Source organism: Kitasatospora sp. NPDC094015 (genome assembly GCF_040304075.1).
GTDB lineage: Bacteria > Actinomycetota > Actinomycetes > Streptomycetales > Streptomycetaceae > Kitasatospora.
Genome location: NZ_JBEOUL010000046.1, coordinates 1 through 41,261 on the forward strand (window position 1 = coordinate 1; position 41,261 = coordinate 41,261).

The window sequence follows — 41,261 nt, forward strand, 5'->3', positions numbered from 1 at the left end:
CGGTGGAGCGGATGATGCGGGACGCGAAGATCACCCAGATCTACGAGGGCACCAACCAGGTCCAGCGGATCGTGATGGCCCGCAACCTCCCGTAGCGGGAACGTGCACAGAGGCGGGGGCCCACCGGTCGCACCGGTGGGCCCCCGCCGTCGTACCAGGACCTACTTGACGTCGGGCATCGCGGTGTCGTTCTTCATGGCGTCGAAGACCAGCTTCGACTTGGCCGGGTCCCACTTGACCGCCGATTCGCCGGTCGGGGTGTGGAAGTCCGGGTTGCCGATCGGCACGGTGATGCTCTTGCCGTCGCCGCTGGTGACGCCCTTCATGGCGAGGAACATCGAACCGAGGTCGGTCAGGCCCGCGTCGTCGTCCACGATCAGCGTGCCGAGCCCGGAGCTGACCATCGGGTAGAAGGTGAACGGGTTGAGCAGGGCGGCCGGCGAGGCCGCCTGCTTGGCCAGCGCGCCGAGGAACTTCTGCTGGTTGCGCATCCGCCCGAGGTCCTGGTCGGCCATCTGGTGCCGCTGCCGGACGAAGGCCAGCGACTGCGCGCCGGTCAGGGTCTGGCAGCCGGCCTTCAGGTTCAGCCCGGAGTCCTTGTCGGAGATGTTCTGGTCGATGCACATGTCCACGCCGCCGACCGAGTCCACGATGCCGACGAACCCGGCGAAGCCGATCTCCGCGTAGTGGTCGATGTGGATACCGGTGTTGGTCTCCACGGTCTGCACCAGCAGCCGGCCGCCGCCGCGGGCGAAGGCCGCGTTGATCTTGGACGTGGCCGCCGGGACGGTCTTCCCGCTGCCACTGGTGTCGGCGTGCGCCGGGATCTGCACCCAGGAGTCCCGGGGGATGGACATCAGCGTGTTCCCGTTGTCGCCGATGTGCAGGATCATCATCGAGTCGCTGCGCTTGCCCTCGGCGGAGCCGGTGTGCAGCGAGTCCTCGTCCGCGTCGGAGAGCCCGGCCCGGCTGTCGGAGCCCACGATCAGCCAGTTGGTGCCCTTGCCCTCGGCCGGGCGCCCGGCGTAGCCGGCCAGCACGTTCTCGTGGTTGAGCTGGGAGTCCGCCCAGAAGTACGTGCCGACACCGGTGACCAGCAGCGCACCGACGATCGCCAGCGCGGCCACCTTGATCTTGCGACGGCGGGGCCAGCGCGAGCGGCCGGCGGCCGGCGGAGCCGTCGGCGCCCCCGGGCCACCGGGGCCGGCCGGCCCACCGGGCCCACCCGGGCCGCCGGGACCCCCGGGCGCCGGGCGCACCGGGTGCTGGCGCGGCACGGGTCTGCCGGGCGGCGCCGCCGCGGGGGCGGCGGCCGGCGCCGGGGCGCCCGCACCGCGCGGGTTGAGCTCGGGCGGCAGCGGCGGCTCCGCCCCGGCCCCGCCGTACCCCTGGCCGCCCGGGGCGCCGTACCCCTGGCCGTCGTACCCCTGCTCGCCGTAGCCCTGACCGCCCTGGGCACCCTGGCCGCGCTGGGCACCCTGGCCCCGGCCGTACGCTCCGTACCCGCCGCCGCCCGGGCGGTCCTCCTGCCACGTGTTCATGTGGGGAAGGATGCCCGAAACCGGTGGCGCTCAGTACGGCCGGGTCGCCTTCGGGGCCCCTTGTAGCAGAGCTGATGCAGGGACCGGATCGTTCCGCCGGAATGTTCAGCCCGTGGAACCAACCTTGACCGTCCCGAAACGCCCGTGCTTGCATGACCGGCATGGAACAGCGACGGAACCTCACGCGGCGGCGCCATGTCGACCTGCTGCGCGTGTCCGGTGCGCTCTGTCGTGGCTGAGTCCGCGCCACCCCTCCACTCCCCGTGACCGCCTCCGCCCGAGCGCGCTTCCCCGAGCGCGCCACCGGCCGAGCCCGGCGCCGCCGGCCGTCCCGCACCGCCGCCACCGGCGGGCGCCCGCACCGGCTCCTCCCGCTTCCCGCCCGGTGCCCGCCGACCCGCGGCACCGTCCGCCCCGAGGTGAACCCATGGCCACCGTCCTGTCCGTCTCCGGCTCCCCCTCCGCCACCTCCCGCACCACCCGGCTGCTGCGCCACGTCGACGCCCGGCTCACCGCGTACGGCCACCGGGTGGTGCCGTTCGAGGTCCGCAGCCTGCCCGCCGATGCGCTGCTGGCCGGCGACGTCTCGCACCCCGAACTGGCCCGCGCGATCGAGCTGTTCGCCGAGGCCGACGGCGTGGTGATCGGCACCCCCGTCTACAAGGCCGCCTACTCCGGCCTGCTGAAGACCCTGCTGGACGTGCTGCCGCAGTACGCGCTGCGCGACCGCACGGTGCTGCCGCTGGCCACCGGCGGCTCCACCGCGCACGTGCTGGCGGTGGACTACGCGCTGCGCCCGGTGCTCAGCGCGATGGGCGCGGGCCACGTCACCCAGGGCTGGTTCGTGCTGGACCGCCACATCGGGGTGCGCGACGACGGCTCCACCGAGCTGGTGCCGGAGACGGAGGCACAGCTCGCACCGGTGGTGGAGGACTTCGCGGCGGCGCTCGCGCGCCGGGCCGTGCCCGCCCTGGCGGCCTGAGCCGGCCGCCGGTCCGCGGTCCGCTCCGCCGGCGTCCGCGGCCCGGGGGGTCGGTCCGGGAGCGCCGCACCCGGACCGACCCTCATCCGGTTGTCCCGGTCCCCTAGGGGGAGAGCCGGGACACCCCGTACATCTCCCGGTCAGCCGGGTTCCTCCCGACGGAGGAGGTCCCGTCCTCCTGGTACTCCTAACGTATTCCTTATCCCCCGCACCACCCGATGGTGGTGCCGGCCACCGGCCGGGGACGGGTGCCAGCCCCATGGTGGTGCACCGGTCACGGCCGCGAGGCTGGGGGGCAACGGGTGGAAAACCAGATCAACGAGGAGAACCCAGTGACGACGGCAGCCAACGCCGTGCACGGCGCACAGCTTTCCGGCGGGCCCGCCGCCACAGCGGCCGGCGCCCGCCAGGTGACCAAGGCGTACGGCGCCGGGGAGACCAGGGTGACCGCGCTCGACGCGGTCGACGTGGACATCGAGCGGGGCCGGTTCACCGCGATCATGGGCCCCTCGGGCTCCGGCAAGTCGACCCTGATGCACTGCCTGGCCGGGCTGGACACGGTCTCCGAGGGCCGGATCTGGATCGGCGAGACGGAGATCACCGGCCTGAAGGACAAGCAGCTCACCAAACTGCGCCGGGACAAGATCGGCTTCATCTTCCAGGCCTTCAACCTGCTCCCCACGCTGAACGCGCTGGAGAACATCACGCTGCCGATGGACATCGCCGGCCGCAAGCCCGACGCCGCCTGGCTGGACCAGGTGATCTCCACGGTCGGCCTGGCCGACCGGCTCAAGCACCGCCCGACCCAGCTCTCCGGCGGCCAGCAGCAGCGCGTCGCGGTGGCCCGGGCGCTGGCCGCCCGGCCGGAGATCATCTTCGGCGACGAGCCCACCGGCAACCTCGACTCCCGTTCCGGTGCCGAGGTGCTCACCTTCCTGCGCCGCTCGGTCGACGAGCTCGGCCAGACGATCGTGATGGTGACCCACGACCCGGTCGCCGCCGGCTACGCGGACCGCGTGCTCTTCCTCGCCGACGGCGCCCTCGTCGACGACATGCACGCCCCGACCGCCGACTCCGTCCTCGAGCGCATGCGCCGTTTCGACGGCAAGCGCACCAGCTGATTCGGAGCCGGTAACCCCATGCTGCTCAAGACCTCGCTCCGGAGCTTCTTCGCCCACAAGGGGCGGATGATCCTCTCGTTGATCGCCGTGGTGCTCTCGGTCGCCTTCGTCTCCGGGACGCTGGTGTTCGCCAACACCGCGACCAGCACCTTCGACAAGCTGTTCGCCTCGACGGCCTCCGACCTCTCGGTCCAGCGGCCGTCCGACGACTCCGCCGACGGCCCGCGCCAGGGCGCCAAGGCCCTCACCGTCCCGCTGGACACCGCCACCGAGCTGGCCGCCCTGCCCGGGGTGAAGAGCGCCGTCGGCCAGGTGTTCACCCAGTCCTCCACCCTGGTCGACCCGGTCTCCAACAAGGCGATCGGCCCGACCCAGGGCGCCCCCACCATCACCGGCAACTGGACCGAGACCCCGCGCCAGTCGGTCGACATCACCGCCGGCCACGCCCCGCAGGGCGCCGCCGACCTGGTGCTGGACGCCGACACCGCCAAGAAGGCCCACCTCGGTCTCGGCAGCGCCGTCCGGATCATCAGCCCCGGTGGCAGCTACGACTTCACCATCTCCGGCATCGCCACCTTCCGGACCACCAACCCCGGTGCGGCGCTGGCCTTCCTGGACACCGCCACCGCCCAGCGCGACCTGATCGGCCAGCAGGCGTACACCTCGGTCGAGCTGTTCGGCGACGGCACCCGCACCGACGAGCAGCTCAAGTCGGACGCGCTGGCCGCGCTCGGCAGCGGCTTCCAGGGCAAGACCGCGGCGGAGCAGAAGGCCGACGGCGCCAAGGGCGTCGGCTCCTTCCTCGACTTCATGAAGTACGTGATGCTCGGCTTCGCCGGGATCTCGCTGCTGGTCGGCGGCTTCCTGATCATCAACACATTCTCCATGCTGGTCGCCCAGCGCACCCGGGAGATCGGCCTGCTGCGCGCCCTCGGCGGCAGCCGCAAGCAGGTCAACCGGTCGGTGCTGGCCGAGGCGCTGATCCTCGGGCTGCTCGGCTCCACCCTGGGCCTGGCCGCCGGCCTCGGCCTCGCGGTCCTGCTGATCCAGCTGATGAAGCTGCTCGGGATGAACCTGGACGCCTCCTCGCTGGAGATCACCTGGACCGTCCCGGTGGCCTCGTACGCGGTCGGCATCCTGATCACCGTGCTGGCGGCCTGGGTTCCGGCCCGCCGGGCCAGCCGGATCTCGCCGATGGCCGCCCTGCGCGACCACGGCACCCCGGCCGAGGCCTCCGCCAACCGGATCCGGACCATCATCGGACTGGTGCTCACCGGTCTCGGCGCCGCCGGCCTGGTGATGGCCGCACTGGCCGGCAAGGCGGCCGAGGGCGGTCTGCCACTGGCCGCCGGGATCTTCCTGAGCCTGGTGGGCTTCGTGGTCCTCGGACCGCTGCTCTCCACCGGTGTGGTCCGGGTGCTCGGCGCCGCGCTGCCGGCCCTGTTCGGCCCGTCCGGCAAGCTGGCCCAGCGCAACGCGATGCGCAACCCGCGCCGGACCGGCGCCACCGCGGCGGCCCTGATGATCGGCCTGGCCGTGGTGACCGGGGCCTCGGTGGTCACCAACTCGATGGTCAGCTCGGTCACCGCCCAGATCGACAAGTCGGTCGGCGCGGACTACATCGTCTCCGCCAACGGCGCCCTCAGCCCGGCGATGGCCGACGCCGCGCGCAACACCCCCGGCCTGAAGGCGCTGATCGAGCAGAAGTCGCTGCCGGTCACCTTCGCCACCCCGGACGGCAAGCGCACCGAGGCGGACCTCTCCGCCGCCACCGCGAACTTCACCGAGGGCTTCCACATGCCGGTCGCCGCAGGCCGGCCGGAGGCCGCCTTCACCGGCGGGATCTCGGTGGACGAGAACTTCGCGAAGGAGCACGGCCTCAAGGTCGGCGACCCGGTCACCGTGGACTACGGGCACGGCCGCACCCAGAGCCTGCCGGTCGGGATCGTCACCCAGCTCGGCAACTCGCTGTTCGACAAGCAGTTCTACACCTCGGTGGACACCGTCGCGAAGGCCCTGCCCGCCGACGAACTCCCGCTGGACGTCGTGATGTTCGCCACCGCGGCCGACGGCGCCGACAAGGCCTCGACGCTGACCGCCCTGCAGAAGTCCCTGGACGCCTACCCGCAGGTCAAGGTGCAGGACCAGGCCGGCCTCAAGGACCTGGTGCAGAGCCAGATCAACCAGCTGCTCTACATGGTCTACGGCCTGCTCGGTCTCGCCATCGCGGTCGCCGTGCTCGGCGTGATCAACACCCTCGCCCTGTCGGTGGTCGAGCGGACCCGCGAGATCGGCCTGCTGCGGGCGATCGGCCTCTCCCGCCGCCAGCTGCGCCGGATGATCCGGCTGGAGTCCGTGGTGATCGCGGTCTTCGGCGCCCTGCTCGGCTGCGGCCTCGGCCTCGCCTGGGGCGTCACCGCCCGCAAGGTGCTGGCCGACCAGGGGCTGGACGTGCTCACCGTCCCGGTCGGCACGATCGTCTTCATCCTGGCCGCCTCGGCCGTGATCGGCCTGCTGGCGGCGCTGGTGCCGGCCTTCCGGGCCGGTCGGATGAACGTCCTGGCGGCCATCGCCACCGACTGACGCACCACCGCGCACGAGCGGGCGGGGGCCGGGCAGCTGCCCGGCCCCCGCTGCGCGTCAGGGGCAGCTGATCTGGGTGCCGGTCTCGGCGCTCGGTTCGGGGGAGGCCGGACCGGCCGGCGCCGGCGCCGGGGCGGCGGTCGGCGCGGCCGAGGGCAGCGGGCTCGCCAGCGGCACCCCGGTCACCCCCCGGTAGTCGGCGCCCGCCACCACCTGCACGGTCGCCCCCAGTCCGGGCACCTTGACCAGCTCGGCGCCCGGCAGTGCGGCCGCCACCGTCCGCGCCGACTCGTCCCAGGTCGGGTCGTAGCGCACCGCCGTCCTGGCCACGGCCGTCCCGCCCGCGTTGGAGGGCGTCCCGGTGGTGGCGAAGCCCGCCGTCCGCAGGTCGGTGTCCACCCGGGCGCCGAGCCCCTGGATCCCGGTGCCGTTCAGCACCTGGATCCGGATCAGGCCGGGCGCCACCGTCCCGGCCGCGACGGGGGAGAGCGCGGCGGCGGACGGCGGCGGGCCCGGCCGGTCGGTCAGCGAGCGCCCCTGCCGCAGGGCGTCGAACAGGGCCTTCGCCCCGGCGGTGTCCCAGAGCACGGTCGAACCCCACCCGGCGACCTGGTGGTCGACCACGGCCAGCGGCACGGTGGTGAAGTCGGCGTCCGCGGCCGACAGTCCCTTCAGGCGGGTGGCCAGCTGGAGCAGGTCGTCGCTGGTCAGCTCCTCGTCGGCGGTGACCGAGCGCAGCACGGTCTCGGTGAGTGCGCCCAGCCGGGCCGGATCGGCCAGGCTCCCGCTCGCGGTGGCCTGCCGCAGCAGCTGGGCGAGGAGCTTCTGCTGGCGGTGCATCCGGCCGAGGTCGGAGCTGCCGTCGACGTGCCGCGCCCGGACGTACTTCAGGGCGCCGGCGCCGTCCAGCCGGCTGGTGCCGGCCGGCAGGTCCAGGCCGGAGTACTCGTCCTTGAGCGGTTTGGCGCTGCACACCTCCACGCCGCCGACCGCGTCCACGGCGGCGACGAAGCCGAGGAAGTCGATCTGGAGGTAGTGGTCGATCCGCAGGCCGGTGGCCTGCTCCACGGTGCGGACGGTGAGCGGCGCGCCCCCCATCCCGTACGCCGCGTTGATCCGGCCCTTGCCGGCGGCCACCTCGCGGCCGGTGGCGCGGTCCCGGTGGGTGGGGATGTCCACGTAGGAGTCGCGCGGGATGCTGACCACGCTGGCCCGGCCGTCGTTCGCGGCGAGCTGGACGATCATCATGGTGTCGGTGCAGTGGCAGGACTCGCCGCCGGCGTGCAGGTCGTCCTTGAGCGTGGACTCCGCGATGCCCGCCCGGTCGTCGGTGCCGACCACCAGGAAGGTGGTCAGGCCGTCATCCGCCGGCCGGTCGTGGTCCCCGCCGAAGGCGTTCACCCGGCCGATCGAGTCGCTGACCCCGTTGAGCATCGCCCACCCCCCGCAGGAGGTGGCGAGCAGGACCACCGCGACCGTGCCCGCCGCCCACTGCCCCCAGCGGCGGCGGGGCGGGTGGGCGGGTCGGCGCGCGGGCGTTGACGGCACCCTGTGGATCGTAGGGGCGGCCCGGAGCGGGCGGCGCACGGCGCGCCGCGCCGTCCGGGCGAAGCCGGAGGCCGCGGCGCACGTCGCCGGGGTCGCGCGGGTCGAAGATCGGGGCCCCCGCATCTGACAAGTGCGGGGCCTCGCCGGTACGGTGGGGCGCGATGAACACCAAGGCTGCTGAGGAGCTGCCGGCGGTCTCCGTGATCATGCCGGTGCTCAACGAGGAACGTCACCTCCGCACCGCCGTGCGGCGGATCCTGGACCAGGACTACGCCGGTGGGATCGAGGTGGTGATCGCTCTCGGCCCGTCCACCGACCGGACCGACGAGATCGCCGCCGAGCTGGTCGCCGGGGATCCGCGGGTGCATACCGTGCCGAACCCCACCGGCCGCACCCCCGCCGCGCTGAACGCGGCGATCCGGGGCTCCCGCCACCCGGTGGTGGTCCGGGTCGACGGCCACGGGCTCCTCACCCCCGGCTACATCGCCACCGCCGTCCGGCTGCTCGGCGACATGGACGCCGCCAACGTCGGCGGGATCATGCACGCCGAGGGCGAGACCGAGTGGGAGAAGGCGGTCGCGGCCGCCATGACCTCCAAGATCGGCGTGGGCAACTCGGCCTTCCACACCGGCGGTCTGGCCGGCCCCGCCGAGACGGTCTACCTGGGCGTCTTCCGCCGCGAGGTGCTGGAGCGGCAGGGCGGCTACAACGAGGAGTTCATCCGCGCCCAGGACTGGGAGCTGAACTACCGCATCCGCCAGGACGGCGGCCTGATCTGGTTCAGCCCGCAGCTGCGGGTCACCTACCGGCCCCGCCCCACCGTGCGCGCGCTCGCCAAGCAGTACCGGGACTACGGCCGCTGGCGCCGGGTGGTCACCCGCTACCACCGCGGCTCGGTCAACCTGCGGTACCTCGCACCGCCCGTGGCGCTGGCCGCGGTGCTCGCCGGGCTGGTGCTCGGCGCGGCCGTGCACCCCGCCTTCCTGGCCGTACCGTTCGGTTACCTGGCCGCCATCCTGGGTGGGTCGGCACTGGAGGGCCGTGGGCTCTCGGGCAAGGCCAGGGCGCTGCTCCCGGTGGCCCTGGTGACCATGCACATGAGCTGGGGCTTCGGCTTCCTCACCTCACCGCGCTCGCTGGCCCGCCGGGTGATCGCCAGCACCGCGCCGGCGCCGATGACCCCGGCCGCGGAGAACGGCTGACGCAGAACGGCCGACGCAGCCCGGCCAGCTGCCGGATTGTGCCCCGGCCGGGGTGCCGCGGGCGCTATCGTCCCGGCCATGGGGATTGCTGAGGGGGCGCACACGGACGTCCGGATCGAGTCCAGCGCCGATGTGGACGAGCGGGCGGCGATCGGCCCGGGGAGCACGGTCTGGCACCTGGCCCAGGTGCGCGAGCACGCCGAGATCGGGTCGGACTGCATCATCGGCCGCGGGGCCTACGTCGGCCCGGGGGTGCGGATCGGCGACCGGGTGAAGCTGCAGAACCACGCGCTGGTGTACGAGCCGGCGGTGGTCGAGGACGGCGTGTTCGTCGGCCCGGCCGCGGTGCTGACCAACGACCTGTACCCGCGCTCGGTCGACGTGGACGGGCGGCTCAAGCGCGGTGACGACTGGCACGCGCGCGGGGTGACCCTCCGCCAGGGCTGCTCGATCGGCGGCCGGGCGGTGCTGGTGGCCGGCGTGACCGTGGGCCGCTGGGCGCTGGTGGCGGCCGGCGCCGTGGTGCACCGGGACGTACCCGACTTCGCGCTGGTCGCCGGGGTCCCGGCCCGCCGGATCAAGTGGGTCGGCCGGGCCGGCGAGCCGCTGGAGGACGCCGGCGGCGGGCGGTGGAGCTGCCCGCGCACCGGCGAGGCGTACGTCGAGACCGACGGGGTGCTGACCGAGGCCGGCTGACGGGCGGTCAGTGCGTGCCGGTCAGTGCGTGCCGGTCCAGCCCTGGACGCACTTGCTCTCGTCGCCCTGGTGGACCGCCACGTCGGAGGGCACCGCGGTCGGCACCGGGGCCGCTGCCGCCGTACCGCCGCCGCCCGGCCGGTAGTCCGCGCCGAGGGTGACCACCACGGTCCGTCCGCTGCCCCCGGGGGCCACCGCCGTCGGGGACAGGCCGAGCGCCGCGGCCACCGCGAGGGCGCCCTCCTTCTGGTCGGCCTGCCCGTAGCGGACGGTGCTGAGCTGGATGCTGCCCGCCCCGCTGCCGGCGGTCGCGTGGTACCCGAGGTCGGTGAGCTTCTTGCTGGTGTCGGAGGCGAGCCTGGGCAGCGTGGTGCCGTTGTGCACCGAGACGGTGACGCCGGACGGGTCCACCGCGGGCGCGGTCGACGGGGTCGACGAGGGGGACGGGGACGGTGAGGCGGTGGCCTGGTCGGCGCCGCCGGTGTGGTCCTCGCTCCCGTTCAGCGTCCGGTCCGCCAGGATCAGCCGGAACAGGTCGTCCGCCCCGGGTTGGACGAACTTGGCCTTCTCCTGGAGCTCCTTCAGCGGCTCGTCGTGGGTGTAGGCCATCGGCGGCTGGACGAAGCTGACCTCGGCGGGCTTGATGTTGCGCAGGCTGTTGGCCAGCCCGGCCAGCTTGGTGGTGCCCGCGATCGGGTCGTCCACGGTGATCGACCGGGTGGCCGCCTCGATCACGCCGAACGCCTTGCCCGGGTCGAGCAGGGTGCCCTGGTCGGTGACCTTCTTCAACAGCGAGGAGAGGAAGGCCCGTTGCATGGCGAACCGGCCGATCGCGGTGCCGTCCTGGACGGAGTGCCGGGTACGGACGAACTGCAGGCCCTGCTCGCCGCTGAGCCTGGTGACGCCGGCCGGCAGGTCGAGGTGGGAGTCCGCGTCCTTGATCGGCTGGCAGAGGTTGACCTCCACCCCGCCGACCGCGTCGGTGAGGTCCTTGACGCCCTGGAAGTTGACCAGCAGATAGTGGTCGATCTTGAGCTTGGTGATGGACTGCACGGTGTCCTGGACGCAGCCGGGGCCGCCGCGGCCCAGGGCCTCGTTCAGCGGCCGGTGCGCCATCGCGGGGGCGACCTTGCCGTCCGGCGCGGTGCACCGCGGGTGGTCCACCAGGGTGTCCCGGGGCAGGTCGAGGGCGACGGCCGCGCGCTTGTCCGGATAGACGTGCAGCACGATGTTGACGTCGTTGTTGCCGATGCCGGTGTTCTCCCGGTCGCCGTAGTTGCCGCCGAGGTCCTTGCGGCTGTCGGTGCCGATGATCAGGATGTTCATCGCCACCCGGCCCTCGGCGTCGGCCTGCCCGCCCGGCGGGGGCGGGTTGCCCGCACCGAGCGGGGCGTGCTGGATGTTGGCGTCCAGGTGCCGCAGGTACAGGTAGCCGGCGCCGCAACCGGCCAGCACGACCGATCCGGTGGTCAGCGCCACCGGTTTGAGCCACCGGCGGGCGCCGGTGCGCGGTGTCCCGCCGCGCCGCCGGCCGCTGCTCCGGGCGGCCCGGCGGGCCGCCGCGCGACCACCGTCCGGTGCCCCGACTCCGTCCTCGCCCACCCTGATCCCCCGCCCCTGTGTTCGATACCCCGTGAGTGCTCGAACTGACAAGCTACCTGAGGAAACTCCTCGATTGCAGCTTGATCACGCGGTGGGGACGTCCGGGCGGCGGAGGTTTGACGCTCCGTCGAAGCGGCGGTCACGCAGGGGTGCCGCACAGCGGTCCGGCCCGCCTCCCGGGGGTCGGGAGGCGGGCCGAACGGCCGCTCGGGCGAGCGGAGTTACGCGGACAGAGTTACCTGGCCGGAGTCACGCGGCCGGAGTCACTTCGCGCAGACGTCGGCGTCGTCCGCCTGCACCCGCTGGAGGTCCTTCGGGGCCTCGGTCGGGACCGCGGCGGCGGCGCTCCCACCCGTCCCGCCACCCAGCGAATCCTTGCCGAGCACCACCACCAGCGCGTCCTTGGCGCCGAGTTGGGAACTCTGCTGGGCCGCGCTCGCCGGCAGCCCGAGCGCCGCCGCCAGCGCGGCGGCCTGGTCGCCCTTGCCGGCTGGGTAGGAGACGGTGCTGGCCTGGGCCACCGTGGCATTGCTGCCCGTGCCGGCCTGGTCGAAGCCCTTGCCCTGGAGCGCCGTCACGGCCTTGGCCGCCTGCTGCGGCTGGCCGGTGCCGTTGCGGACCGTCACCCGGACCGCCCCGGCGTCCACCTGCGGCACGCTCGGGGCGGCCGCCGCAGTGCTCGGGTCGGCCGGCGCCGAGCCGGCCGCGGCCTGCTGCACCTCGGTCAGCGAGCGGTCGTTCGCGATCATCGAGAAGAGCTGGTCGGCGTCGCCCGGCTTGAGGATCAGCCGGTCCTTGTCCTTGGGGTCGTCCAGCACCGGCACCGTGGTGAAGGTGATGTTCTTGGTGTCGACCTTGCTCAGTTCGAGCGCCAGGTCCTTGAGCTTGTCCACGCTGCCGATGCCGGAGTCCACGGTGAGCGCCTTGGTCGCGGCGTCCGCCAGGGTCCACAGCTTGGTCGGACTGGTCAGGGTGTCACTGCTCTTGATCTTGCGGATCATCGAGCTGATGAACTGCTGCTGCAGCGGGATCCGGGTCAGGTCGCCGCCGAAGCCGACCGCGTGCCGGGTGCGGACGAAGGCGAGTGCCTCCTCGCCCTGCACCACGTGCTTGCCCTTGGTCATGGACAGGTGCGAGTCCGGGTCGTTGATGTCCTTGGCCGCGCAGACCTCCACGCCGCCGACGGCGGTGGACAGCGTCTTCACCGCCTCGAAGTTGACCATCATGAAGTGGTCGATGCGGATCTTGGTGGCCTGCTCGACCGTCATCCAGGTGCAGCCCGGGTCCCGGCCGTCCTGGCCCAGGCTGGTGTTGAACATCGCCCGGGCGCTGCCGGGGATCGTCTTGGTGCCGCTCTTGCACTGCGGGATCGGCACCATCAGGTCGCGCGGGATGCTCATCACCGTCGCGTTGCTGCGGTCCTTGGCGACGTGGAACAGCAGCGTGGTGTCGGCGTGCCCGGTGCTGCCCTCGTCGCCGTAGTCCCGGCCGAGGCCCTGCCGGCTGTCGGTGCCGATCACCAGGATGTTGAGCGCGTCGCCGGCCGCCTGCGGACGCTCCGCCTCGTTGCCCAGCTGCACCTCGACCGAGCTGATGTTGCTGTTGAAGTGCTGGTAGACGTAGTACGCGCCGCCGCAGCCGGCCACCAGCACCAGCGCGGCCACGCCCGCGGTCCACTTGAGCGCCCGGCGCGGCTTGGAGCGCCCGCCCTTGCGCCGGGCGGCCCGGCCACCGCCTTCGGGGCCGCGGGGGAGCGGGGGCTCACCGCCGGGCTCGGGCCTGGGCCGGGGCATCCGGGGCCGTACGGGTGTGCTGCTCCGGGATCCGCCCTGGGCCGGTACGCCGGGGGGCGGCGGCCCGTCCAGGTGCAGCCGGAACTCGCCCGTCTCGGGATCGCGCACCCACTGGTCGGCCGGGTCGACCTCCTGGGGCGACGCGTCCGCGAGGTGGTTCGGATGCCGGTGTCCGCTGTTCACCCCGGACACCCTAGACGAGCCATCACGGTGCGACGGTCACGGTGTGACAGCTGCCACACGGCTGATCCGGAGCGAACCGGGGCAAAGCGCCTGAGTTTTCTTCACACAACGTACCCAATTCGGGGCGACCGCCCTGCGCCGGTGGCGCCCCGACCCCCGCCCCCCGGCTCCTCCGGTGTGCCCTCAGCCCGCGGCGCAGTCGTCCTGGTCGGCGGTCCGCCCCTGGAGCGGGCCGGTCGGGCCCGTCGAGGCGCCGGTCGAGGCGCCAGCGGAGGGGGAGGGGGAGGCGTCCGGCCCGGCCGAGCGGCTCCCGCTCGTCCCGGGTGTGGGGGTCGGCCCGGCCGCCGGGGCGGTCGCGTCCTCGGGGGGCGCCGTCGGCCCGGTGGGACCGGCGTCGGGGGAGGCGCTCGGCCGCACCGCCACCTCCTGGTCCGCCCGCAGCGCGGCGAACAGCTGGTCGGTCTGCGGCTGCACGAACTCGTCCCGGTTGGCGTTGTAGCGGTAGGGCCGGCGCGGGGTGGTCAGGAAGACGATGGCGGAGGAGGGCATCGCCCGCAGCCGCTGCGCGAGGTCGTAGAGCGCCCCGAGCCGGCTCAGCCCGGGATCGGCGGTGATCGAGGAGGTGGCCGCGTCCAGCAGCGGCCAGAGCTTGGTCGGATTCAGCAGCACCCCCTGGGACTGCACCTTGCGGATCAGCGCGGCCAGGAACTGCTGCTGGCGGCCCATCCGGTCGGTGTCGCTCCCGTTGCCCAGGCTCTCCCGCGCCCGGACGTAGCCGAGCGCCTGCTCGCCTTGCAGCACCTGCCGCCCGGCGGCCAGGTCCAGCTTGGCGTCCTGGTCGTGGATCGCGGTGGCCACGCAGACCTCCACGCCGCCCACGGCGTCCACCATCCGCTTGAAGCCGGAGAAGTCGAGGATCAGGTGGTGGTCGATCCGGATCCCGCTCAGCTGCTCCACGGTCCGGATGGTGCAGGCCGGGCCGCCGATCTCGAAGGCCAGGTTGAACTGGAGCAGGCCGCCCCGCGAGCGGCTGCCGTCCGGCAGGTCGCAGGGCGGCATGGTGACCATCACGTCCCGGGGGATGGAGACGGCGGTGGCCCGGTGCCCGTCGGCGGACAGGTGCAGCAGGATCACGGTGTCCGAGCGCTGGCCGCCGGTCGAGCCGTACGCCGAGTTGTCGCCGCTGCGGTCGTCGCTGCCGATCAGCAGGATGTTCTCGGCGCTGCCGGCGGGCGTGGGGCGGTCCGACTCGTGCTCCAGCAGCGGGCCGGTGACGGTGTCGGTCCTGATGTTGCCGTTCAGCTTCCGGTAGGCCAGCCAGGCCAGCGTGCCGCCGACCAGCAGCACGGCGGCCAGCACCCCGGCGGTCAGCGCCAGCCAGTGGCGCCGCAGGAACGAGCGGCGCCCCCCGCCCTCGCGGGCCGGGGGGCGCTCGCCGTCCTCCTCCTCCACTGCCATCCCCGGGATCCGTACCCCCGGGATGCGGCGAGGATCAGCTCAGCCGCAGAGTCACCCGTTCGGACTCGATCCGCTTCTCCCACTGATCGTCGGTCAGCTGCTCGGAGTTGCGGCACAGCACCACCGAGGCGCCGGCCGCCAGCGGCGCCAGCAGGCCCGCCTCCAGGCCGGCCCAGTCCTCGTACGAGAGGGTGCTGAGCACCCGGTCGCCGGGGCCGAGGCCGAGCCGGGCGGCGCCCGCCCGGGCCAGCTCGACGGTCTGCTCGCCGGTCAGCTTGAGCGGCAGGCCCTCGGTGCTGGTCTCCAGCGCCTGCGCCTGCGGGTCCACCGGGGAGTACGGCGCGAAGCGGTCGCCCTGGCCGGGCACCTCGGCGGCGTAGTCGAGGAAGCCGTCCGGCCGCTGCGGGAAGCGCCCGCCGAGCGGGCGCAGCGCCAGTGCCACCCGTTCGCCGGAACAGGCCTCGGCGGCGGCCAGCCCGTCGGGGCCGCTGACCACCAGGTCGGCGGCGGCCGGGTCGCCGCCGGGGATCACGGTGACCCCGACGGACCAGCAGGCGAGCAGCCAGACGGCGCTCTGCCAGTGGGCGGGGAGCAGGAGCGCGGCCCGGTCCTCGGGGCCGGCGTTCAGCTCGTCCTGGAGCAGGTTCGCGGTCTTGGCCACCCAGTTGTCGAAGGTCTTCGCGGACAGCTCGACGCGTTCGCCGGTCGAGTCGTCGTAGAAGGTGACCAGGGGGCGGGAGGAGTCGGCATCGGTGGCCCCGGGGCGCAGATAGGCGTTCAGCAGCTCGGCGGGGGTGCGGGCGTCGGCAGCGAAAGGCGCAGTCATGGTGCGGTCCAGCCTACGGCCTCCCGACGGTCGGCCGGGAGGGTGATCGGTGGGGGTGGTCGACGTGGCGTCAGGAGTGATTTGCCGTCAATATCCGTTTTATGCGTTTTACATACTTCGCTCCCCTTGCCATCGGGTCCACCGCGCTCCTCCTGCTCCAGCCCGTGGCCGCCGGCGCAGACGCGCCGGCGGACCAGGTCCGGGCGACACCGGGCGGGGTCACGGCCCTCCCGCTGACCGCTGAGCGGCGCTCGACGACCGCCGAACACACCCTCACCGCACAGTCCACCAAGCCCTTCTCGATGGTCGGTGTCAGCTGGGACGACCCCGCCGTCCGGCTGGCCGGCACCGTCCAGGTCCGTACCCGCGACGCGGGTACCGGGCACTGGAGCGGCTGGCTCGACCTGTCCACCGACGCGGACGACCGGCCGGACGAGCCGACCGGGCGCGGCTCGACGGCGCCGCTCTGGGTCGGTCCCAGCAACGGCGTCGCCGTCCGGGTCCGGGGCGACGGCCACCCGCTGCCGGCCGGCCTGCGGGTCGAACTGGTCGACCCGGGCAGCTCGCCCGCCGCCGACCAGGCCCTGCCGGTCGCCGGCGGCGCCGGCTCCGCCGACCGCACCCTGCCGACGGTCGACCACCCCGGCCCGCGGCCCGGCATCGTCACCCGTTCGGGCTGGGGCGCGGACGAGTCCATCCGGGAACCCGGCTACGTCTACACCGGCACCGTCAAGGCCGTCTTCGTCCACCACACCGACACCGCCAACAACTACGCCTGCACGGACAGCGCCAAGATCATCCGCTCCATCTACCTCTACCACGTGCAGAGCAACGGCTGGCGGGACATCGGCTACAACTTCCTGGTCGACCGCTGCGGCACGATCTTCGAGGGCCGGGCCGGCGGGGTGATCCAACCGGTGCTGGGCGCCCACACCCTGGGCTTCAACACCGACACCTCGGGCGTCGCCGCGATCGGCAGCTTCGGCTCGGCCTCGGCGCCGCAGGCCCAGCAGGACGGCATCGTCAAGATCGCCGCCTGGAAGCTCGGCCTCACCGACCAGGACGCCGCCGGCTCGACCACCCTGGTCTCCGCCTCCGACGGCAGCCGCTACAAGAAGGGCACCTCGGTCAGCTTCAAGACGATCTCGGGCCACCGGGACGCCTTCGCCACCGAGTGCCCGGGCGACACCCTCTACAACCGCCTCGGCGACATCCGCACCAGGGCGGCCCAGCTCCAGGGCCGCTGACCGCGCCGCCGACCGGGCCGCCGACCCGGGTCGGGCCCACGGGCGTAGGGTTCCTGTGGCCCGACCCCCGGGCGGCGGAAGAGGTGACGGGCGATGCCGGGCACGGAGCGGCGGTGGCGGCCGGGATACCCGGTCGACCTGCCGAGGATCCTCTTCCCGCTGCGCCGCGGCCCGGCCGACCCCGCCTTCCGGAGCACCGGCGACGGCGCGTTCTGGCGGGCCTCCCGCACCCCGGACGGGCCCGGCACCCTGCGGGTCGCGCTCGCCGCGGGCGAGGTGGTCGCGCAGGCGTGGGGACCGGGAGCCGGCTGGCTGCTGGCGCGGGTGCCGGCGCTGCTCGGCGCGGACGACGACCCCGCCGCGCTGGTCCTGCCGCCCGGCCCGCTGCGCGAGGTCCAGCGGTCCCACCCGGGCCTGCGGCTGGGCCGCACGGGGCTGGTGATGGAGTCGCTGGTCCCCGCCGTGCTGGAGCAGAAGGTCACCACCGACGAGGCGTACCGGGCGTGGCGCACGCTGCTGCGGGACTTCGGCACCCCGGCGCCGGGCCCGGCCGAGGGGATGCGGGTCGCGCCCTCGGCCCGCGAATGGGCCCTCATCCCGAGCTGGGAGTGGCACCGCGCCGGGGTCGACCCCAAGCGCTCGGCGACCGTGGTGCGGGCCGCCCGGCTGGCTGCCCGGATGGAGGAGGCCGCCGGCTTCGACCCGTCCGCGGCCTTCGCCCGGCTCACCGCCGTCCCCGGGATCGGCGTCTGGACGGCGGCCGAGACGCTCCAGCGCAGCAACGGCGACCCGGACGCGGTCTCGGTCGGCGACTTCCACCTCCCCAACCTGGTCGGCTGGGCGCTGGCCGGGCGCCCGCGCAGCGACGACGAGCAGATGCTCGCGCTGCTGGAGCCCTACCGTCCGCACCGCCACCGGCTCTGCCGGCTGCTCCTGCTCAGCGGCGCCCGGGCCCCGCGCTACGGCCCCCGGCTCACCCCCAACGACCACCGGCACCGGTGACCGCGCGGCGGCTCAGCGGACGGTGACGAAGGGTTCCGCCCCGCGCGGCGCCCGGTGCCGCGGCTCCTCGGCCGGCCGGCCGACGGCGACGGCGCCCATCGGGTCCCAGCCGTCCGGCAGGTCGAGCACCGCGCGGACGGTGTCGCGGCAGAACATGGTGGACGAGACCCAGGCCGAGCCGTAGCCCTCGCCGGCCAGCGTGACCAGCAGGTTCTGGACGGCGGCGCCGATCGCCACGGTGAACATCTCGCGCTCGGCCCCGGCCCGCCGCGGGTCCGGGTAGGCGTGCGAGCCGTCCATCACCAGGCAGGGCACCACCAGGTACGGCGCGTCCCGCAGCACGTCGCCGCGGGCGGTCCGGCGGGCGATCTTCTCCTCGTCCCAGCCGTCCAGCTCGTGCAGGTCGCGCCGCCAGGCGGCGAGCATCGCGTCCAGCAGCTCGGTGCGCGCCGCGGCGCTCTCCAGCAGGACGAACCGCCAGGGCGTGGTGTGGTGCGGCGCGGGCGCGGTGACGGCGGCGGCCACGGCGCGGCGGACGGCCGCCGGGTCCACCGGCTCGGCGGTGAACGAGCGGATCGTCCGGCGCAGGGTCACCGCCTCGCGGACGGCCTCCGAGGTGCCGAGCCGGAACATGTCCTCGGCGGGGGAGCGGACCATCGCCCGGGCGCCCTCGCCGTCCTCGACGGTGACCAGGCCGGCCAGGCCGCGCACCACCGCGACCGGGGTGCCGGTGGCCTTGCCCTTCACAAGGTCGGCGGCGGCGGCGAGTTCGTCGGCGGTGGCGGTGACGGTCATCGCCAGCTGGTTGCCGTGGCTGTCGGTGCGGCCCCGGTGGTCCTCCAGCACGGGCAGGCCGGCCGCGCCGATGGCGACGTCGGTGAGCCCGTTGCGCCAGGGGCGGCCGAAGGTGTCGGTGATCAGCACGGCCAGCCGGCGGCCGGTCAGCTGCTGGAGCCGGGCGCGCAGGGCGCGGGCCGAGCCGTCCGGGTCCTCGGGCAGCAGCAGGACCGTGCCGGGCGGGGTGTTGGAGGCGTCGACGCCCGCGGCGGCCATCACCAGGCCGTTGCGGTTCTCCACGATCCGGGTGGTGCCGCGCCGGGCGACCACCCGGACGGTCTCCGCGTCGATCGCGGCCTCCCGGTCGTCGGCCCGCAGCAGCCGGTCCTCGGCCTTGCTGACGATCTTCGAGGTGACCAGCAGGATGTCGCCGTCCTCGAACTCGCCGGCCTTGGCGATCAGTTCGGCCAGGTCGGCGCCGGCGGCGATCTCGGGCAGGCCGTGCACCGGGAGGACGCCGATCACGACCGGACCTCCTCGGCCAGCGCCAGCGCCGCCCGGGCCATCGCGGCGGTGGCCGGCACGTCCGTCATCAGCAGCGGGACGGCCCGGCAGCGGATGCCGGCCGCCTCGACGCCGGCCACCGCGGCCTCGTCGGCGGTGTCCACCAGCCAGCCGTCCAGCAGTCCGGACCCGTAGTGCCGGGCCACCGCCTCGGCCGTGCTGTCGACCCCGACGGCGGCCAGCACCTTGTCGGCCATGCCCCGGACGGGGGCGCCGCCGATGATCGGGGAGAGCCCGACCACCGGCGCCGCCGTCTCGGCGACCGCCCGGCGGATGCCCGGCACGCCGAGGATGGTGCCGATGCTCACCACCGGGTTGGACGGCGGCAGCAGCACGACGTCCGCCGCGGCGATCGCCTCCAGCACCCCGGGGGCCGGGGCGGCGGTGTCGGCGCCGACCGCGACGATCGCCTCGGCCGGCACGGCGGCGTGCAGCCGGACCCAGTACTCCTGGAAGTGGACCGCCCGGGTGCCGTCGCCGTCGGTGATCCGGACGTGCGTCTCGACCCGGTCGTCGCTCATCGGGATCAGCCGTACCCCGGGCTGCCAGCGGTCGCACAGCGCCTCGGTGACGGCGCTCAGCGGGTAGCCGGCGGCCAGCATCTGGGTGCGCACGATGTGGGTGGCGAAGTCCCGGTCGCCGAGGCCGAACCACTCCGGCCCGACCCCGTACGCCTTCATCTCCTCCTTGACCGACCAGGTCTCCTCGGCCCGGCCCCAGCCCTGCTCCTCGTGGATGCCGCCGCCGAGGGTGTACATCACGGTGTCCAGGTCGGGGCAGACCTTCAGCCCGAACAGGTGGATGTCGTCACCGGTGTTGCCGATGACCGTGATCTCGTCCCCCGGGGCGACGACCTCCTTGAGTCCGCGCAGGAAGCGCGCCCCACCGATTCCGCCTGCCAGTGCCACGATGCGCATGGGGCCATCCTGCCAGGCGGCCCGGTGGCGTCCCGTCAGACCTGCGGCTGGTGCCGGCCCTCGCGCGCGGGCTGCGGCTCGGTCCGGTGCTCGGGGAGGACGGCGGCGCCGTACTGGTTCATCTCCACCAGGCCGGGCGTGTAGAGGTGGATGGAGACGGCCGGCTCCAGCGCGCCGTTGACCACCTCGTGCAGGTACCCGGAGGAGAACACCCGCTGCCGGCCGGCCGCCAGCACCCGGCTGCCCTCGCCGGCGTCCGTCAGCGAGCGCTCGACCAGCTCGCCCTGGACCACCGTCATGACGCCGGCCGACCGGCCGTGGTCGTGGAAGCCGCTGCTCTGTCCGGGCAGCCAGCTGAGCAGCCAGACCTCGTAGCCGGGGCCGGTCTCCAGCCGGGCGTACCAGCGGGTGAGGGCGTCGTAGCGGACCAGCGGCGCCCAGCGGTCGCGGTCGGCGGCGATCTCGCGGACCAGCCGGGCGTAGCCGGCCACCGTGGTCGGGTGCGCGGGCAGGTCGGTGCGCGCGAGGTGCGGGAAGGCGAGCGGGTCGCCGGCGATGGAGACGTCGCTCAGACCGTCGGCCCAGCGGGAGCCGGCGGGCGCGACGGCGCCGGGCGGGATGGTGCCGGCGACGGCGGGGCGGGAGGTCGGGAGGAACCGGGAGAGCTTGGCGCGGTCCCGATTGCGCTTGCGGATACGGGGCATTCGCACGTCGATGGTCCTTGGATCGGCTGGTTCGGCGGGGATTCAGCCGGGTCCGCGGAGCTTCGAAGGGGGGACGGTCGCGCGGGCGGCCTCTGGCTTACCTGGGCGGCGCGCGGTGGGACGCGAGCGCCTAGATACAGCTGGAACAGAGGCGACAGCGGAGCGAGCTCGCGACACGACGGAGGGCGGCCTGGCGGCGGCTCCGGTGGGCGGCGAACTCTGACATGGGAGCAAGCAGACCGCAAGAGGGGCGGGAGTGTCAACCCGAGCGGACGGACATTCAGGTCACATCCAGAAGGAACCACCGGATGGGGTGATAAATCACCCTCTAGGTTTCGATGTGAAGATCGCCGGGAAGGCAGCCGGGTGACCCGGCAACCGCACTCGGGCCACAGGCGTCCCTCCCGTCATGAAGGGGGCGCTCCGGTCCGCGGTGACGGTGGGCCGACCTGCGAGTGGTTCTGGGGCGATACGCCAATCGTTGCTACGAATGTCCGGGTTGTCCGGATATGTACACTATTCGTAACAGCTTGGTTCCGGGGAGTGAATCCTTGGCCCAATACCAGAGCTCGGCTTGACTGGGCCAGAGTGACGCAACTGTAATTTCACTCGTGTCGTTCCGCCGCTCCAGGCAACGGCAACACCACGGGGACGCCAAGCAAGAGGGGCAGAGGAGGCGCGCCAGATGAGCGAGCTCTTTGAGCTTTTGATCGGTGACGGCATCGAGGAGGAAGAAGAGGAACTCGGCTGGCAGGAGCGGGCGCTGTGCGCCCAGACCGACCCCGAGTCCTTCTTCCCCGAGAAGGGCGGCTCCACCCGCGAGGCCAAGAAGGTCTGCCTCGCCTGCGAGGTCCGGGCGGAGTGCCTGGAGTACGCGCTCGCCAACGACGAGCGGTTCGGCATCTGGGGCGGCCTGTCCGAGCGGGAGCGCCGCCGACTCAAGAAGAGCGCGGTCTGACCCCCGCCCGGCCCCCCGGGCGGCGGTCCTGGGCCCCTCACCCGTGGCAGCGCCCCACCTGAACGGTGGGGCGCTTCTTCGTGCCCGCGCCGCATTCCCGGCCACATCTTCACCAGGACCGGGGGCAACGCGGCCATCCGGAGCCGTTAGTGTGGTGCGCCATCCGGATGTCCGGCATCCGGCCTGCGCAACCGCCACCCCGCGATCGGTCCGGACGGCCCGCCCCGGATGGCGCTGCGACACCAACCGCCCTCCCACCGGAACCGGGGCCCGCGCACTCGATGACCGTCTACAGCCACCAGAGCGGCTTCGCCGCCGCCAGGCCGCCCGCGTACCCGCGCCACCTCGTCACCGCCGTGATCGTCTCGCACGACGGTGCCCGCTGGCTCCCGCAGGCGCTGGCCGGACTGCTCGGCCAGGACCGCCAGGTGCAGCGCATCCTCGCCGTCGACACCGGGTCCACCGACACCTCCCCGCAGCTGCTCCAGGACACCCTCGGCGACTGGCTGCCGGAGAGCGGCCCGCTCGTCCTCGGCCGCCGCACCGGCTTCGGCACCGCCGTCGGCCAGGCCGTCCTCAACAGCCCGCCGCTGCGCCCCGAGGACCTCCCGTACAGCCTCGACCCGTCCGGCTACGACCCGGTCACCGGCGGCTGGGACGACTACGGCGACCCGCTCGGCCACGAGGACGACCTCGGCCGCGGCGGCCCGCGCGAGACCCGCCCGGTCGAGTGGCTGTGGCTGCTGCACGACGACTGCGAGCCGCAGACCGACGCCCTGCGCCGGCTGCTCCAGGTCGCCGACTCCACCCCGACCGCCGCCGTGGTCGGCCCCAAGCTGCGCAGCTGGTACGACCGCCGGCAGCTGCTGGAGGTCGGCGTCACCATCGCCCGCTCCGGCCGCCGCTGGACCGGCCTGGACCGGCGCGAGCAGGACCAGGGCCAGCACGACCAGGTCCGCCCCGTGCTGGCGGTCTCCTCCGCCGGCATGCTGGTGCGCCGGGACGTCTTCGAGGAGCTCGGCGGCTTCGACAAGGCGCTCCCGCTGATGCGCGACGACACCGACTTCTGCTGGCGGGTCAACGCGGCCGGCCACCGGGTGGTGGTCGCCCCCGACGCGGTGCTGCGGCACGCCGAGGCGGCCAGCCGCGAGCGCCGCGCCATCGACTGCGGCCCCGACCACCCGCACCGGGTGGACAAGGCCGGCGCCGTCTACACCCTGCTCGCCAACACCCGCCGCGCGCTGCTCCCGTACATGCTGGTGCGGCTGGTGCTCGGCACCCTGCTGCGGATGATCACCAACCTGGTCGGCAAGGACCCGCGGCAGGCCTTCGACGAACTGGCCGGCCTCGGCCACGAACTGATCCGGCTGCCCCGGCTGCTGCTCGCCCGCAAGCGGCGCAAGCGCACCCGCTCGGCGGACGCCGGCGACGACCGCAGCCTCTTCCCCGCCCCCGGTGCCACCGCCCGGCTCGCCCTCGAGCAGATGATCAGCTCGCTGGGCATCGGCGGCAGCGAGGACCCGGGTGCCGGCCGGCACGGCTCGGTCGAGTCCGGGCCCGGCGACGACGACGCCGACGACCTGGTGGTCGAGCAGTTCACCCTGCTCAAGAAGCTGGTCAAGCGCCCGGCGCCGCTGCTGTTCACCGCGCTCCTGCTGTTCGCCCTGGCGGCCTGCCGCGACCTGATCGGCTCCGGGCTGCTCCAGGGCGGCGCCCTGCTGCCCGCCACCGACGGCGCCGGCGGGCTGTGGCGGATGTACGCCGACTCCTGGCACCCCGTCGGCAACGGCTCCACCGCGACCGCGCCGCCGTACCTGGCGGTGCTCTCGGTGCTGTCCTGGGGGCTGTTCGGCCACGCCGACCTCGCGGTGACCCTGCTGGTGGTGCTCTCCATCCCGCTCGCGGCGGTCAGCGCCTACCTGGTCTCCCGCCCGCTGATCGAGTCCAAGATGGTCCGGGCCTGGGCGAGCGCCAGCTACGCGCTGCTGCCCGCCGCCACCGGCGCCCTCGCCCAGGGCCGGATCGGCACCGCCGTCCTCGCCGTGCTGCTGCCGCCGCTGGCCCGCGCGGCCGCGATCAGCGCCGGCCTCGGCATCCGCCGGGAGACCGCGGCCAAGGGCGCCCGCCCCGGCTGGCGGTCCACCTGGATGACGGTCCTGATGCTCACCCTGAGCACCGCCTTCGTCCCGCTCGCCTGGGCCATCTCCGTCCCGCTGAGCCTGGCCGCGCTGGCCTTCGCGGTCGCCCGCGGCGGCGCCTACGGCTCCGGCGGCGAGGCGCTGCGGCTGCTCGGGCTGCGCGTGCTGGTGATCCTCGGCGCGCCCGTACTGGTGCTCGCCCCCTGGTCGCTGCACGTGCTCGCGCACCCCTCGCGGCTGCTGCTGGAGGCCGGGGTGGCCGGCTTCAACGGCCCGTCCGCGACCTCCGTCGGGCTGGTCCTGGTCAACCCCGGTGGCGCCGGCGTGCCGCCGGTCTGGCTCTCGGTCGGCGTGGTGCTGGCCGCCCTGGCGGCGCTGCTGCGCGCCGACCGGCGGCGCGCGGTGCTCGCCGCCTGGGGCGCGGCCGGCGCCGGCCTGGTGTTCTCGGTCGCGGTGGCCGGCACCGCCGTCACCCCGGCCTCCGGCGGTCCCGCCGCGGCGGCCTGGGCCGGACCGGCCACCCTGCTCACCGGTGTCGCCCTGCTGGCCGCCGCCGCCATCGGCGCCGACGGCGCCAACGCCCGGGTCTCCGGCATCGCCTTCGGCTGGCGCCAGCCGCTCGCCGCCGTGGTGGTCCTCAGCGCCGTCCTGGCGCCCCTGGGCACCGCCGTCTGGTGGGCCGTCACCGGCGCCCACGGCCCGCTCACCCGCACCGCCCAGGCCCAGGTCCCGGCCTTCATCGCCGAGGAGGCGAGCACCTCCGACCGGGCCCGCACCCTGGTGCTGGCCGGGCCCGCCGACGCCTCCGCCGTCTCCTACGCCCTGGTCCGCGGCTCCGGCCTGACCCTGGGCCAGGCCGAGGGCACCGTGGACGCGGGCGCCGCCGGCGACCTCGCCAAGCTGACCAGCCAGCTGCTGGCCGGCTCCGGCGGCGACCAGGCGGCCGCGCTGGCCGGCTTCGGGGTCGAGTACATCGAGGTCAAGGACCCGATGATCGCCAAGGTCCGGGACGTCCTGGACACCACCCCTGGCCTGACCAGGCTCAACCAGGGCAACGGCATCGCACTCTGGCAGGTCACCGGGGCGGCCGGGGCGCGGGCCGTGGTCACCGACCCCAAGGGCGTGCCGGTCCCGCTGGCCGCCGGCGTCCACGACATCTGGACCGAGCTGCCGGCCGGCCAGGCGGGCCGCCGGCTGCGGCTGGCCGAGCAGGCCGACCCCGCCTGGCAGGCCACGCTGGACGGCAAGCCGCTGAAGCGGATCACCCTGGACGGCTGGGCGCAGGGCTTCGAGCTGCCCGCCGAGGGCGGCCGGCTCGACGTCACCCGCGACGGCACCCTGATGCACACCGGCTGGATCGCGCTGCAACTGCTGCTCGGCCTCACCGTCCTGGTGCTGGCCCTGCCCGGCCGCCGCAACCACAACGACGACGACCTCCCCGAGGAGGTCGCCGCCGCCCAGGCGCTGGCCGCCGCCGTGCAGGCCCAGGCCCCCGCCCCCGGCAGCCGCCGGGCCCGCCGGATGGCCGAGCGCGGCGAGGGCGAGGGCGAGCCGGAGGGTGGCGTCTACGCCCCCGGCGTCCCGGCGCAGGCCACCGGCGAGCCGGAGCCCGTCCAGGAGTTCACCCCCGCGGCCGAGCAGTACGCGGACCCGTACCAGGCCGATCCGTACCAGGCCGACCAGTACCGCAGCGACCCCTACCAGGGCGGCGACCCGTACCAGGACGGCCGGTACCAGGAGGACCCCTACGGCTACCAGGGCTACCCCGAGCAGCAGCCGGCCGGCGGCCCGTACCCGCCGCAGCCCGGCCAGGACGGCCCGTACGCGCAGCCGCAGTACCCCGACCAGTACGCCCCGTACGGCTACGACCAGTACGCCGGCCACCCGAACGCGCCCGAGCAGCAGCCCTGGGCCCCCGACGGGACGCAGCCGTACCCGCAGGCGTACCCCGAGGGCACCGACCCCTACGGCAACGGCGGTCACCCGCACCACCACGGATCGGGGAGCTGACCCGGTATGAAGAAGCCCAGCATCAAGGCGCCCAAGCTGAAGGCGCCCGCGCTGAAGAAGCCCGAGTTCGCCGCCGCGGGCCTGGGCGGCGCCAGCCGCACCGGGCGGTCGCTGCTGGCCGCCGGGGTCGTCCTGGGCGTGGTGTTCGGCATCGCCGAGCTCCGCCCGCCGGTCACCCCGGCCGCCGCCGGCACCGCCGCGGGCGCCACCACCGCGCAGGTGGAGCGCACCTCCGTGGTGTGCCCGCAGCCGCTCCAGGGCGTCACCGGCAGCACCGCGCTCTCGCTCTTCACGCCGCCGGGCGCCGCCGCGACCGGCGGCACGGCGGCGCTGAACGACGTCACCGTGGAGTCGGCCGGCTCCGCCGGAGCACCCGCCCCGGCGCCCTCCGCCCCGGCCTCGGGCGACCCGTCCGGCGCCGCCGCCCCGGCCGCCGACGCCGCCCGGCTGACGCTGGCCAAGCCCGGCGCCCCGGCCACCGGGCCGGCCGCCAACGGCGACCTCGCCCCCGGCACCGTCGCGGTGGCCACCGGCGCCCTCGCCCCCGGCTTCACGGCCTCCCAGGTCACCACCGTCACCGACCCGCAGGCGATCGGCCTGTCCGGGGTCGGCTGCGCCCCGTCCGGCACCAGCTTCTGGTTCTCCGGCGCGAGCACCCTCCAGGGCCGGGTCGACTACGTCAGCCTGGTCAACGCCGAAGCCGGCCCCGCGGTGGTCGACCTCAAGCTGTACGGCCCCAAGGGCCCGATCGACAACGACGCGGCCAACGGCATCGCGGTCGCCCCCGGCACCTCCGACGCGCTGCGGCTGAGCTCGCTCGCCCCCGGCGTCGACGACCTGACGGTGCAGGTGCGGGTGCGCAGCGGCCGGGTCGGCGCCGGCCTGCACGCCGTGGAGAGCGGCAAGGGCGCGGACTGGCTCCAGCCCTCCGTTGCCCCCGCCCCCGACGTGGTGATCCCCGGGCTGCCGGCCGACGCCTCGGCGACCCGGCTGGTGGTCGCCGCGCCCGGCCAGGACGACGCCGACCTGAAGGTCCAGATCTCCGGCAAGAACGGCTGGTTCACCCCGGTCGACCACGAGACCCTGCACGTCAAGGCCGGCATGGTGACCGCCGTCGACCTCGGCCAGGTCACCCGCGGCGAGGTCGGCGCGATCCGGCTCACCCCGAGCGACCCGGCCCACCCCACCCCGGTGGTGGCCGGCGTGCGGGTCGACCGCGCCAAGAACGGCAAGTCGGACGCCGCCTGGCTGGCCGGGGCGGCCCCGGTCGGCACCCGTGCCTCCCTCGCGGACAACCGCGGCGGTGGCCAGAGCCAGCTGATCCTCACCTCCGGCGGCGACGCCGAGGCCAAGGTCAAGGTCACCTCCTCGGCCGGCAGCGGCGGCGGCAACCCGGTGAGCAAGGACCTGACCGTGCCGGCCGGCGCCACGGTCGCCCTGGACCTTCCCGACCCGGAGGGCCTGAACGGCGTCTACGGCCTGACCGTGGAGACCGTCTCCGGCGGCCCGGTGATGGCGGCCCGGATGCTCACCGTCCCGACCAAGGACGTGCAGATGTTCACCATCCAGTCGCTGGCGGACGACCACAGCACCGTCCGGCTGCCGCACACCGAGGGCGACCCCGGGGTACTGCTGCGCTGAGCGGCGACGGCCCGCCGCCCACCCGGGCGGCGGGCCGTCGCGCGCCCCGCCTCACTCCTCGCCGTAGCGCGGATCGATCGCGTCCGGGGAGAGGCCGAGCAGCTCGGCCACCTGCTCGATCAGGATCTCGTGCACCAGCGCGGCCCGGTCCTCGCGCGCCTTCATCCGGATCTCCACCGGACGGCGGTAGACCACGATCCGGCTGCGCCGCCCGGGCGCGGCCGGAATCACCCGCCCGAGCGGTACCGTCTCCGGCTCCCGCTCACCCTCCGCAGGGACGGGCACCTCCAGGACCGCGAACTCGACCTCCTGGAGTTGCGGCCACCGCCGCTCCAGCCGCTCCACCGACTCGCGCACGTAGTCGTCGAAGAGCTCGGAGCGGGTCAGCGAGATCGGCACCTGCGGCGGGGCCAGCGGCCCGCGCAGGCCGCGGCCGTGCCGATCACGGTGCCGGGAACGGCGTGGTGGTCCGGCCGGGGACGCCGGAGGCTGGGGTGCGGAGCTGTCCATATCAGAGTCGAGCGTAGCCCTTGGCTGCTCGGAAGTGGACCATTCCGACACCCCGCGTGACGGCGACACACCGGCCGGAGCGGGGGCGGGTCTTCGCGGCCTGGTCAGGAGTGCGGTACCGTCCACCCTCGTGAGCTCTGTACGTCGTTGTTCGCGGACCGCGTGCGGCCGTCCGGCCGTCGCGACGCTGACGTACGTCTACGCGGACTCCACCGCCGTCCTCGGACCGCTCGCCACCTACGCCGAGCCGCACTGCTACGACCTGTGCGCCGAGCACGCCGAGCGGCTCACCGCACCGCGCGGCTGGGAGGTGGTCAGGCTCGCCGCCGACGTCAGCCCGCTGCGCCGCAGCAGCGACGACCTGGAGGCGCTCGCCAACGCCGTCCGCGAGGCCGCCCGCCCGCAGGAGCGCCCGCAGGACCGCACACCCCGTCCGGGCCGCCCCGGCGACGGCGACCCCGGCGAGTCCGGCCGCCGCGGCCACCTGCGGGTGCTGCGCTCGCCCGACAGCTGACCCCCCCCGGGGCCGTGGCGTCACCCGCCCGCGCACCCGGTGTCACCTGGCCCCCACCTGCTGCGGGTACGCTGCCCTTTCGTCCGAGCAGACACACATCGGGAGCAGCCAGGTGCGGGACCTCAAGCAGCTTGTGAAGGCCTACGACGTCCGGGGCGTGGTGCCGGACCAGTGGGACGAGTCCCTGGCCCGTGCGTTCGGCGCGGCGTTCGTCACGGTGGTGGGCGCCTCGGCCGTCGTGGTCGGCCACGACATGCGCCCCTCCTCCCCGGGCCTGACCCGGGCCTTCGCCGAGGGCGCCGCCGCGCAGGGCGCGGACGTGGTCGAGATCGGCCTGTGCTCCACCGACCAGCTGTACTACGCCAGCGGCAGCCTGGACCTGCCCGGCGCGATGTTCACGGCCAGCCACAACCCGGCCGAGTACAACGGCATCAAGCTCTGCCGGGCGGGCGCGGCCCCGGTCGGCCAGGACACCGGCCTGGACGAGATCCGCGAGCTGGTGGAGTCCTGGCTGGACGCCGACGGCGCCGTCACCGTCCCCGCCTCGGACGCCACCCCCGGCACCCTGAGCAGCCAGGACAGCCTGGCCGGCTACTCCGCGCACCTGCGCTCGCTGGTCGACCTGACCGCCATCCGCCCCCTCAAGGTCGTGGTGGACGCCGGCAACGGCATGGGCGGCCACACCGTGCCCACCGTCTTCGACGGCCTGCCGCTCGACCTGGTGCCGATGTACTTCGAGCTGGACGGCACCTTCCCCAACCACGAGGCCAACCCGCTCGACCCGAAGAACCTGGTCGACCTGCAGGCCGAGGTGGTCAAGGCCGGCGCCGACATCGGCCTGGCCTTCGACGGCGACGCCGACCGCTGCTTCGTGGTGGACGAGCGCGGCGAGCCCGTCTCGCCGTCCGCGATCACCGCCCTGGTCGCCGCCCGCGAGATCGCCCGGGCCCGGGCCGCCGGCGAGGACCGGCCGACCGTGATCCACAACCTGATCACCTCGTGGACGGTCGCCGAGGTGGTCGAGGAGCTCGGCGCCGAGCCGGTCCGCACCCGGGTCGGCCACTCGTTCATCAAGCAGGAGATGGCCCGCACCGACGCGATCTTCGGCGGCGAGCACTCGGCGCACTACTACTTCCGCGACTTCTGGCGGGCCGACACCGGCATGCTCGCGGCGCTGCACGTGCTCGCCGCCCTCGGCGGCCAGGACGGCACCCTCTCCGAGCTGACCGCCCGTTACGACCGCTACGCGGCCTCCGGCGAGATCAACTCGACCGTCGCCGACCAGCGCGCCAGCACCGAGGCCGTCCGCGCCGCCTGGGGCGAGCAGCCCGGCGTCGCCGTCGACGAGCTGGACGGCCTCACCGTGGCCGGCTCCGACTGGTGGTTCAACCTGCGCGCCTCCAACACCGAGCCGCTGCTGCGCCTCAACGTCGAGGCCAAGGACCCGACCCGGATGGCCGAGGTCCGCGACGCCGTCCTGGCGCTGGTCCGGGCCTGACCCCACCGCCCCGACCGGCGCCGACCGGTCCGCTCCGACCCCGCCGCCCGGGCGGCGGACGGATCGCCGAGGCACTGACTGCGCGGGTGCCCCGGCCGGTAGTGTGGCTACCGGTCGGGGCACCCGCGTACCCGCCCCCTCCGTACGAAGCTGGAGCCCTACGCCATGAGCCTGCCGTCCTCCCTGCTGGAGATCCTGGTCTGCCCGCAGTGCCACGCCCCGCTGACCGAGCAGGTCCAGGGCGAGGACCACGAGCTGCGCTGCACCGGGGAGACCTGCGGCCTGGTGTACCCGGTCCGCGACGGCATCCCGGTGCTGCTCCTGGACGAGGCCCGCCGCCCCTCCTGACATCCCGTCCGGTCACCGCTGGAGGCCAGCCGCATGCTCGACGACTCCCTGCTCGACGACCCGGCCGCCCTGCTGCGTGCCGACCGGCAGCACGCCCTGCTCGCGCTGGCCGGCGCCGGCGCCCGGGTCAGGATCGCCGCCCGGCTCGCCGATGCGGCCGGCCTGGCGGGGCTGCGCCCCGAGGGGCGCCCGCGGACGGTGGTGGTCGCGGGCAGCGGCAGCGCGCTGAACGCCGGCGCGATGCTCGCCGCGCTCGCGGTGCCCAACTGCCAGGTGCTCCCGCTCGCGCCCACCGAGTCCCGGCCGGCCGGCCCGGTCTTCACCGCGGGGCTCGGCTGGCAGCTGCCCGGCTGGGTCGGGCCGATGGACCTGGTCGTGCTGGCTTCCGCCCAGGGCATCGAGGGCGGCCTGGTCTCGCTCGCCGAGCAGGCCTACGGCCGCGGCTGCGCGATCGCCGTGATCTCCCCGGAGAGCAGCCCGCTGGCCGAGGCGGCCCTGCAGGTCCGCGCCCTGCCGCTGCCGTTCGCCCCGAGCGCCGTCGAGGACGACGAGCCGGCGCGGGCCGACGAGCCGGACCTGCCCGCCGAGGACCCGGCCGCGCTCTGGGCCTTCCTGGCGCCGATGCTCGCGCTGGCCGAGAAGACCGGGGTCACCCAGCTGTCACCCGGCGCGGTGGCGGCCGCCGCCGACCGGCTGGACGAGGTCGCGGTGCGCTGCCGGCCGGACGCCCAGGCGTACACCAACCCGGCCAAGGCGCTGGCGGCCCAGCTGTCCGGCACCGTCCCGCTGGTGTGGGCGGCCGGGCCGATGACCGCCGCGGCAGCCGGTCGGTTCGCGGCCGTGCTGGCCGACCGGGCCGGGCTGCCGGCGCTGCCCGGGCGGCTGCCAGCGGTGCTCACCGCGCACCGCGGCATGTTCGTCGGACGGCTGGGCGCCGGGGCGGACCCGGACGACTTCTTCCGGGACCGGGTCGAGGAGCCCGAGACGCTCCAGCTCCAGGTGGTGCTGCTGCGACACACCCCCGGAGTGGAGGAGCTGAACGAGGCCGGCCACAGCGTGGCCCGGGCCCGCCGACTGGCCGATGCCCACGAGGTCCGGCTGACCGAGTACACCTCCTCCTTCGAGGACCCGTTGCAGGCGCTGGCCGAGCTGGTCGGGCTCACCGACTTCGCCGCCGTCTACCTGGGCCTGGCGAGCCAGGCCTCCGGCTGACGGACCGTCGGTCGGCCGCCTCGGGCCGCCTCGGGCCGCCCGGTCCCGCTCAGACGGCCGCCCGGGCGTTCCGGTCGCCCTCGCCCTCGTCCGCGGCCTCCCCGCCGGCGGCCGGATCGCCGTCCGGCGCGCCCTCGCCGAGCGGGAGCGTCACCCGGAAGCGGGTGTCGCCCGGCTCGGACTCCACCCGGAGGTCGCCGTGGTGCTTGTTGACCACGATCCGCCAGGAGATGTCGAGGCCGAGCCCGGTGCCCTCGCCGACCGGCTTGGTGGTGAAGAACGGCTCGAAGATCCGTTCCCGGATCTCCTCCGGCACGCCGGGCCCGGTGTCACGGAACTCGACCAGCACCTGTTCGTGGTCGCGCGCGGTGCGCACGGTCAGGGTGCCCGAGCCGGCCATCGCGGCGAGCGCGTTGTCGATCAGGTTCGTCCAGACCTGGTTCAGCTCCCCGGGGTAGGCCGGGATGCGCGGCAGCGTCAGGTCGTACTCGCGGACCACCGCCACCCCCGCCGGGATCTTGCCGGCGAGCATCAGCAGCGTGCTGTCCAGCAGCTCGTGCACGTCGACCACCCGGTGCGGCGCCCGGTCCAGCTGCGAGTACTGCTTGGCCGCGCCGACCAGCACCGAGATCCGGCTGGTGGAGTCCTCGATCTCGTTCATCAGCAGCTCGGTCTCGACCGTGTAGTGCAGCCAGCGCAGCGCGCCCTCCAGCTTGGCCGCGCCGACCGCGGCCTCGACCCGGTCGAGCCAGGCGGTGTCCAGGCCCGCCTGGACGAAGGTCGGCCCCAGCTGCCAGCCGTCGGTGACGCCCCGCCCGTCCAGCCAGTCGTCCACGGCGTCCTCGCGGTCCGCGGCCTCCAGCGGGGCGAGGCTGACGGCCTTGGCGGCCGCGGCCTGCTCCGCCGCATCCTCCTGGAGGGTGATCAGCTCCTCCATGCCCGCCAGCGGGTGCGAGCCGGTGGCGAGCGCGCCCAGCTTGTGCCGCATCCCGGCGACCCGCTCGCGCAGCGCCGCGGTGGCCCGCAGCGCGGCGGCCGCCGGGTTGTTGAGCTCGTGGGTCAGCCCCGCCGACAGCGACCCGAGGGCGAGCAGCCGCTCGCGCCGTCCGACCGCCTCCTGGGTCACCTGCGCGCCGAGCAGCAGCCCCTCCAGCAGGTGGACCGCCATCGGGAACCACTCCCGCATCAGCCGCGCGAACGTCTCGGAGGACAGCACGAAGAACCGCGACGGCACCGTGGCCCGCAGCGAACTGCTGTACACCTGCGGCAGCCGGTCGCTCAGGTACGCCCGGAACGCGCCCGCGTACACGCCGCGCTGGGAGGTCCGGGTCACCTCGATGTCGTCCGCGCCGACCCGCCGGGACAGCACGATCGAACCTTCCAGCAGGACGTAGAAGCAGGTCGCGGGGGCGCCCTCGGCGTACACCGGGCCGGTGGGGATCTCCTGCACCCGCCCCTCCCGGCACAGCCAGTCCAGCTGCTCGGGGGTCAGGTGCTCGAACAGGAACAGCGTGCGCAGCTCCTCGGGGCTGCAGCCGGGGGGTGTCGGGCTCACGGGTCTCACAGCCTCTCCAGGTACCGGTGCACCAGCATCACGGCCATCGCGCCCTCACCGACCGCCGACGCGACCCGCTTGGCCGACTCCGAGCGCGCGTCACCGGCCACGAACACCCCGGGGACGTTGGTCTCCAGGTGGTACGGGGCCCGGTCCAGCGGCCAGGACGCCGGCGGGCGGCCGCCCGGTGCCAGATCCGGCCCGGCCAGCACGAAGCCCCGGCCGTCGCGGGTCACCACGCCCTCCAGCCAGTCCGTCAGCGGCGCGGCGCCGATGAACACGAACAGCCACTGGGCGTCCACCCGCTCGGTGCGGCCGGTGGCGGTGTCCCGCAGGGTGATCTGCTTCAGGTGGTCCTCGCCGTGCGCCTCGACCACCTCGGTGCCGGCCCGCACCCGGATCACCGGCAGCTCGGCGATCTGCTGCACCAGGTAGTGCGACATCGACCGCGCCAGCGACTCCGCCCGGACCAGGACGGTCACCGAGCGGGCACCCCGGGCCAGGTACACGGCCGCCTGACCGGCCGAGTTCGCCCCGCCCACGATGTACACGTCCTTGCCCGCGCAGCCGGCCGCCTCGGTCAGCGCCGAGCCGTAGAACACCCCGCGGCCGGTCAGCCCGGCCACCCCCGGCGCGTCCAGCTGCCGGTAGCTGACCCCGGTCGCCAGGATCACCGTGTGCGCGGCGATCGCGGAACCGTCCGCGAACCGCACCGTCCGGGACGGCCCGTTCACCTCCAGCGCGGTCACCTCCCGGGCGGTCAGCATCTCGGCGCCGAACCGGGCGGCCTGGCGCCGGGCCCGCTCGGTCAGCTGCGCCCCCGAGACGCCGTCCGGGAAGCCCAGGTAGTTCTCGATCCGGGAGCTCTGGCCGGCCTGACCGCCGGTCGCGGTGCGCTCCACCAGCACCGTCCGCAGGCCCTCGGAGGCGCCGTAGACCGCCGCGCCGAGCCCGGCCGGGCCACCGCCGATCACGATCAGGTCGTAGAACTCCGCCGACGGGGTGGTGGCCAGGCCGACCCGGTTCGCCAGCTCCGTCCCGTCCGGCTCGACCAGGGCCTCGCCGTCCGGGGTGATCACCAGCGGCAGCCGCAGCCCGTCCTCGCCGGCGGCCGCGAGCAGCCGCTGCCCCTCGGGCTCGTCCGAGGGGTACCAGCGGTACGGCACCTGGTTGCGGGCGAGGAACTCCCGGACCTCGGAGGAGTGCGCCGACCAGCGGTGGCCGACCACCTTGGTCTCCGGCACCGGCCGGTGGTCGGAGGCGAGCCACGTCTCCAGCAGGTCGTCCACCACCGGGTAGAGCTTCTCCTCCGGCGGGTCCCACGGCTTGAGCAGGTAGTGGTCGAGGTCGACCACGTTGATCGCGTCGATCGCCGCGCCGGTGTCCGCGTACGCGGTCAGCAGCACCCGCCGCGCCCCGGGGTAGACGTCCATCGCCTGCTCCAGGAACTCGATGCCGTTCATCTGCGGCATCCGGTAGTCGGCCAGGATCACCGCCACCAGGTCGCCGCGCAGCTTCATCTCGTTCAGCGCGTCGAGCGCCGACGCCGCGGTCTCCGCCCGCACCACCCGGTGGCTGCCGCCGTAGCGGCGCCGCAGGTCGCGGGCGACCGCGCGGGACACCCCGGGATCGTCATCGACGGTGAGGATCACCGTCCTCGGCGCCTCGCCGGTCTCAGCCATGGCCGTCCTCGTCCTCGCGTCGTCCCCGCCGCTCCGGCGCCGTACCGGGTCGGCCCGGCACCCGCCGCCCCGAACCGATTCTCTGCCCGGACCACCCGATGCTGCCTCTCGGAGCGCGCGACCCCCGCCGGCCCCCGTCGCCGGTGCGCCGGCCGGCGGTGGACCGGGCGAGCAAGGGCCGCCCGTGATCGGGATAATGTGCGCTCGACAAGCCACGGCCGGACTGCCCCGGCCCAGTCGGAGGGACCCGACCACAGCATGAGTACCGAAGGCGGCACCAAGGCACTGGTCGCGGCGCTGTCCGCGAACCTGGCGATCGCGGCCGGCAAGTTCGTCGCCTTCGCCTTCTCCGGCTCCTCCTCGATGCTCGCCGAGGGCGTCCACTCGGTGGCCGACTCCGGGAACCAGGTGCTGCTGCTGATCGGCGGCAAGCGGGCCGCCCGCGAGGCCGACGCCGAGCACCCGTTCGGGTACGGGCGCGAGCGGTACGTCTACGCCTTCCTGGTCGCCGTGGTGCTGTTCAGCGTCGGTGGCCTGTTCGCCTGCTTCGAGGGCTACGAGAAGATCCACGACCCGCACGAGCTGGACAGCTGGTACTGGCCGGTGGGCGTGCTGGTGTTCGCCATCCTGATGGAGGGCTGGTCCTTCCTGACCGCCTACCGCGAGGCCGTCAAGGACAAGGGCACCCACGCCTGGACCGCCTACATCCGCCGCGCCAAGGCCCCCGAGCTGCCGGTGGTGCTGCTGGAGGACACCGGCGCGCTGATCGGCCTGGCGCTCGCGCTGCTCGGCGTCGGCCTGACCGTGATCACCGGGAACGGCGTCTGGGACGGCATCGGCACCCTGGCGATCGGCATCCTGCTGGTGGTGATCGCGATCGTGCTGGCCGTGGAGACCAAGTCCCTGCTGGTCGGCGAGTCCGCCCACCAGGAGGTGGTGGCCGAGATCCGGGACGCCCTGGTCGACCACGACTCGGTCACCGGCGTCATCCACATGCGCACCCTGCACGTCGGCCCCGAGGAACTGCTGGTGGCCGCCAAGATCGGGGTCAACGCCGAGGACAGCGCCGCCCAGATCGCCGAGGCCATCGACCTGGCCGAGGCCCGGGTCCGGCGGGCCGTTCCGATCGCCCGGGCGATCTACCTGGAGCCTGACATCTACAGCGCGGAGAAGGCCGCCGCCGGCCCCGATCCGGAGGCCACCCCCGGCGGTCCCGGCCCCGCGGCGCACTGAACCGGCTCCGGCCGGCCCGTGACCGGAACGGGTGTGTGCGCCCCGGCGCACCGCCCGGTCGGTGTAGATTCGTCGGCAGAGCCAAACGTCGCTGCTGATGGCGGTCGGGCCGCGCCGGCGCGCGGGTCGAGGGAGAGAGGTCCTCCGACGGATTGTGCCGCAGCAGAGGGCCACACCCGCGGCCGCTCTGCAGCTCAGCACACCCGTTCCCAGGCCCACCGCAGCGAGGAGCCCCCCGCATGTCGTCGAACCCCACCGGTGACTTCAAGGTCGCCGACCTCTCCCTGGCCCCGTTCGGCCGCAAGGAGATCCAGCTCGCCGAGCACGAGATGCCCGGCCTGATGTCGATCCGCAAGGAGTACGCGGCCTCCCAGCCGCTGGCCGGCGCCCGGATCACCGGCTCGCTGCACATGACCGTGCAGACCGCGGTGCTGATCGAGACGCTCACCGCGCTCGGTGCCGAGGTCCGCTGGTGCTCCTGCAACATCTTCTCCACCCAGGACCACGCCGCCGCCGCCATCGCGGTCGGCCCCGAGGGCACCCCGGAGAACCCGGCCGGCGTCCCGGTCTTCGCCTGGAAGGGCGAGACCCTGGAGGAGTACTGGTGGTGCACCGAGCAGGCGCTGACCTGGCCGAACGGCCAGACCCCGAACATGATCCTGGACGACGGCGGTGACGCCACCCTCCTGATCCACAAGGGCGTCGAGTTCGAGAAGGCCGGCGAGGCCCCGGACCCGTCCACCGCGGACAACGAGGAGTACCGCCTCATCCTCGAGGTGCTCAACCGCACCCTGACCGACTCGCCCGCCAAGTGGACCGAGATCGCCGCCACCATCAAGGGCGTGACGGAGGAGACCACCACCGGTGTCCACCGCCTGTACGAGATGCACCGCGACGGCAAGCTGCTGTTCCCGGCCATCAACGTCAACGACTCGGTGACCAAGTCGAAGTTCGACAACAAGTACGGCTGCCGCCACTCGCTGATCGACGGCATCAACCGCGCCACCGACGTCCTGATCGGCGGCAAGGTCGCCGTCGTGGCCGGCTACGGCGACGTGGGCAAGGGCTGCGCCGAGTCGCTGCGCGGCCAGGGCGCCCGGGTCATCGTCACCGAGATCGACCCGATCTGCGCGCTGCAGGCCGCGATGGACGGCTACCAGGTCGCCACCCTGGAGGACGTGGTGGAGAGCGCCGACATCTTCATCACCACGACCGGCAACAAGGACATCATCATGGCCTCCCACATGGCCCGGATGAAGCACCAGGCGATCGTCGGCAACATCGGCCACTTCGACAACGAGATCGACATGGCCGGCCTCGCCAAGCTCCCCGGCGTGGTGAAGACCGAGGTCAAGCCGCAGGTCCACGAGTGGCGCAAGGAGGACGGCCGCACCATCATCGTCCTCTCCGAGGGCCGCCTGCTGAACCTGGGCAACGCGACCGGCCACCCGTCGTTCGTGATGTCCAACTCCTTCGCGAACCAGACCATCGCGCAGATCGAGCTGTTCACCAAGACCGAGCAGTACCCGGTCGGCGTGTACGTGCTGCCCAAGCACCTGGACGAGAAGGTCGCCCGCCTCCACCTGGACGCGCTGGGCGTCAGGCTCACCACCCTGACCCAGGAGCAGGCCGACTACATCGGCGTCGCGGTCGAGGGCCCGTACAAGGCGGACCAGTACCGCTACTGATCCGTGCCCGACCGGTGGCCGGCACCCCCGCGCGGGGGTGCCGGCCACCGGCATGTCCGGCTGACGCCCGCCCGGGACGCCGGGCGGCGCTGCCCGCGTAGGCTTCGGGCCATGCCCAACGGCCGCTACTCGCTCCACGACACCCACGACCACGTCCTACTGGGCGAGGAACGGTTCAGCTGCGCCCCGGGCCCGGCGGGCTGGCGCTACGTGTCCAAGACCTACGGCCCGGACGGCGACACGCTCGGCACCACCGACCTCACCCTCGACTCCCGCAGCCGGCCGCTGCGGCTGGAGCTGCGCGCCGGCGGCTGGCAGGTGCGGGGCGGCGCGGTCGACGGGGTCGCCTGGGTCCGTACCGACGCCGCCGACCCCGGCGGCGCGCAGGCCGTCGAGGGCCACGACCGGGCGCACGCCTTCACCGGCAGCTCGCCCGCCTTCCTGATCGCCACCGCCCGGCTGCTGCGGCTCGCGCCCGGCGGCAACGCGCGGATCCGGCTGGTCCGGCTCACCGACCCGGTGCTCGCACCGCACACCGTCGACCAGGGCTGGCAGTTGGAGGCGGTCGAGACGCACGAGACCGACAGCGGGCCGCTGCTGGTGGAGCGCTACCAGGTCGCCGACCTCGCCACCGGCGAGCAGGCCGTGGTGCACCTGGCGGGCGACGTGGTGCTGGCCGCGCCCGGCATCGAGCTGGAGGAGCTGGAGTCGCCGCCCAACGCGTGGCCGGCGCAGTTCGGCGGCTGACGGCTGACGGCTGACGGCTGACGGCCGGCGGCCGGCGGGTGCGGGGCTCAGGCCGGGGGAGCGAAGCCGCCGGAGCTCGGCTCCTGGGCGGCGGGTGCCGTCCCGGGTGACTTCGTGAGCGCGGGTGCGGGGGCCGGTGCGGCTGCGGGTGCGGCTTCCGGCGCGGGGACGGGTGCGGCGGAGGCAGGCGGCGTGGGCGGCTGGTGCTGCTGTTGCTGCAGGTACGCCTGCGGCGGGAGCGGCTGCCCGGCGGGCGCGGCACCCCACGCAGCGGGACCGGTCGCGGCGGTGGCCCGGGCCCACTCCCGGCGCTGACGCTCGGTCAGCACCGCACCCAGGTACATCGCCGGCATCAGCCCGTACGGCGCCGGGCGCCCGATGTGCCCGGAGAGGTCGGCCGACAGTCGCTGCGCCATCCCGGCGGAGACCGCGGGGTCGAGCTGGTCGAGTCGGCCGAGGAACTGGCGGATCGCCAGCCAGAGCGACTCCGGGACGGCGGAGAGATCCATCGCCACCAGGTCGTTCCCCAGCATGTGCAGCACCTGCGGCGGCACCGGCGGGACGGCGCCGTGGCCGAGCGCCCCGGCCGGCAGCCGCTCCCGGACCACCAGGGTGCCCGCGAAGATGTCGCCGAGCCGCTTGCCCTCCGTGGAGATCAGCGAGGTGATCACCGCGGGAGCGCCGGCCAGCGAGAATTCGACCACCCCGACCAGACCGCGCACCAGCGCGTGGCGGAACCGCACCGGCCCGCCGTCGGTCCGCACCGCACGCAGTCCCAGCGCCAGCTTGCCGACCGAGCGGCCCTTGGAGAGCGTCTCGATCAGGATCGGCAGGACGGCCAAGTAGAACACGACGATCGACAGCATGATCGCGGCCATCGCGGCCTCGTCGGCGTCGCCCGCCACCGCTATGGCCACCATGGTGGTGACGATCCAGCCGACGAACTGGATCAGCGCGTCGATCATCCGGGCCAGCGCCCGGCTGGGCAGCTTCGCCGCCCGCAGCCCGAGGACGACCGCCTCACCTGTCACCAGGTCGCTCACAACACCCACCCGCTCGTTCGTGGCAGCCGGACGGCCCAGCCCCCGCAGTGCATCAGCGGCAAACAGTACGGGGGCGGTCGGTCGGCCGGAAGACTGGATCCCCGCCCCGACGATCAGTGCCGGTAGCGGCTGCCGGGCCGCCCGCCGCCTCTGGCAAGCTAGGCGCACCCGGGCCAGGGCGCGCCCCGCCCGCGGTGCCCCACCCGCCGTCACCCCGCAGCCCTGGAGCGAGCCGCATGGACCTGGACGTCTTCGTCGCCACTCACCAGGCCGAGTGGCAGCGTCTGGAGACCTTGAGCAGGCGGCGCCGACTCAGCGGCGAGGAGGCGGACGAGCTGATCGCCCTCTACCAGCGGGCCACCAGCCACCTCGCCCAGGTCCAGGCCACCGTCCCGGATCCGGTCCTCGAAGGCCGGCTGACCACCCTGGTCGCGCGCGGGCGCGGCGCCGTCACCGGCGCCCGCACCTCCTCCTGGCGCGACGTGGGCCGCTTCTTCGCGGTCAGCTTCCCCTCCGCCCTGTACCGGGCGCGGTACTGGTGGATACCGATTGCGCTGCTCTCGCTCGCCCTCACCGTGGTGATCGCCTGGTGGGTCGGCACCCACCCCGAGGTCCGGGACAGCATCGCCACCCCCGAGGCGTTCCAGGACCTCACCAAGCCCGGCGGCCAGGCCGAGGCCTATTACTCGGAGCACCCGGCGGGCGCCTTCGCCGCCCAGGTCTGGACGAACAACGCCTGGATCGCCGCCCAGTGCCTGGTCTACGGGGTCCTGCTCGGCATTCCGATCATCCCGGTCCTGATCAGCAACGTGGTCAACCTCGGCGTCGGCATCGGCCTGATGGCGGCCGCCGGCCGGCTCGACCTCTTCCTCGGCCTGCTCATCCCGCACGGCCTGCTCGAACTCACCGCGGTCTTCGTCGCCGCCGGAATGGGCCTGCGCCTGGGCTGGACGATCATCAGTCCCGGCCCGCGCACCCGCGCGACCGCGATCGCGGAGGAGGGCCGCGCCACCATCGGCATGGCGCTCGGCCTCACCGCCGTCCTGCTGGTCTCCGGCATCCTCGAAGCCTTCGTCACCCCGTCCGGCCTACCGACCTGGGCCCGGGTCGGCATCGGCGTCCTGGCGGAGGTCCTGTTCCTGGTCTACGCCCTGGTCCTGGGCCGACGGGTGGCCTCCCGCGGGGAGTTCGGCGACCTGGAGGAGTCGGACCTGGCCGACCTCCAGCCCGTCGCAGCCTGATCCCAGGAGCTGGTAGGGTCATGATCATCCCTCCGGAACCGTTGACGCGGCACCGGTCGGCTAGTAGATTTGAACGGTTGGGTCCCGCTGGACAACGGTGGGAGCCAGGCGTAGTGTCTACGACACCGCCAAGCCTGGGCATCACATCCACTCGGATGTTGGCCGGCAAAGCGAAAAACCCCCGAGTCTGAGCACTCAGAAGCTTTGATAAGCTTCTCTGCGAAGTCGAAGGAAATCCCCTCAGCGGGAATTCGGAGAAACGAAAGCCGGTAAAACGGCCGGGAAACATCTGATAAGCTGAGAACACGAAAGAACGAAGCGCCCGGAGGGCCCGCTGAAAGGCGGTCCGAAGGAAGTGTCCGTTCCTTGAGAACTCAACAGCGTGCCAAAAGTCAACGCCAGATATGTTGACATCCCCGGCCGGTCATCACTGACCGGTTGGAGATTCCTTTAAAGTAAGACACTAGCGAGGACGCAGTGCGCGGGACCGCCCTATT

General features: G+C 74.0%; 33 protein-coding genes. 20 read left to right on the top strand and 13 right to left on the bottom strand.

Annotated elements, in window-relative coordinates; all coding sequences use genetic code 11:
* Nucleotides 1-95 (top strand): acyl-CoA dehydrogenase family protein (locus ABT014_RS31960; RefSeq protein WP_132919430.1); only part of this gene is annotated, 95 nt, incomplete at its 5' end.
* 66 nt (nucleotides 96-161) lie between these two features.
* Here ABT014_RS31960 and ABT014_RS31965 read toward each other — a convergent pair.
* Nucleotides 162-1,541 (bottom strand): LCP family protein, encoded by a 1,380-nt coding sequence (locus ABT014_RS31965; RefSeq protein ID WP_350642935.1) that lies wholly within the window; start codon nucleotides 1,539-1,541, stop codon nucleotides 162-164.
* A gap of 161 nt (nucleotides 1,542-1,702) precedes the next feature.
* Between ABT014_RS31965 and ABT014_RS31970 the strand changes: the two genes are divergently transcribed.
* The 4 genes from ABT014_RS31970 (at nucleotide 1,703) to ABT014_RS31985 (ending at nucleotide 6,227) form a co-directional block, all read left to right on the top strand.
* A complete protein-coding gene (locus ABT014_RS31970) occupies nucleotides 1,703-1,780 on the top strand; it encodes a putative leader peptide (RefSeq protein WP_350642983.1) in 78 nt (25 codons plus the stop codon).
* Between the two features lie 188 nt (nucleotides 1,781-1,968).
* Nucleotides 1,969-2,523, top strand: a complete 555-nt coding sequence (gene ssuE, locus ABT014_RS31975) for an NADPH-dependent FMN reductase (RefSeq protein ID WP_350642937.1) — start codon at nucleotides 1,969-1,971, stop codon at nucleotides 2,521-2,523.
* A gap of 332 nt (nucleotides 2,524-2,855) precedes the next feature.
* Entirely contained in the window at nucleotides 2,856-3,644 is a 789-nt protein-coding gene (locus ABT014_RS31980) for an ABC transporter ATP-binding protein (RefSeq protein ID WP_502895137.1), read from the top strand.
* A gap of 18 nt (nucleotides 3,645-3,662) precedes the next feature.
* Nucleotides 3,663-6,227, top strand: a complete 2,565-nt coding sequence (locus ABT014_RS31985; protein ID WP_350642938.1) for an ABC transporter permease — start codon at nucleotides 3,663-3,665, stop codon at nucleotides 6,225-6,227.
* A gap of 57 nt (nucleotides 6,228-6,284) precedes the next feature.
* Here ABT014_RS31985 and ABT014_RS31990 read toward each other — a convergent pair whose 3' ends face one another.
* The gene (locus ABT014_RS31990) at nucleotides 6,285-7,775 is read right to left on the bottom strand and encodes an LCP family protein (protein WP_350642940.1); all 1,491 of its coding nucleotides are present in this window, start codon (nucleotides 7,773-7,775) and stop codon (nucleotides 6,285-6,287) included.
* Between the two features lie 161 nt (nucleotides 7,776-7,936).
* Between ABT014_RS31990 and ABT014_RS31995 the strand changes: the two genes are divergently transcribed.
* Complete coding sequence (locus ABT014_RS31995) at nucleotides 7,937-8,977, top strand: glycosyltransferase family 2 protein (RefSeq protein ID WP_350642942.1); 1,041 nt, start codon at nucleotides 7,937-7,939, stop codon at nucleotides 8,975-8,977.
* A 78-nt stretch (nucleotides 8,978-9,055) separates the two neighbouring features.
* The gene (locus tag ABT014_RS32000) at nucleotides 9,056-9,673 is read left to right on the top strand and encodes an acyltransferase (RefSeq protein WP_350642944.1); all 618 of its coding nucleotides are present in this window, start codon (nucleotides 9,056-9,058) and stop codon (nucleotides 9,671-9,673) included.
* Between the two features lie 21 nt (nucleotides 9,674-9,694).
* Here the strand turns inward: ABT014_RS32000 and ABT014_RS32005 are convergent, their stop codons facing one another.
* The 4 genes from ABT014_RS32005 to ABT014_RS32020 all read right to left on the bottom strand — a co-directional run bounded on the left by ABT014_RS32005 (nucleotide 9,695) and on the right by ABT014_RS32020 (nucleotide 15,535).
* Nucleotides 9,695-11,152 carry an LCP family protein gene (locus ABT014_RS32005; RefSeq protein WP_350642946.1) on the bottom strand — a complete coding sequence of 486 codons (1,458 nt, stop codon included), beginning with the start codon at nucleotides 11,150-11,152 and terminating at the stop codon, nucleotides 9,695-9,697.
* Between the two features lie 386 nt (nucleotides 11,153-11,538).
* Nucleotides 11,539-13,251 (bottom strand): LCP family protein, encoded by a 1,713-nt coding sequence (locus tag ABT014_RS32010; RefSeq protein WP_350642947.1) that lies wholly within the window; start codon nucleotides 13,249-13,251, stop codon nucleotides 11,539-11,541.
* A 183-nt stretch (nucleotides 13,252-13,434) separates the two neighbouring features.
* Nucleotides 13,435-14,709, bottom strand: a complete 1,275-nt coding sequence (locus ABT014_RS32015; protein WP_350642948.1) for an LCP family glycopolymer transferase — start codon at nucleotides 14,707-14,709, stop codon at nucleotides 13,435-13,437.
* A gap of 34 nt (nucleotides 14,710-14,743) precedes the next feature.
* A complete protein-coding gene (locus ABT014_RS32020) occupies nucleotides 14,744-15,535 on the bottom strand; it encodes a TIGR03089 family protein (protein WP_350642949.1) in 792 nt (263 codons plus the stop codon).
* A 101-nt stretch (nucleotides 15,536-15,636) separates the two neighbouring features.
* On the opposite strand from ABT014_RS32020, the gene ABT014_RS32025 reads away from it, so the two are divergent.
* Nucleotides 15,637-16,782 (top strand): peptidoglycan recognition protein family protein, encoded by a 1,146-nt coding sequence (locus ABT014_RS32025; protein WP_350642950.1) that lies wholly within the window; start codon nucleotides 15,637-15,639, stop codon nucleotides 16,780-16,782.
* 93 nt (nucleotides 16,783-16,875) lie between these two features.
* On the top strand, nucleotides 16,876-17,784 hold the full coding sequence (locus tag ABT014_RS32030; RefSeq protein ID WP_350642951.1) for a DNA-3-methyladenine glycosylase family protein: 909 nt from the start codon (nucleotides 16,876-16,878) through the stop codon (nucleotides 17,782-17,784).
* 12 nt (nucleotides 17,785-17,796) lie between these two features.
* On the opposite strand, the gene ABT014_RS32035 is transcribed toward ABT014_RS32030, so the two are convergent.
* From ABT014_RS32035 to ABT014_RS32045, 3 genes are read right to left on the bottom strand one after another with little or no spacing between them, the layout of a single operon-like run.
* Nucleotides 17,797-19,086, bottom strand: a complete 1,290-nt coding sequence (locus ABT014_RS32035) for a coenzyme F420-0:L-glutamate ligase (protein WP_350642953.1) — start codon at nucleotides 19,084-19,086, stop codon at nucleotides 17,797-17,799.
* The gene (cofD, locus tag ABT014_RS32040) at nucleotides 19,083-20,042 is read right to left on the bottom strand and encodes a 2-phospho-L-lactate transferase (RefSeq protein ID WP_350642954.1); all 960 of its coding nucleotides are present in this window, start codon (nucleotides 20,040-20,042) and stop codon (nucleotides 19,083-19,085) included. Before cofD ends, ABT014_RS32035 begins: the two co-directional genes overlap by 4 nt.
* A gap of 35 nt (nucleotides 20,043-20,077) precedes the next feature.
* Nucleotides 20,078-20,752 (bottom strand): cysteine dioxygenase, encoded by a 675-nt coding sequence (locus tag ABT014_RS32045; RefSeq protein ID WP_350642956.1) that lies wholly within the window; start codon nucleotides 20,750-20,752, stop codon nucleotides 20,078-20,080.
* A 679-nt stretch (nucleotides 20,753-21,431) separates the two neighbouring features.
* On the opposite strand from ABT014_RS32045, the gene ABT014_RS32050 reads away from it, so the two are divergent.
* From ABT014_RS32050 to ABT014_RS32060, 3 genes are all read left to right on the top strand, one after another.
* The gene (locus ABT014_RS32050) at nucleotides 21,432-21,704 is read left to right on the top strand and encodes a WhiB family transcriptional regulator (RefSeq protein WP_350642958.1); all 273 of its coding nucleotides are present in this window, start codon (nucleotides 21,432-21,434) and stop codon (nucleotides 21,702-21,704) included.
* Between the two features lie 281 nt (nucleotides 21,705-21,985).
* On the top strand, nucleotides 21,986-25,852 hold the full coding sequence (locus ABT014_RS32055; RefSeq protein WP_350642959.1) for a glycosyltransferase: 3,867 nt from the start codon (nucleotides 21,986-21,988) through the stop codon (nucleotides 25,850-25,852).
* A 6-nt stretch (nucleotides 25,853-25,858) separates the two neighbouring features.
* Complete coding sequence (locus tag ABT014_RS32060; RefSeq protein ID WP_350642961.1) at nucleotides 25,859-27,493, top strand: DUF5719 family protein; 1,635 nt, start codon at nucleotides 25,859-25,861, stop codon at nucleotides 27,491-27,493.
* Nucleotides 27,494-27,544: 51 nt separating this feature from the next.
* Here the strand turns inward: ABT014_RS32060 and ABT014_RS32065 are convergent, their stop codons facing one another.
* On the bottom strand, nucleotides 27,545-28,003 hold the full coding sequence (locus ABT014_RS32065; RefSeq protein WP_350642963.1) for a metallopeptidase family protein: 459 nt from the start codon (nucleotides 28,001-28,003) through the stop codon (nucleotides 27,545-27,547).
* Between the two features lie 130 nt (nucleotides 28,004-28,133).
* Between ABT014_RS32065 and ABT014_RS32070 the strand changes: the two genes are divergently transcribed.
* From ABT014_RS32070 to ABT014_RS32085, 4 genes are all read left to right on the top strand, one after another.
* Nucleotides 28,134-28,517 carry a DUF3499 domain-containing protein gene (locus tag ABT014_RS32070; RefSeq protein WP_350642965.1) on the top strand — a complete coding sequence of 128 codons (384 nt, stop codon included), beginning with the start codon at nucleotides 28,134-28,136 and terminating at the stop codon, nucleotides 28,515-28,517.
* A gap of 112 nt (nucleotides 28,518-28,629) precedes the next feature.
* Complete coding sequence (locus ABT014_RS32075) at nucleotides 28,630-30,015, top strand: phosphomannomutase/phosphoglucomutase (RefSeq protein ID WP_350642967.1); 1,386 nt, start codon at nucleotides 28,630-28,632, stop codon at nucleotides 30,013-30,015.
* A gap of 165 nt (nucleotides 30,016-30,180) precedes the next feature.
* Complete coding sequence (locus tag ABT014_RS32080) at nucleotides 30,181-30,363, top strand: Trm112 family protein (protein WP_350642969.1); 183 nt, start codon at nucleotides 30,181-30,183, stop codon at nucleotides 30,361-30,363.
* Between the two features lie 33 nt (nucleotides 30,364-30,396).
* Nucleotides 30,397-31,575, top strand: coding sequence for an SIS domain-containing protein (locus ABT014_RS32085; RefSeq protein WP_350642971.1), 1,179 nt, complete (start codon nucleotides 30,397-30,399; stop codon nucleotides 31,573-31,575).
* Nucleotides 31,576-31,624: 49 nt separating this feature from the next.
* On the opposite strand, the gene ABT014_RS32090 is transcribed toward ABT014_RS32085, so the two are convergent.
* Together ABT014_RS32090 and ABT014_RS32095 are read right to left on the bottom strand one after the other, a co-directional pair.
* Entirely contained in the window at nucleotides 31,625-33,130 is a 1,506-nt protein-coding gene (locus tag ABT014_RS32090; RefSeq protein WP_350642973.1) for an ATP-binding protein, read from the bottom strand.
* Nucleotides 33,131-33,135: 5 nt separating this feature from the next.
* Nucleotides 33,136-34,812, bottom strand: coding sequence for an NAD(P)/FAD-dependent oxidoreductase (locus ABT014_RS32095; protein WP_350642974.1), 1,677 nt, complete (start codon nucleotides 34,810-34,812; stop codon nucleotides 33,136-33,138).
* Between the two features lie 258 nt (nucleotides 34,813-35,070).
* Between ABT014_RS32095 and ABT014_RS32100 the strand changes: the two genes are divergently transcribed.
* From ABT014_RS32100 to ABT014_RS32110, 3 genes are all read left to right on the top strand, one after another.
* On the top strand, nucleotides 35,071-36,045 hold the full coding sequence (locus tag ABT014_RS32100; RefSeq protein WP_350642975.1) for a cation diffusion facilitator family transporter: 975 nt from the start codon (nucleotides 35,071-35,073) through the stop codon (nucleotides 36,043-36,045).
* A 239-nt stretch (nucleotides 36,046-36,284) separates the two neighbouring features.
* Nucleotides 36,285-37,733 (top strand): adenosylhomocysteinase, encoded by a 1,449-nt coding sequence (ahcY, locus tag ABT014_RS32105; protein WP_350642976.1) that lies wholly within the window; start codon nucleotides 36,285-36,287, stop codon nucleotides 37,731-37,733.
* 111 nt (nucleotides 37,734-37,844) lie between these two features.
* Nucleotides 37,845-38,480 (top strand): hypothetical protein, encoded by a 636-nt coding sequence (locus ABT014_RS32110; protein ID WP_350642978.1) that lies wholly within the window; start codon nucleotides 37,845-37,847, stop codon nucleotides 38,478-38,480.
* A gap of 47 nt (nucleotides 38,481-38,527) precedes the next feature.
* Here ABT014_RS32110 and ABT014_RS32115 read toward each other — a convergent pair whose 3' ends face one another.
* Entirely contained in the window at nucleotides 38,528-39,523 is a 996-nt protein-coding gene (locus ABT014_RS32115; protein WP_350642979.1) for an RDD family protein, read from the bottom strand.
* A 236-nt stretch (nucleotides 39,524-39,759) separates the two neighbouring features.
* Here ABT014_RS32115 and ABT014_RS32120 point away from each other — a divergent pair, with 236 nt between their 5' ends.
* Complete coding sequence (locus ABT014_RS32120; protein ID WP_350642980.1) at nucleotides 39,760-40,764, top strand: stage II sporulation protein M; 1,005 nt, start codon at nucleotides 39,760-39,762, stop codon at nucleotides 40,762-40,764.
* Nucleotides 40,765-41,261: the final 497 nt, after the last annotated feature.

What these genes read in the sequence shown, in the direction of transcription:
- ABT014_RS31965 (WP_350642935.1), bottom strand. Translation starts at nt 1,541, where the DNA reads ATGAACACGTGGCAGGAGGACCGCCCGGGCGGCGGCGGGTACGGAGCG.
- ABT014_RS31970 (WP_350642983.1), top strand. Translation starts at nt 1,703, where the DNA reads ATGGAACAGCGACGGAACCTCACGCGGCGGCGCCATGTCGACCTGCTG.
- ssuE (WP_350642937.1), top strand. Translation starts at nt 1,969, where the DNA reads ATGGCCACCGTCCTGTCCGTCTCCGGCTCCCCCTCCGCCACCTCCCGC.
- ABT014_RS31985 (WP_350642938.1), top strand. Translation starts at nt 3,663, where the DNA reads ATGCTGCTCAAGACCTCGCTCCGGAGCTTCTTCGCCCACAAGGGGCGG.
- ABT014_RS31995 (WP_350642942.1), top strand. Translation starts at nt 7,937, where the DNA reads ATGAACACCAAGGCTGCTGAGGAGCTGCCGGCGGTCTCCGTGATCATG.
- ABT014_RS32000 (WP_350642944.1), top strand. Translation starts at nt 9,056, where the DNA reads ATGGGGATTGCTGAGGGGGCGCACACGGACGTCCGGATCGAGTCCAGC.
- ABT014_RS32015 (WP_350642948.1), bottom strand. Translation starts at nt 14,709, where the DNA reads ATGGCAGTGGAGGAGGAGGACGGCGAGCGCCCCCCGGCCCGCGAGGGC.
- ABT014_RS32020 (WP_350642949.1), bottom strand. Translation starts at nt 15,535, where the DNA reads ATGACTGCGCCTTTCGCTGCCGACGCCCGCACCCCCGCCGAGCTGCTG.
- ABT014_RS32025 (WP_350642950.1), top strand. Translation starts at nt 15,637, where the DNA reads ATGCGTTTTACATACTTCGCTCCCCTTGCCATCGGGTCCACCGCGCTC.
- ABT014_RS32030 (WP_350642951.1), top strand. Translation starts at nt 16,876, where the DNA reads ATGCCGGGCACGGAGCGGCGGTGGCGGCCGGGATACCCGGTCGACCTG.
- cofD (WP_350642954.1), bottom strand. Translation starts at nt 20,042, where the DNA reads ATGCGCATCGTGGCACTGGCAGGCGGAATCGGTGGGGCGCGCTTCCTG.
- ABT014_RS32050 (WP_350642958.1), top strand. Translation starts at nt 21,432, where the DNA reads ATGAGCGAGCTCTTTGAGCTTTTGATCGGTGACGGCATCGAGGAGGAA.
- ABT014_RS32055 (WP_350642959.1), top strand. Translation starts at nt 21,986, where the DNA reads ATGACCGTCTACAGCCACCAGAGCGGCTTCGCCGCCGCCAGGCCGCCC.
- ABT014_RS32060 (WP_350642961.1), top strand. Translation starts at nt 25,859, where the DNA reads ATGAAGAAGCCCAGCATCAAGGCGCCCAAGCTGAAGGCGCCCGCGCTG.
- ABT014_RS32065 (WP_350642963.1), bottom strand. Translation starts at nt 28,003, where the DNA reads ATGGACAGCTCCGCACCCCAGCCTCCGGCGTCCCCGGCCGGACCACCA.
- ABT014_RS32080 (WP_350642969.1), top strand. Translation starts at nt 30,181, where the DNA reads ATGAGCCTGCCGTCCTCCCTGCTGGAGATCCTGGTCTGCCCGCAGTGC.
- ABT014_RS32085 (WP_350642971.1), top strand. Translation starts at nt 30,397, where the DNA reads ATGCTCGACGACTCCCTGCTCGACGACCCGGCCGCCCTGCTGCGTGCC.
- ABT014_RS32095 (WP_350642974.1), bottom strand. Translation starts at nt 34,812, where the DNA reads ATGGCTGAGACCGGCGAGGCGCCGAGGACGGTGATCCTCACCGTCGAT.
- ABT014_RS32100 (WP_350642975.1), top strand. Translation starts at nt 35,071, where the DNA reads ATGAGTACCGAAGGCGGCACCAAGGCACTGGTCGCGGCGCTGTCCGCG.
- ahcY (WP_350642976.1), top strand. Translation starts at nt 36,285, where the DNA reads ATGTCGTCGAACCCCACCGGTGACTTCAAGGTCGCCGACCTCTCCCTG.
- ABT014_RS32110 (WP_350642978.1), top strand. Translation starts at nt 37,845, where the DNA reads ATGCCCAACGGCCGCTACTCGCTCCACGACACCCACGACCACGTCCTA.
- ABT014_RS32120 (WP_350642980.1), top strand. Translation starts at nt 39,760, where the DNA reads ATGGACCTGGACGTCTTCGTCGCCACTCACCAGGCCGAGTGGCAGCGT.